Annotated in this window: 40 protein-coding genes and 1 tRNA gene (1 of these 41 cut by a window edge); 9 read left to right on the top strand and 32 right to left on the bottom strand. The window is 47.9% G+C overall.

Annotated elements, in window-relative coordinates; genetic code table 11:
- Positions 1-588: 588 nt before the first annotated feature.
- On the bottom strand, positions 589-2,166 hold the full coding sequence (locus tag ACKTSF_RS04265; RefSeq protein WP_407886931.1) for a peptide chain release factor 3: 1,578 nt from the start codon (positions 2,164-2,166) through the stop codon (positions 589-591).
- A gap of 175 nt (positions 2,167-2,341) precedes the next feature.
- Here ACKTSF_RS04265 and ACKTSF_RS04260 point away from each other — a divergent pair, with 175 nt between their 5' ends.
- Complete coding sequence (locus ACKTSF_RS04260; RefSeq protein ID WP_407886929.1) at positions 2,342-2,896, top strand: apolipoprotein O family protein; 555 nt, start codon at positions 2,342-2,344, stop codon at positions 2,894-2,896.
- A gap of 111 nt (positions 2,897-3,007) precedes the next feature.
- Here ACKTSF_RS04260 and ACKTSF_RS04255 read toward each other — a convergent pair whose 3' ends face one another.
- The 5 genes from ACKTSF_RS04255 to ntdP form a co-directional block, all read right to left on the bottom strand.
- Positions 3,008-5,032 carry a CDP-glycerol glycerophosphotransferase family protein gene (locus tag ACKTSF_RS04255; protein ID WP_407886927.1) on the bottom strand — a complete coding sequence of 675 codons (2,025 nt, stop codon included), beginning with the start codon at positions 5,030-5,032 and terminating at the stop codon, positions 3,008-3,010.
- A gap of 14 nt (positions 5,033-5,046) precedes the next feature.
- Positions 5,047-5,931, bottom strand: a complete 885-nt coding sequence (locus ACKTSF_RS04250; protein ID WP_407886925.1) for a hypothetical protein — start codon at positions 5,929-5,931, stop codon at positions 5,047-5,049.
- 70 nt (positions 5,932-6,001) lie between these two features.
- Positions 6,002-6,421, bottom strand: coding sequence for a glycerol-3-phosphate cytidylyltransferase (tagD, locus tag ACKTSF_RS04245; RefSeq protein ID WP_125701408.1), 420 nt, complete (start codon positions 6,419-6,421; stop codon positions 6,002-6,004).
- A 223-nt stretch (positions 6,422-6,644) separates the two neighbouring features.
- The gene (locus ACKTSF_RS04240) at positions 6,645-7,757 is read right to left on the bottom strand and encodes an AI-2E family transporter (RefSeq protein WP_407886923.1); all 1,113 of its coding nucleotides are present in this window, start codon (positions 7,755-7,757) and stop codon (positions 6,645-6,647) included.
- A gap of 175 nt (positions 7,758-7,932) precedes the next feature.
- Positions 7,933-8,484, bottom strand: a complete 552-nt coding sequence (gene ntdP, locus ACKTSF_RS04235; protein WP_125701406.1) for a nucleoside tri-diphosphate phosphatase — start codon at positions 8,482-8,484, stop codon at positions 7,933-7,935.
- A gap of 168 nt (positions 8,485-8,652) precedes the next feature.
- Here ntdP and ACKTSF_RS04230 point away from each other — a divergent pair, with 168 nt between their 5' ends.
- Positions 8,653-8,898: a YdeI/OmpD-associated family protein gene (locus ACKTSF_RS04230; protein WP_407886920.1), complete on the top strand. Its 246-nt coding sequence runs from the start codon at positions 8,653-8,655 to the stop codon at positions 8,896-8,898.
- 198 nt (positions 8,899-9,096) lie between these two features.
- On the opposite strand, the gene ACKTSF_RS04225 is transcribed toward ACKTSF_RS04230, so the two are convergent.
- Both ACKTSF_RS04225 and recX read right to left on the bottom strand, forming a co-directional pair.
- Complete coding sequence (locus ACKTSF_RS04225; protein WP_407886918.1) at positions 9,097-10,275, bottom strand: serine hydrolase domain-containing protein; 1,179 nt, start codon at positions 10,273-10,275, stop codon at positions 9,097-9,099.
- A gap of 35 nt (positions 10,276-10,310) precedes the next feature.
- A complete protein-coding gene (recX, locus tag ACKTSF_RS04220) occupies positions 10,311-11,111 on the bottom strand; it encodes a recombination regulator RecX (protein WP_407886916.1) in 801 nt (266 codons plus the stop codon).
- Positions 11,112-11,307: 196 nt separating this feature from the next.
- Here recX and ACKTSF_RS04215 point away from each other — a divergent pair, with 196 nt between their 5' ends.
- Positions 11,308-11,760 (top strand): flavodoxin, encoded by a 453-nt coding sequence (locus tag ACKTSF_RS04215; RefSeq protein WP_407886914.1) that lies wholly within the window; start codon positions 11,308-11,310, stop codon positions 11,758-11,760.
- Positions 11,761-11,937: 177 nt separating this feature from the next.
- Here the strand turns inward: ACKTSF_RS04215 and ACKTSF_RS04210 are convergent, their stop codons facing one another.
- Genes ACKTSF_RS04210 through wecB form a run of 3 tightly spaced genes read right to left on the bottom strand, consistent with a single transcriptional unit; the run spans position 11,938 to position 14,851 of the window.
- The gene (locus ACKTSF_RS04210) at positions 11,938-12,849 is read right to left on the bottom strand and encodes a YihY/virulence factor BrkB family protein (protein ID WP_407886912.1); all 912 of its coding nucleotides are present in this window, start codon (positions 12,847-12,849) and stop codon (positions 11,938-11,940) included.
- Positions 12,850-12,873: 24 nt separating this feature from the next.
- Positions 12,874-13,725, bottom strand: coding sequence for a nuclease-related domain-containing protein (locus tag ACKTSF_RS04205; RefSeq protein WP_407886910.1), 852 nt, complete (start codon positions 13,723-13,725; stop codon positions 12,874-12,876).
- Positions 13,718-14,851: a non-hydrolyzing UDP-N-acetylglucosamine 2-epimerase gene (gene wecB / locus ACKTSF_RS04200; protein ID WP_407886908.1), complete on the bottom strand. Its 1,134-nt coding sequence runs from the start codon at positions 14,849-14,851 to the stop codon at positions 13,718-13,720. Before wecB ends, ACKTSF_RS04205 begins: the two co-directional genes overlap by 8 nt.
- Positions 14,852-15,401: 550 nt before the next feature.
- Here wecB and ACKTSF_RS04195 point away from each other — a divergent pair.
- A complete protein-coding gene (locus ACKTSF_RS04195; RefSeq protein ID WP_407886906.1) occupies positions 15,402-16,343 on the top strand; it encodes a glycosyltransferase family 2 protein in 942 nt (313 codons plus the stop codon).
- Between the two features lie 331 nt (positions 16,344-16,674).
- On the opposite strand, the gene ACKTSF_RS04190 is transcribed toward ACKTSF_RS04195, so the two are convergent.
- From ACKTSF_RS04190 to ACKTSF_RS04175, 4 genes are all read right to left on the bottom strand, one after another.
- Entirely contained in the window at positions 16,675-18,030 is a 1,356-nt protein-coding gene (locus tag ACKTSF_RS04190; protein ID WP_407886904.1) for a gluconate:H+ symporter, read from the bottom strand.
- A 160-nt stretch (positions 18,031-18,190) separates the two neighbouring features.
- On the bottom strand, positions 18,191-18,643 hold the full coding sequence (locus tag ACKTSF_RS04185) for a universal stress protein (RefSeq protein WP_407886902.1): 453 nt from the start codon (positions 18,641-18,643) through the stop codon (positions 18,191-18,193).
- Positions 18,644-18,734: 91 nt separating this feature from the next.
- Complete coding sequence (locus tag ACKTSF_RS04180; RefSeq protein WP_407886900.1) at positions 18,735-18,995, bottom strand: hypothetical protein; 261 nt, start codon at positions 18,993-18,995, stop codon at positions 18,735-18,737.
- A gap of 27 nt (positions 18,996-19,022) precedes the next feature.
- Entirely contained in the window at positions 19,023-19,247 is a 225-nt protein-coding gene (locus ACKTSF_RS04175; protein WP_407886898.1) for a hypothetical protein, read from the bottom strand.
- 310 nt (positions 19,248-19,557) lie between these two features.
- Here ACKTSF_RS04175 and ACKTSF_RS04170 point away from each other — a divergent pair, with 310 nt between their 5' ends.
- Positions 19,558-20,094 (top strand): hypothetical protein, encoded by a 537-nt coding sequence (locus ACKTSF_RS04170; RefSeq protein WP_407886897.1) that lies wholly within the window; start codon positions 19,558-19,560, stop codon positions 20,092-20,094.
- Between the two features lie 554 nt (positions 20,095-20,648).
- On the opposite strand, the gene ACKTSF_RS04165 is transcribed toward ACKTSF_RS04170, so the two are convergent.
- The 3 genes from ACKTSF_RS04165 to ACKTSF_RS04155 form a co-directional block, all read right to left on the bottom strand.
- Positions 20,649-20,721 (bottom strand) — tRNA-Arg (locus tag ACKTSF_RS04165).
- Positions 20,722-20,777: 56 nt separating this feature from the next.
- Entirely contained in the window at positions 20,778-22,124 is a 1,347-nt protein-coding gene (locus ACKTSF_RS04160; RefSeq protein WP_407886895.1) for a DEAD/DEAH box helicase, read from the bottom strand.
- A 15-nt stretch (positions 22,125-22,139) separates the two neighbouring features.
- Positions 22,140-23,141 carry a Gfo/Idh/MocA family protein gene (locus ACKTSF_RS04155; RefSeq protein WP_407886893.1) on the bottom strand — a complete coding sequence of 334 codons (1,002 nt, stop codon included), beginning with the start codon at positions 23,139-23,141 and terminating at the stop codon, positions 22,140-22,142.
- Positions 23,142-23,308: 167 nt separating this feature from the next.
- On the opposite strand from ACKTSF_RS04155, the gene ACKTSF_RS04150 reads away from it, so the two are divergent.
- Positions 23,309-23,686: a DUF4828 domain-containing protein gene (locus ACKTSF_RS04150; RefSeq protein ID WP_407886891.1), complete on the top strand. Its 378-nt coding sequence runs from the start codon at positions 23,309-23,311 to the stop codon at positions 23,684-23,686.
- Positions 23,687-23,947: 261 nt separating this feature from the next.
- Here ACKTSF_RS04150 and ACKTSF_RS04145 read toward each other — a convergent pair whose 3' ends face one another.
- Positions 23,948-24,709 (bottom strand): GH25 family lysozyme, encoded by a 762-nt coding sequence (locus tag ACKTSF_RS04145; RefSeq protein ID WP_407886889.1) that lies wholly within the window; start codon positions 24,707-24,709, stop codon positions 23,948-23,950.
- Between the two features lie 74 nt (positions 24,710-24,783).
- On the bottom strand, positions 24,784-25,692 hold the full coding sequence (locus ACKTSF_RS04140; protein ID WP_407886887.1) for a MurR/RpiR family transcriptional regulator: 909 nt from the start codon (positions 25,690-25,692) through the stop codon (positions 24,784-24,786).
- A 205-nt stretch (positions 25,693-25,897) separates the two neighbouring features.
- On the opposite strand from ACKTSF_RS04140, the gene gntK reads away from it, so the two are divergent.
- From gntK to ACKTSF_RS04125, 3 genes are all read left to right on the top strand, one after another.
- Positions 25,898-27,448 (top strand): gluconokinase, encoded by a 1,551-nt coding sequence (gene gntK, locus ACKTSF_RS04135; protein WP_407886885.1) that lies wholly within the window; start codon positions 25,898-25,900, stop codon positions 27,446-27,448.
- Between the two features lie 166 nt (positions 27,449-27,614).
- Positions 27,615-28,973: a gluconate:H+ symporter gene (locus ACKTSF_RS04130; protein ID WP_407886883.1), complete on the top strand. Its 1,359-nt coding sequence runs from the start codon at positions 27,615-27,617 to the stop codon at positions 28,971-28,973.
- Positions 28,974-29,637: 664 nt separating this feature from the next.
- Positions 29,638-30,966 carry an APC family permease gene (locus ACKTSF_RS04125; protein ID WP_407886882.1) on the top strand — a complete coding sequence of 443 codons (1,329 nt, stop codon included), beginning with the start codon at positions 29,638-29,640 and terminating at the stop codon, positions 30,964-30,966.
- 457 nt (positions 30,967-31,423) lie between these two features.
- On the opposite strand, the gene fucP is transcribed toward ACKTSF_RS04125, so the two are convergent.
- The 12 genes from fucP to gatA form a co-directional block, all read right to left on the bottom strand.
- Positions 31,424-32,785, bottom strand: coding sequence for an L-fucose:H+ symporter permease (gene fucP / locus ACKTSF_RS04120; RefSeq protein WP_407886880.1), 1,362 nt, complete (start codon positions 32,783-32,785; stop codon positions 31,424-31,426).
- Positions 32,786-32,851: 66 nt separating this feature from the next.
- Entirely contained in the window at positions 32,852-33,247 is a 396-nt protein-coding gene (gene rbsD / locus ACKTSF_RS04115; protein WP_407886878.1) for a D-ribose pyranase, read from the bottom strand.
- 362 nt (positions 33,248-33,609) lie between these two features.
- The gene (locus ACKTSF_RS04110) at positions 33,610-35,142 is read right to left on the bottom strand and encodes a gamma-glutamylcysteine synthetase (RefSeq protein WP_407886876.1); all 1,533 of its coding nucleotides are present in this window, start codon (positions 35,140-35,142) and stop codon (positions 33,610-33,612) included.
- Between the two features lie 576 nt (positions 35,143-35,718).
- A complete protein-coding gene (locus ACKTSF_RS04105; protein WP_407886874.1) occupies positions 35,719-37,017 on the bottom strand; it encodes a pyrimidine-nucleoside phosphorylase in 1,299 nt (432 codons plus the stop codon).
- A 41-nt stretch (positions 37,018-37,058) separates the two neighbouring features.
- On the bottom strand, positions 37,059-38,015 hold the full coding sequence (gene deoR, locus ACKTSF_RS04100; RefSeq protein ID WP_407886872.1) for a DNA-binding transcriptional repressor DeoR: 957 nt from the start codon (positions 38,013-38,015) through the stop codon (positions 37,059-37,061).
- 94 nt (positions 38,016-38,109) lie between these two features.
- Positions 38,110-38,817, bottom strand: a complete 708-nt coding sequence (gene deoD / locus ACKTSF_RS04095; RefSeq protein WP_407886870.1) for a purine-nucleoside phosphorylase — start codon at positions 38,815-38,817, stop codon at positions 38,110-38,112.
- A gap of 23 nt (positions 38,818-38,840) precedes the next feature.
- Positions 38,841-40,028, bottom strand: coding sequence for a phosphopentomutase (locus tag ACKTSF_RS04090; protein WP_407886868.1), 1,188 nt, complete (start codon positions 40,026-40,028; stop codon positions 38,841-38,843).
- Positions 40,029-40,057: 29 nt separating this feature from the next.
- Positions 40,058-40,747, bottom strand: a complete 690-nt coding sequence (gene deoC / locus ACKTSF_RS04085) for a deoxyribose-phosphate aldolase (protein ID WP_407886866.1) — start codon at positions 40,745-40,747, stop codon at positions 40,058-40,060.
- Between the two features lie 356 nt (positions 40,748-41,103).
- Entirely contained in the window at positions 41,104-42,471 is a 1,368-nt protein-coding gene (gene rlmD, locus ACKTSF_RS04080; RefSeq protein ID WP_407886864.1) for a 23S rRNA (uracil(1939)-C(5))-methyltransferase RlmD, read from the bottom strand.
- Positions 42,472-42,534: 63 nt separating this feature from the next.
- Entirely contained in the window at positions 42,535-43,548 is a 1,014-nt protein-coding gene (locus ACKTSF_RS04075; protein WP_407886863.1) for a diacylglycerol kinase, read from the bottom strand.
- Between the two features lie 17 nt (positions 43,549-43,565).
- Positions 43,566-44,987: an Asp-tRNA(Asn)/Glu-tRNA(Gln) amidotransferase subunit GatB gene (gatB, locus tag ACKTSF_RS04070; protein ID WP_407886862.1), complete on the bottom strand. Its 1,422-nt coding sequence runs from the start codon at positions 44,985-44,987 to the stop codon at positions 43,566-43,568.
- A protein-coding gene (gene gatA / locus ACKTSF_RS04065) for an Asp-tRNA(Asn)/Glu-tRNA(Gln) amidotransferase subunit GatA (protein ID WP_407886861.1) crosses the window boundary here: on the bottom strand, positions 44,987-45,043 show its 3' end. Its footprint extends 1,413 nt past the window's final position; 57 of the gene's 1,470 nt are visible here — the last part of the coding sequence; its start codon lies beyond the right edge, outside the window; the stop codon is at positions 44,987-44,989. The genes gatB and gatA overlap by 1 nt, the downstream gene beginning before the upstream one ends.

Here is a 45,043-nt window from a genome sequence, read left to right as displayed (position 1 = left end):
TACAACGGCCAAAATTTTGAGCGAACGCATCGAGGTTTCAAGCAAATTCAAGATACGTTAGAATCCATGTATTAGAAGCTAGCTAATGGGAGAGGACTTCCATTTACACAAAAAATTTGACACTCCCCTCTCCAAGTTTTTTAAACTACCCAATTGAAGGCGCTTTTATTAGTTTATATGAGCGACAATACAATCCCCTGTAAATTTAGTAACAGCTAGCTTAAAGTTTCGTGTGATAATCGACCATTTTCTCATCGGATTAACTGACCCCAGACTGATGACATGCTTATCGCAGGCCCATAATGGTTGTCCCTCACCCCAATTTAACACCGCTAGTAAGTCCGCCGTATTATCCGCAGTTGTTTTCGCAAAAGTTTTGCCTGTAGCTGGGAAAGAGCCGCCTTAAATAATACAGACAGCTATCGCTCACATCGTCACCCTTCTTCCGCACGACTCTCTCCATGACCAACTTGAGTATTGTTCAGCGATCTACATCGCTTATTAACTTGAATATAAAAAAAGCTCTCACCGAATGAGAACTTCCTTTTGCTTCTACAGAAATCACATGTGATACTGATCTCTCGATTATTATAGTTTTGACGTCAATTCAACATCAGGATACTTGTCCTTGAACCAGCGTTCTGCAAAATGATTCTCAAACAGAAACAGCGGATCACCGTGACTGTCCTTGACCAACAGATTCCGGGATGATGACATTCGTTCATCAAGTTGATCGGGATCAATCCACCGGGCAGTCTTCTTACCCATTGGTTCCATGATAACTTCCGAATTGTATTCGTTTTGCATCCGGAACTGGAAGACTTCAAACTGCAGTTGCCCCACGGCACCCAGAATGTAATCACCAGTCGAGTAAGATGTGTAAAGTTGCACGGCCCCCTCTTGTACCAGTTGATTGATTCCCTTGTGGAAGGACTTCTGCTTCATGACGTTTTTGGCAGCGACTCGGACGAAAAGTTCTGGCGTAAACTGTGGTAACTTCTCAAACTTTACGGCCTGCTTTCCGGTATAAATGGTATCCCCAATCTGGAAATTCCCAGTATCATAAAGTCCAATAATATCCCCGGCCACAGCCTTTTCGACGTTCTCCCGCGTATCGGCCATGAACTCCGTCACATTAGACAGTCGCAGCTTCTTGCCCGTTCGTTCCTGTGTGACGTCCATACCACGGTCGAACTCACCGGAGCAGACCCGCACAAAAGCGATCCGGTCCCGGTGCTTCGGGTTCATGTTGGCCTGAATCTTGAAGACAAACCCCGAAAATTCAGGATCGGTCGGCTTGATGTCGTTATCCTCTTGGGTATGGTGCGTGGCAGGTTCTGGAGCGTATTCCAGATACGTTTCCAGGAATGTTTTGACCCCAAAGTTGGCCAAAGCTGAGCCGAAGAAGACTGGGGTCTGATCCCCACTAGCAATCTTCGCCTGATCAAATTGATTGCCAGCCTCGCCGATCAGCGTCATGTTGTCACGAGCATCCTGGTACCAGCCGTCTTCTTCCAAGTCATTGTGTTCTGTCAATTCACCATCGTCGTCCAATGGCAGATAAGGTTGACTCGCATCCTTTGGCCGGAACAACTCGACCCGTTGGTGATAACGATCGTACAGCCCCTTCAATTCCTTACCCATCCCAATTGGCCAGTTCATAGGATACCCTTCGATCCCCAGCACGTCTTCCAATTCAGCGATCAGGTCCATCGGATCCCGACCGTCTCGGTCAAGTTTGTTCATAAAAGTAAAGATCGGGATGCCCCGCATCTTACAGATTTGGAACAGTTTCTTGGTCTGAGGTTCAATCCCCTTGGCAGAGTCGATCACCATGACCGCGGAGTCGACAGCCATCAGCGTTCGGTAAGTATCTTCAGAGAAGTCCTCATGCCCTGGGGTATCCAGAATGTTGATCCGCTTACCCTGATAGTCGAACTGCATCACGGAACTTGTTACGGAAATTCCCCGCTTTTGTTCAATTTCCATCCAGTCAGACTTGGCAAAGTTCCCACTCTTCTTAGCCTTGACCGTTCCGGCTTCACGCACAACGCCCCCGAACAGCAAGAGTTGTTCGGTAATCGTCGTCTTCCCGGCATCAGGGTGAGAGATGATGGCAAACGTTCGGCGCTTGTCCACCGCAGATGCTAATTTAATTTCACTCATATTGTTTAGTCCTCACAAAATTTCTTATTTTAAATAGTCGTTATTTTTTGATTACACAGCTCTTGATTTTAACACATTTAGCGTTACAATTCACGGTCCAGGCCCATTTTGCCCCGCACCCCCGTTATTTCGTGGTATCATAAAAGAATGAACGCATCGAGAAACGGGTGAAAATATGTCGGCGAGTACCGAAGCCATCATCATCGAAATAGTTTTTAGCCTGGGGGCCTTGATTGCGGTAGGCGGGCTACTTGGGCTATTCATTGCCAGACACCGTCGGCGCGGACTGCGACCGGCCATGACCGTTATTTTTAGCGGTGCCGGCCTGGTCATCATCGCTTTACTGCTCAACGTCTTGCTATTCAAGACTTATGATCACGTCCGGGTTAAAAAGGACCAGTATTACGAGATCGTCAGTCTGACGGCCAACATGAATACCTCACTGGCCAGCAGCCACGCTGCAAATCAGCCAGTCACGCCCCGTGACAAGAAGGCCAGCAAGAACGTAACCTATCTCGTCAAGCACACCGGTCAGGGGACAACTTCCTTGCGGCTAGCCAAGAGTGCCCAGGCCCAACTGACCACGCAGAAGCGGCCGGATCTGACTCTTGTCAAACGCAATTACCGTTTGATCTTGGATCACTACTTTCAAGGGACGGTGCAGCCAAGCCACACAGCTACCCAGCTAAGCAACCACGCGTATCATCAGGCCACAAGATTTCACGAATAACCAATCTGCATCCGTCGTTACGGCATCCAATCCTATTTTGACAGAAAAGCGAAGCCCGACTGGCTTCGCTTTTCTTATCTGCAAATTTAAGGTCAAATGACGGCGACGACGTTACCCGTTCTTTTCGATCTGTTGAACCACGTAGTTAACGATCTTCAGAGAACTTAACCCATCGTCGATCGAACAGAAGCGTTGGTAGAAGTCCATAAACTTCTGATCATCGCTCATGTCCGGCGTCTTCAGCTTGTCACCGATCATCGTCAACAATTGCGACTCGTTGTGGGCAATCTCACCCGGCAGATCCTTCTCGTAATCGAGATAGAACCCTCGCAATTCATCCTTGTACATGTGATAATCGTACGGGTAGAACAGGATTGGTCGTTTCAGGTAAGCGAAGTCAAAGAAGACGGATGAGTAGTCGGTAATCAGCATGTCACTGATCAGGTACAGGTCAGAAATGTTCGGATGATTGGAGAAGTCAAAGACCACCCCTTCATAGCCACTGATATCCAACGCATTACTGATCAAGTAGTGCATCCGCAGAACCAACACGGCATCCGTGCCATACTGATCGCGAAATTCATCGAGGGAGAATGGTAGCTCGAAGGTGTACTTCCCCTTCTCAGCAAATTGATTGTCCCGATAGGTTGGCGCATAGAGCACAACCTTCTTATCCAACGGAATGCCCAACTCCTGCTTCAACGCGGTCACATCTTCGCGGGTACTGTTGATGAGTTCGTCGTTACGCGGATAGCCCACCTTTAAGATTTGATTGTTAAATCCAAAGGCCGACCGGAAAATTCGTGTGGAGTAGTCGTTAGGTGAAACCAATGCATCCCAGCGATTGGCTTCACGAACGAAGTTGGCGTGATACTTGGTCGTCGTGGTCCCGGGCATCGATACATTTTCAATATCCAAGCCCAGTTTCTTCAGCGGCGTTCCGTGCCACGTTTGGATATAGGTCACATAATTGGGCTTCTTAATCCAAGATGGAAAGCGCGCGTTACTGATCCAGAAACTGGATTTTTCCAGTGTCCGCACCCACTTGGAAGTCCGCCGAATAATAAATGGAATCCCATTTTCTTTGCAGAGCTTCTTTTGTGACCGGTCAATCGACCAGATAAAGGTAAAACCAGGATAGAGTTGTTTGAATAACTGGTAAATAGCGTAAGGTGAATCACTGACCTGTCGTCCACCAAAACTTTCAAAAATTAACGTGGGTTGATCGTAAGGCCGGTGCCCTCGCTTGAACAGTCGTCGCATGTAGAACAGGTTGGCCTTATCCATTAACATCGAGAGGAGCTTCGTTGCGCCGCCCACCTTGCCTGGCACATTCGCCAGACGTTGTGGAATGGATGGTGCGGCCGTTTCCTGAACCCGAATACCATTATCAAAACGCTTGTCAATGATTACCAAGCGGTGGCCTGGTGTCACGGCTTGCGTCACTTGACCAGCCAACGACTTGGCTAAGACCACACGTTGCTCCAAGTCTTGGCCATCGATTGTTGAGCGAATGAAGAGCTGCTGGGTACTGTCCGCCGCGAGATCGGATAACGGAATGAGCCCCGTGAATAGCCCATGTAAGGTCATCTGGGTAATTGGCCATTCTGCCGAGCTGTCCGCCTGAACGTTCTTCAAGACCAGTCGCTGATTGGTGATTGCGTGGTTGTTGATTCGACTAGGTCCGATCACTTGGAGTTGGTCATCTTGCAGGTTGATTGCGTTAATGGTGAACTCATCTTCCGCTTGTTCCGTATGCATATTAAACAAGGCCATCCCGTTAGCATCGCTATTCAGTTGGTAGTAGCTGGTCAGCGTCAACTGATGACGATCACTCAAGTATTCACTCTCGACCTGAATCAGCCCGCGTGTATTCTGTTGTTGTAAGTTTAAATAGAGTTCCCAGCTAAACTCACTCTGACCCTCTGCTGGAAATTGGAGATCATTCGCATTGAGCCGCAGCCGAACGACCTGTGCACTCAGTACCTTGCTGACGGGAATCGTGATGGACGCCTTGGTTTGTTTTTCCAAGAACGTTACCGCAAGATCGTCGAACGGTTCCGGCACATCGATCAGTTCGAGCTCGAGTTCCTGTAAATTCTTTTTATGATGTAATCCTGATAAAATCGCACGCACGATGGAAAAACTCCTTAGTAGTTAAAAATCAGTTGGTTCGGCATTTGTGGTGAGAAGTGTGCGTTGACCGCTAAATCAACGTACAACCGGGTATCATCCGTCAACAATCGACTGAGAACCGCCTGATAGAAGGCAAAAACGTCATTGAAACGACGATAGTTCGAGTAAGCCAAGACACCATAGTAAGCCTCCGTAGCCGTCACAATCTGCGTCTGGTCAACCGTATTGGCTTCCACGCGTTCCCGTTGCCGCTTCGACAGCGCCTCCGAGGTGGCTACTTGCTTAGCTCCCTCGAATTCGGTAGCTAGCATAGCCGAGGTCGCACTTAAATTATAAATGTGTTCGATTGGTCGCTCATGTCTTACGAAGCGTAAGACGGCTTCTCCGCGCCGATTAAGCAGATAGCTAGTCTGGGCAACTTCATTTTGAATTTTTTCAATTCCGACGACCTGACCGTCTAATCCGTACGTATCGACTTGGACCAATTGATCCGCTTGATACTGGCGCAGAACCATTGGTGTCTCATCATCGATCTGCCGCAACTCAGCCACCATGTGGCCTTCACTCAGGTACCGCTTGACCTGCTCCTGATTATCAGCAAACAATCGTTGCTCATAGTTGTCGAGCCCCATCACATGGCGTTCTTCAGTAGTCAAGGCCAGCCCTGGCTCATCCGCAAACATTTCAGCCAAGGTAATCAGCCGGATTTTTTTAACTTGACTGTTCTTTCTAGCCAGCTGATTTAAATATTGTCGCACTGTCCAGACTGATTCAAAATCGACCATCGCCACTAAGACACTGACCTGCGTCCCATTCTTCAAAGCCTTTAACAATTGCGTGGAGAAATTCGGTTTGTGAATCCCATTGAGGGATGTCAATAAAAATATCATCTGCTGCATTCGTTTGCCTCCGTCTACGCGTTCCTAAGAAAAAATCCCTAGTCTGCGACTAAGGATTTCACTGCCAACACTACTTTTCGTCTTCCGTCCAAGTTTTTTCATCGGAAAGACCTAAATCGTGCTTGATTTTAGTCGTGGAGATGCCTTCCGTCCGTGGTAAGTAGATGACTTCACAGTAATCCTTCAAGAAGTCAAACTTACCCTTCCAGTCATCACCCATAACAAAAACGTCAATGTTATTTTCCTGGACGTCGCGAATCTTTTGGTCCCAAGTAGTTTCTGGAATCACGTGGTCAACGTACTTGATTGCTTCCAAGATGTATTTCCGGTCTTCGTAAGAGGTATAAGCCCGCTTACCCTTCTCCGCATTAAATTCATCGGAAGATACGCAAACCGTTAAATCGTCACCTAAGGCTGCGGCCCGTTTCAATAAGCGAATGTGACCCTTATGGATCAGGTCAAACGTTCCGTAAGTAATTACTTTTTTCATGTAGAATCTCCTACTTTATCTGGTTAATTTCCCGGTTATTTTACCCGGGGTCTATTTTTCAAAAAATCCAATAACAATCTAAATAGTAGCATATTCAGCGGTCACGTCAACTTCAAACCACAAACGTTAGTCATTTCTTGATAATTTCTACCCAACTTAGGCGAATTTACGAAAATTCCAACACAGGTAGTCGTCAGGTGACACCATCTTGCCGAATGACGTCCTACAGTGACTTCTTCTCCGCATGTTCCAGTTGCCAAATGGTATAAAGGTACTGCACTACCGTCTTGACTACGGCGTACAGCGGAATCGCCAGAATCATCCCCAACAGCCCGGCAATGTTCCCAGCCGCCAGTAAGAGGATAATGATGGTTAACGGGTGAATCTGCAAACTCTTCCCAATAATGTTGGGGTAAACTAGGTTCCCATCGATCTGTTGGACCACCACGACCACGATAATCACGTAAATGATCAGGCTGGTACTCGTTGCAAATGCCACAATGAGTGCTGGGAGAATCCCAATATAGGGTCCCACGTAAGGAATCAGGTTGCAGATCCCGGCAAAGAATCCTAACAACAGCGCATATTTTTCACCCACAAAGAAGTAACCGATCGCCGTAAAGCTCCCCACGAAGAGGCACTCGACGATCTGACCACCCACGTAGCGGGCAATCGTATTGTTCATGCGTCCCAATAACTCAGCCGTCTGCTCCCCATGCTTAGCGGGTAACCATTTTCGAATAGCCGGCATGAACTTGTCGCCATCCTTCAACATATAGAATAGCATCACGGGCACTGTGACCGCCGTCACTGTAACGGTTGTGACCGTACCAATAATACTACCGATGCCACTGGTCAGGCCGCTCATGAAGCTCTGCGCGTATTTGGACAATGCACTCTGCATCTGCGTTAAGTATTTGGAAAAATCAATCTCTTTCAGTAATGGATGATTGATCAGCTTATTGAGTACAGCCTCACTAGACTTCGCAAAGTCTGGAATATTGCCAACTAGTGTCGTGACCTGCGTGACCAAGCGGGGAATCACCCACATCGCCCCGGCCACGATAACCAGGACCAGGAGTAAGAAGACCAATGAAACGGCACCCGTTCGGTTGATGTGAAATTTCTTCCAGCGCACCTTCTCCAGAAGCTTGACCACCGGATTCAGCAGATAGAAGAGGATTCCAGAGATCAGTAGTGGCGCAAATATTGTGGAGAGAAAGATGCCAATTGGGGAGAATAAGAAGCTGATCTGTGTACAAACCCAGATCAACGCAGCGACAATCAACAGTTCCACGGACCAAAACATCAGTCGTGAATTGGCGACCCACTTCATGGGCAATACCCCTCTCGTTCGTAGTTTATTTTTAAATCGTATTTCAAGACACAACAAGTCCTAATGGCCTTTAACGGTGTCTAGCAACAACGATGCTTTTTTGAAAAAAGGAGCCAGCCACGAATGACTTGCTCCTGGTGATACGGAAGACAACTCTTACAGGTCTACGCCGCAATTAATTTGAGCGTCGTAACAGTTCCTGATACCGTTGATACCAAAGATCGACATAGGCTTTAGAAAAGGGGCCCTTGTGATGATTAATCCAATCGACGAGGGTCAAGACGTTTGCCTTCAAAATCTGATCGGTTTCCTCGCCATACTGCCACCGTTGACTGAAATCTTGATATTCATCAACGTCGAGTAAGCGTTTCTCACCGTCCGGAAAGACCTTTACGTCGAGATCATAATCAATATATTTGAGCGCTTCTTTATCCAAAACATACGGGGAAGCCAGATTACAGTAATACGACACCCCGTTATCCCGAATCATCGCAACAATATTGAACCAGTAATGCTTGTGGAAATAAACGATAGCGGGTTCTCTTGTCACCCACCGCCGCCCATCGTCTTCAGTGACCAACGTGTGATCATTAACGCCGATGAGGGCATTCTCGCTTGTTTTGAGTACCATCGTGTCGCGCCAAGTTCGATGCAAACTTCCGTCGTGCTTGTAGCTTTTGATCGTAATGAAGTCGCCTTCCTTAGGTCCTCTAGCTTCGCGCGTCATGTATTAACCCTACTTTCTAAGTAACGGGTAACTATAAAAATTCAATCAATATTATACCAGATTCGGCCGTATTATTGAATAGGCACTGCCACATTCCTGAACAAAATCCTTGGGTGACCCGTAAATTTAAGATAAACTGAAAGAATCAACACGTGAGGTGAATACTTAATGACACAAGCACCACTAAGTACCTTTGAACCCATGATTCCCCAAGTCGCCGATCTTTTGGCTGATGATCCGCAGCTCACCGCCTTCTTTGCTAACCTAACCGTTGGCTATCAACGCGAATGGGCCCGCTACATCTTCGGTGTCAAGGCCGATGACACGAAGGCCCGTCACATTGCCGACATGCGGCAGATTCTGGCGGCCGGATACAAGTCTAAGCGCGCTTATGGCAGTCGTCCCAATGCTTAGCCGGTTGGATGATTGACTGATCGATTAGCTTCCAATTTGAAGCTTTCTCTCAGCAATCGTGCACACCGGGCCAACCAAAAAACAGACACGATAGCTGCGGGCACCATTCTAATTGGTATCTGCGGTGCTCTCGTGTCTGCTTTTTTATTTTACCTGGATATGACCGACAATCACTTCTACATTGACTCACAAGTCATGTTACTTCCCAAGTTCACCGGCCTGCAACAGGTTCCAAATCTGAATCGCCGGCGTCTGCGAGAGTTGGTTGGCCCGGTAATAGTTACTCAAAAGCACGACGCCATCCGTCCCATCCTTACTCAGCAGAGATGTCGCTTCGTATCCATATGCCAAGCCATGGGTCCGAACGTAGCCTGGATAGACATACATCCCACCACCATACATTGAGGTCGTCCCCGGCGTCAGCAAGACGCTGACGTCATTTTCTGGATAGAGCTTGCCTTGTAACATGTTCCGTTGGGCCGTGTAGAGATCACGCGCAGACATGTAGACCTGCCCCGTCCCGAACTGATAGAACATCGAAGCCTTGGATTCCCCAAACTGAGAATTGTAGTTAGCCGTCACATCCGCATTATTGGCATTCTGGTACCCCTGTGCGTACGTGGCCTGGTCCGCCATGTTGAAGACAAATCCAGTGTGCTTCAGGTGCCAAGCATCGGTAATGTTCTGGGTGAAGTAGCGGCGGTAGCTCTCACCACTCGTCTTCTGAACAATCCCGGATAGCAACATGAAGTTAACTGGTGAGTAATCCCACTTACCGATCTGAGCTGGGCGACTCACCACATTGCTTAAAATAAAGCGAATCATTCCTTTTTCCGAGTGGAGCTTGTCCGGAAATGCGGACAGCGTCAACCCACTCTTCATGTCCAACATATCCCGCAGCGTGATCTCATCGGACCCGGCAATCGTTGGGTAGTATTTCGACAAGGGATCGGTGAGTGATAGCTTACCCTCACTGGCGAGTTTCATGATCAGTCCCGCCGTAAACGACTTTTGCACGGATGCCAACTGGTATACGCTGTGGGCGCCGTTCTTCTTGTGATCCGCTGCATCTGCGTATCCCCAGCCTTTTTGGTAGATCACTCGCTTATTATGAACGACCAGCGCCGTCCCCACAAACCGATTGGCTCGGAGAACTGCATCAATCTCCCGCGTGGCTGCCGTTGGCCTTGCCATAGCTACGGCCTTCTTCACAACCGTTTTTTCCTTCTTAGGCTTCACTTGTCGGACGATTGAACTACTGCTTGTCTTTGTTTCCGCCTGTGTCTTGGCCTGATTGTTAAACCACCAAGCCAGCCCCCCGCTGAGGCCCAATACCGTAGCAAATGCCAGCATCGTTCCCATAACTTTAGAATTCATGGTAACTCCCCCTTACCCTTTAATTCCGAATGGGCTTATTCAGCCGATTCCCCTAAATCAGCCAGCCATTGACTAATGTCATCCAGCTTAAATCCTTTGCGGTACAACATTTGTTTTGTTTTATACTGCCGTTCCGAGGGACTAAGTGCCCGGTACCGCCGTAAGAATTTTTCACCCTGCTTAGCAAGTAGTGCCTGTTGCTCATCCACATCCGGCGTCAAGTCCACGGCATCGAGCATCGCCTTGATCTCATCACCACCGAACCCCCGTGTCATCAGCCCCTGGCGCATCTTCTGCTCCTGATTACGCGATGAATTGTGCTGATAGCGCTTCGCCAACTTCTCCGCCACGGCCGTCCCCACGGCCAATTGCTCCTCTGGCGTATAAAGGGTCAGTGCATCGTCAATCACCTTTTCGCCAACGCCCTTCTGCCGTAAATGTTGGCGGATCACACGCGGTCCCTTGTCTCCCATGTGCATCACTGTGCGCACGTAACTTGCGGCGTAGTGTGCATCATCCACTAGCGTAAACTCACGTAGCTTCTTGAGTGTCTGTTCAATGGTCTCCTCGGGAATCTCCAATGTCACTAACTTGTCAGCAACTTCTCTCTCGGTTCGTAATTGATGGGATAAATAATCCAGTGCACGATTGTACGCCTTCGCCACATCATCGGCAGCGGTCAGCTGTTCCTCCAATTCCTTGTCGATCTCCATGCCCTTATACAGACGAAAGTCGACCAACACACTCTCACTCACGGGGAACGCGTAGTGCCCGTCAACGTAAATGTTAAACCGACCACTCCGTTTCTGTGCTTCAATCATAGTAATTTCGGCCATTCAGGTCACATCCTTTTCTCGTCTTCTGTCATCATTTTACCAGTTCTCTCACCGAGGTGACGACCCCAATAGCGGTTTAGTTAGTCAATCATATTTTCAGCGTCACTATCATCCCCACACGTCACCATCGCTAGTCACTATCACGATTGCCTGCTATAATTAACGGCAATCAGTATGACTAAAGGAGTGAACGCTTTTGCTAAAAGCACACGTGGTCTTCGCCACAATCACCGGCAATAACGAAGACGTTGCCGACATTATTACCGAAAGATTAGAAGACCTGGGTTGCCAGGTCACTGAAACTGAGATTTCTCAGACCGATGCCGCGGAATTCAATCAAGCCGACATCTGTGTGGTCTGCGCCTACACTTACGATGAGGGCTCTTTGCCAGATGAAGGGCTCGACTTCTATGAAGACTTACAGACGCTAGACCTCCATGGCAAGACCTTCGGCGTAGCTGGTTCCGGTGACACCTTCTACGGCGACTACTACAACACAACCGTTGATCACTTTGAGGCCGTCTTCACCAAGACCGGTGCATCTCAGGGGGCGCCTAGTGTCAAAATTAACTTGGAACCAGATCAGACGGCTATTGCGCAACTTGATGACTTTACCACACAACTGGTCGTCAACACGCAACAGGCCTAAGTTGCATCACTATCGCCCCACGTTGTTCGGTGACATCGCTGCAATGCAACTGTGTCTAAAAGCTACGACTCATCAAACTTTTCGAAGTTGATGAATCGTAGCTTTTTGTGCGTCTTATCTCACATAACAACTGCTTTTATACCGCTGCCCGTCTAATCGCTTAGACAGGCAATGCTTTCAATGACTCTTGTTATTGCGCTTCAACCGATCTCTCAAAATATAGGTAAAGACTGCCTGCTCTTCGATGGTCCCTTCAACTAAGTCTTGTATGGCAGCATTGAGCACCGCACCAAACATTAAAATTAGGGCCGTGAAATCCAGCCAAAACATCAAAACAATAAATGTCCCAATCGTTTTATAACTATCAATATTGTGAACAAAGAATTTCAAATACCAACTAAATGCCTGTGAGAGCAATAACCAGCCCAGGGTCGCCGTTAATGCGCCTGGCCAAATATAGCGTAATTTTAATTTCACACTAGGAACGAAGTAAAACAGAATCATCAGAATAAAGAATGTCATCACAAACGTTACCGGCCACTTCGCTGCATTAACGTACGCTAAAATCTGCGTCGGTATGTGCAAAAGTGGTGTGAGCCGTTCCAAGACGATCTGTCCCACACTAAAGAACAGCATCATTAAGAACAAAAAAGCAATTAAGGCCACCATCCAAAAGAATGCCACCACCCGATTAACAATGGCATTCTGCTTCCGCACGACACCATACGCCCCATTGACCGTTCGCTGAAATGCGGCAACAGCTCGGGATGAAGACCAGATGGCGACAATTACCCCAATAGACAATACGCTACCACTTCGATTGCTTAAAAACGAATGGATAATCGGTGCCAGTAAGTCGTACACGTTCTCCGGAATAAACGGCTCGATGCTGTTCATCACGGTACTCGTCTCAATATGAAAAAAGGGCAATAAACTTGCTAGAACCAATAATGCTGGAAACAATGACAAAAGGGTATAGTACGCTAATACCGCCGCCGAGTCAGACACGTTCGCCATTTGATAGTGCTTACCGATGGTTTGGATGATCCGGTTGATTCCCGCTAAATGCGGGCGCCATTTCTGCCACACGAGCCATGGCCCCTTTCACTAGATTTAGAACGACCCGTAATCCTCGGCAAACTTCAAGGTACCAATCATTTTCTCCAAGGTCTTACGACTGAACCGCACCCGTTTTGCCTGACGAAAAGCTTCGATAAAGGTTGCCAAATCGTCATAGTTGGCCACCGCCGTACAATTGTACGCGTCATGGGCATTCAGTTTTGTTTTATTCCCAACCACTAACGAGTTACTGTGATTGTAACGGTCGTAGTAATTATAGTAAACCAATGGCTTCACAAAGTCGATGATTCGGTCGTTCTTATTTTCCAACTGACGGTGCATCGTAATTTCACTATTGATGTAACGCACCAGCAGCTTAGAAGACAGTTCTGCCTGGGTGGCCGGATTACTGATCCCGGTGTGAAGTGTGATGGACCGCTGCCCACGACCTTCTTGCTCCAGGCTCATCGTATACCCCTGAGTCAAAGATTCATTTTCATCCGACAGATTCGGTAGGAAAAAACGGTCTAAATGGCTCGCCAAGGCTTTTGGCACTTCCTTCTCCCGACCACTCAAATTCACGCCAGAGAAGTCATCCAGACTGGATGAAAAGATTTCTTCAGAGAGATCATGAAAGATCATCCCGCGCCAGTACTTGCTTTCCACGTTGATGACCCCAAAAGAAGTCACTAACAGATTGTCAATTTGCATCACCCGCCAAGAATCTCCCTCGTTCATTTCCTGGGTCACGGGATTCTTAACCTTGTTTGCAAAGTGTACGTTACGCAGAATCTTATAGTCAAAATGTTCATTATGTCTAGCAGCACTCTGATGAATCTCCCGCATAATTTCATACAACTGTTCAGTCGTCTTTATTTCGGCTCGATCATAGGCCGTCTCACCCATTAGCATTTCCTCCATTAAATTTTTCTTGAATCGCTGTCAGAATGTACTCTGACGCGTGACCATCCCCATAGGGGTTCTCGGCCTGCGCCATCTTATCGTAGGCAGCTTGATCGCTTAATAAACTTTCCATTGCCGCCGTCACACGTTTCGGATCAGTACCCACCAACTTCAGTGTCCCGTTGGTGACGCCCTCAGGCCGTTCCGTAGTATCTCGCAAGACGAGCACCGGTTTATTCAACGATGGCGCTTCTTCTTGAACCCCACCGGAATCAGTCATGATGAAGTAACTTTTAGCCGACAGATTGTGGAAATCAACCACATCCAGTGGATCGATCAGATGAATCCGATCCATACCACCTAATTCTTCATGAGCGACCGTTTGAACGGCTGGGCTCAAATGAACCGGATAGATCACTTCCACATCGGGATGGGCCTCAACTTCTGCCCGGACGGCCTTAAAAACGGCGTGCATGGGGGCACCCTGATTCTCACGACGGTGCATCGTCATCAGGATTAACCGGTGTCCGGCCTGAATTTGGTCTAAAACGGCGTGATGATAGTTTGCATCTACCGTCTGTTTCAGGGCATCAATCGCCGTATTCCCGGTCACGTAAATATGATCTGCCGGATGGGCTTGCTTCAACAGATTTTCCTTAGACAATTCTGTCGGCGCAAAATATAGGTCACTCAAGATATCGGTCAACTGCCGGTTCATTTCCTCTGGATATGGTGAATACTTGTTCCAGGTCCGCAGGCCGGCCTCCACATGGCCCAACATGGTCTGATGGTAAAAGGCACTAATGCTGGCCGCAAATGTCGTGGTCGTGTCCCCGTGGACCAATACGATATCGGGTGCTGCTTCCGTGATGATATCATCTAGCTTAGTCAATACCCGCGTGGTGATGTCACTGAGCGTCTGCTTAGCCTTCATGATGTTCAAGTCATAGTCCGGCTTAATCTTAAAGATGTCGAGGACTTGATCGAGCATTTCACGGTGTTGTGCCGTGACCACCGTAATCGGTGTAAATTCAGTTGGCCGTTGCTGCATGGCTAAAATAATTGGTGCCATCTTAATGGCTTCTGGACGGGTCCCGAACACCGTCATTACTTTAATTGGTTTCGTCACTATGTTCCCTCCAAATTAACGTTGCTTGATTAGGGTCAATTATAGCAGAACGGCGCTCACCATGTTACGGATTACCCGCTTTTCACCACGAATTATCAGAAATAAGCTGGAAAGGTGACTCATGCACCTGTAACCGGGGCCACACCGCGTCCTGTGCATCGTTCATCAATCGATACCAATCGTTGCACTAACAATCTCAGTCCTATAACTAGCTTCCCAGCGACTACTCAGCTAAACTAATGAACGACAGCCGACCATGACAATTAATTGAGGGGTTACAGAAGACTTTACCCGAAGACGACATCAATCACAATCCTTTTCGTATCTAGTGAAACAATAGTCGTGACAGCCGATTAATTCAACTCGTATAGGTTCAAAATGAATCCTAAAAATGTCATGCGGCCCTCACATCATGCCATTTGACCATCCAAGTCATTCGACCCACGTTATCCAGTCTGATGAAGTTGACTTCTGCCTGTAAAAAAAATTTAATGGTAAGCCCCCAATATTTGAGGTAAGATGGTATCGTTGTGTGAAAGGAATGTCTGTGATGAAAAAACTTAGTCTGGTCGTTCCTTGCTATAACGAGGAGGAGTCTATTCCATTATTTTACCGAACCGTTAGCAAGGTGATCGATTCCATGAATACCCCTACGCCGACTGTCATGCCGGAATATATTTTTGTGGATGATGGTTCCAACGACCACACCTTAGAAGAAATGAAGCAATTACACCAAGATCATCCGGAGACCGTCCACTTTCGGTCGTTCTCTCGGAATTTTGGGAAGGAATCGGCACTCGCCGCGGGATTACAAGCTACTACCGGGGATATGGTAGCCGTGATGGACGTCGATCTTCAAGATCCACCAGAGCTCTTGCCAGAAATGGTCGATCTGATTGAAAATAGAGACTACGACTGTGTTGGAACCATTCAACAGGAACGTCGCGGTCAGAGTCGACTTCGGGCATTTCTCTCCCGAAGTTTCTATAGTGTTATCAATTGGCTCTCAGATGTCCGGATTGAACCGAACGCCCGTGATTACCGGTTAATGACCCGGCAGTTTGTGGACACCGTTCTCTCTCTACCTGAATTCAACCGTTTCTCAAAGGGAATCTTCAGTTGGGTCGGCTTCAAGACGACCTACCTGACATATGAAAGTCAACCCCGCGCGGCTGGCACGACGCATTGGAGTCTGCGGCAACTATTTGCTTATTCCATTGAGGGAATCATTGATTTCTCCAATGCGCCGTTACGGCTAGCTACTTGGGTCGGCAGTTTGTCATTTATCGCCTCGATTGTTGCCCTGATCTTCGTGATCATCCGGGCCTTGACCGTTGGCGGTTCAGTTGCTGGCTGGCCTTCTCTGGTCGTGATCTTCTTGGCAATCGGTGGGATTCAGCTGTTCTGTCTCGGTATCTTAGGGCAGTACATCAGTAAGATCTACCTGGAAACCAAACATCGACCAATGTACATTATCCGTGAGGAAAAATAAACGACGTGTAAAAACGTGCGCTATAAGATAGTTAGCTAGTTGGTTTTGTGGCACACCGTTACCGCTATATGAACTCGGATATCACCAAGAACCTGGGGCCTTCCCCAGGTTCTTTTTCTTTTACCCGCATCCCCCTTAAAAGGCAGGATTCGCGATTATTTCACAATTTCCTCTTACCTTTCGATAATTAGACACTTATACCTTTCAATCTACATACTGTCTCGTTACAGCTTACTGTTCTAAATGATTAATCGAAAAAGATGATCACAAAATTTTGCTAAATCAAAAGCCACATCACCAGTATTCTTCGGTGATGTGGCTTATTTAACATCTAGTTAATAATCGCGTTCATCAGCATAACCATGCCTAAACCAACGACAGAAATAACCGTTTCCAACGTGGTCCACACCTGGAACGTCTGCTTAACACTTAAATCAAAGTATTCTGAGAACATCCAGAATCCAGCATCGTTCACGTGTGACGCGGCCAATGAACCAGCCCCAATGGCCAGAGCAACCATTACGGGATCGGCACTCAAGGTGGTCATCAAAGGCAAGACCAGTCCGGCGGCAGTCATCCCGGCAACCGTTGCGGAACCCAAAGAGATTCGCAAGATAACCGTAATCAACCAAGCCAGCAAGATTGGAGAAAGGCTGGAGTGCATCATTAATTGTTGCACAGCCTTCCCGACCCCACCATCGATCAGGACTTCTTTAAAGGCAGAACCCCCTGCGATAACCATCAGTAACATGGCGATCGACTTAATGGCATCTTCCAAAGTCGCACTGATTTCTTTCATCGTTCGTTGACGATGGAAACCCATGGACCAAATGGCAAACAGTAAGGCCAGTACCATGGCAATAACCGGATTCCCCAGCATCGCAACAATGGCATCAAGCCCGTGTGGATTCTTCGGTGCAGCCCCACCATCGACGGATAGTTGGTAAATCGTTGCCGCAGCCATGAAGACCACTGGGAACAACGACGTCAAGACGGACAGCCCAAATCCAGGCGTCTCCTTCAAGTCAAATTCCTTTACTTCCCCGAAGGCCGGTAAAGAACGCTTGATCACGAATAGGTCTGGATTGAACCGCCGAATCACACGCGTCCAGATAGGACCGGCAACGATCACACAAGGAATCGCCACGATAATCCCAATCAGCAGCATTTCCCCAATGTTGGCACCCAAGACCGTTGCAACGGCCGTAGGTGACGGTTGTGGTGGCAAGAATCCCTGCGTGGCAGACAGCGCCGCGGCCATAGAAATCCCCAGATAGAGGAATGGCACTTCGGCTTCCAGCGCAACTGCGAAGACGATTGGTGTAACCAAGACTAACCCAACTTCGAAGAGTAAGGAAATCCCAATCAGGAAGGAAGCGACCACGATGGCAACTTGCAAGCGTTTCTTCCCAAACATGTTAATCAAGGTCCGGGCGATACGGTAAGATCCCCCGGCATCGGCAACCAACCGGCCAATCATGGCCCCGAATCCAAACACGATAATCAGTTCGCCCATGGAGCTACCGATCCCGTCCTTGATGGAGGTTGCAATGTCAGCTGGGTTCATGCCCAACCCTAATGCCACCAAAATTGAAGTGACAATCAGTGAAACAAAGGTATTCAATTTTACTTTAATAATTAAAAATAGTAACAGTAAAATACCCAAGAATAAAACGACGAACTGCATGCTTTTCTCTCTTTTCCTATGCTCGATTCAGATTCTCCCACCCTGCCGGAGTTGGGCGAATCATTTTGCATAAGATACATTGTATGAAAAAAAGTTTCCCAATGCAAGGGCTTACTTGTATATTATTTTCACATGCAGTTGATAAAAGCCCCATTTGGCGCTATCGAACAATCATCACAGAGACTGGAGAATATTTTGCCATGTAGGCCGCCTGGCTCCCGAAATACTTCCGCACGCCAGTTTGAGACAGCGAACCGACAACCAGCAAATCTGGTTGCACCTCAGGAATAATGTTCTTCACAATGGTCTCACCGGGATCTCCTTCCCCAATGATGATACTAACTTTGTTAATGCCGAAACGTTCGGCTAATTTTTGATATTGTTGTAAATGTTTCTGTAAGTCTGCGCGTTGCCCGTGCACGTAATTCTTGCTTAGAGCCTGGTAAATATTCATGTTGTCTGATTCCAACACAGAACAAATCACCAACTCGCAGTCGTCAAACTTGGCCCGGTTCATAGCGTAGCGAAAGGCCAGCTGTGCATCAGGTGAATCGTCTACCCCAACTAAAATTCGACTAAATTTCTTAGGATTCATTGATTCTGAATTTTCCATCGAAAATCCTCCTCTTGTTTGAATACCTTTATTATAAAGGAAAACGGTATCAAACGCGAAATTTCCGAGAAAATTTCCGTTCAATACCGCTTTATTTTTTAGTTACCGGTGGATCGTTACGGCCCATCACTTCTTTGAGCACCCGCAATCCCCAGAAAATCAGGATCCAAATGACCCAATACGCAATCAGAACCCCGACAAATAGGGCCCAGACACGCCAGTCGTGATACCGCCATAACCAGACGACCAGCAAATCACGGTGCCAAAATAGGCCAATTAGGTCCCTAAACACCATGAAGATCAGTGAAAGGCTCAGCCAATAATTGGCATCACCCATTGCTTTACGAAACATACGCTTCCTCCCCAGGAATCATCATGTTTAATCTTTCTTATTACCCTTCCCCTGAAACATGCCCCAGCTCTTCATCCAACCAATCAGGAACATGACAATGTAGAATGCTGCAGCCACCGTAGAGAATACAGCAAAGACTTTCTGAATGATCCCGACACCACCAGATGCTTGGGCACCGCTGAAGAACCAGAAGTACCAAGACAGAGCTGACCAAAAGACAGCCCGTAATAGTAACTTAAAACCAACACCCATGTTAAATGACCCGCTCTCTTAATAATTTTTCTTCTATATGTATAGGAACGACCTAATTCATAAGATTTCATATTGCGTTATCGTTAGTGACAACAAAACTTATCTTATATTCTGGCACGAATAATTTTAAATGTAAAGCGCTTTTATTATTAGACACCATGGCTTCTCTAGGCCCTCCGCACCGTTACGTTATTAGCGTTCTGGTCAGTGATTCAACCGTAGTATGGTGTTGCTAAAGGAATTAATTATAAAATAATAATGATATACGGTAAGAAGTTTGATATGATTAACTTAAAAGGAGGTCATTATTTTGTCCTTAAAGAAGCTATTACTCATCACGCTCTCCTCATTGGCCTTACTCCTGTTAATTCCTACTAATGCGGACGCGAAAACCTGGCGTTATTCGGTGACGCCATCCAATTCATTTTCCCATAAAACCTATGCACGTGCGTATATGTACGGCAACTATGAGTACATGGAACTCTACAAGACGCAGAAACACGCCCAGAATCAGGACACCGATACCGGCCGCATCATCGCTAGCAGTAAGAAATTCTATGCTCGCAAGACTTCTAGCAAACAAGTCTACGCAGTTATTTACCAGAATAAATATTATTACATGAATACCAACGACACGCGCCTCTATCGCTACAACACGTGGCGCAGTGGCCATAGGTTGATCTCGACGGTCAAGCCTAATCAGCCTAGCAAGGTCATGTTGAAGGCCAAGACCCACGTCTACCGTAGTCAATATTGGCTGTACGACTACAGCGGTCAGGATATGCCACTTTATACCTGGTACCGCCTGGCGAATACCGGTAAATGGGTGGTTGATTACTCGAAATAGTGCGGCTACATAACTTAAACTGAAATAGTGGCGGTCAAAAAGAGCTGGCGCAACGTTAAATAACGTTGTTCCGGCTCTTTTTGGTGATTGCTATTGGTTTCTCTGATTCTACTTTGCCGAAACCGTGCGCCAGAGAGCTGTCAGTTCCGCTTAACCCCGCTAAGTCAAAAATCCAAAACCGGAATTTTCATCTTAGCGACGCGCCCCAAGTCTCTGTTGCCGAAACGTGCAATTTCAGGCAGTTGCCTCCGCCTAACCCCAATAAGCCAAGAATCCAGGACCGGGATTCCCGTCTTATTGACGTGCTACGAGTCTCTGTTGCCGAAACATGCATCTCCAGGCAGCTGGTTCCGCTTAACCCCGCTAAGTAAATAATCCAGGCCCGGGATTTTTCACTTAGCGACACGCCCCCAATCCTCTGTTGCCGAAACGTGCGCCAGAGGGCAGTCAGCTCCGCTTAACCCCGCTAAGTCAAAAATCCAAAACCGGGATTTTCATCTTAGCGACGTTAATGCTCACTGACTAACCGCCCTCTGGCGCACTCTTTTCCACTATGTCCCCACCCGGACTCGAACCGGGATCATTCGCTTAGGAGGCGAGTGCCCTATCCTGTTGTGCTATAGGGACAATATCAATAATCCGCTTTTAAGTTTACCACGGATTATTTGATTTCAAAAGGTTAATTACTGCTGGGCATCGCGGTCACGCCACTTTTTACGCATACCCTTGTTCTTAGTGTGGCGATTCTTGTGCTTCTTTTTCTTCGAAGGATTGGGTTCCTGCTTAACATGCGGAGCGTTGGCCTTGCCCGCTGGTTTTTCACCTGCAGCAACGACCTTACCCGCAGTCTTCACGACCTTTTCCGTGGTAGCTGTAGAACGCGTCGATCCTGTTGCCGTTGCTGTTGCCTGTGGTGTCACAGCTACCGGTCTCTCAGTCGTCAATGTTCGACCACTAAAGTACAACGGTACCAAGTCATAGTCGGTATCCTTCAAGAGCTTCTTGAGATCCCGCAAGTCATGGTCATCTCCGAGACTAATCACCTGTCCTGGTTCACCCATTCGTCCCGTTCGTCCAACCCGGTGAACGTATTCGTTCACGGAAGTTGGGAGGTCATAGTTGATGACGGCCGGTAGCTTAGGAATATCTAACCCCCGGGCTGCCACATCCGTCGTCAGTAACAATCGTGTTCGACCCAAACGGAAGTCCTGTAAAGCCTTTTCCCGTTGAACCTGGCGGAGATCACTGGTCAGACTCGCCGATGACATATGCTCGTGATAGAACCGCGTTGCTGTCTGCCGTAAGGTGTTGGCCTGCTTGAAAAAAACCAACGCTCGGAAATTTGGCATTGCCAGCATCCGCTTTAGCATTTGATCACGCTTACCCATACCAACCTGTAAGAGCCCGTGCCGCACTGTTCCTTGCGTATTATCCTCTTGACGCACATCAATTCGGGTCACAGATTGGCCAAACCACTGGTCGAGTTCGTGAAGAATTGGTGTGTCGGTTGCGGAGAAGAAGCCCAACTGAACATCAGCTGGCATATCCTGTGCGATCGAACGCACCGTATCCAGAGTGTCCCCCGTCAACAGGTCATCGGCCTCATCGACGATCAGCAAAGAAACCAAGTGTAATTTTAATTTTCGGTCGCTGACTAGGTTCAATACCCGCCCTGGTGTTCCGACGATGACTTCTGGTCGCTTTTTCAAGCGTTCTGTTTGGCGCTTCACGTTGGCCCCCCCAGTCAGGGCAACCACCTTCAAATCTAACAATTTTGCCCAGTCACGCATGACCCGGCTAGTCTGAATCGCCAGTTCTTGGGAAGGTTCCAGCACGATCAGTTGAGTGCCATCCCCAGGCAGCAAGTTGGCCAAGGCTGGCAACGTAAATGCCACCGTCTTTCCCGAACCAGTTGGCGCGAGGCCCAAGACGTTCTGGTCTCCCGCTAACGGTTCGTAAACTGCCGTTTGAATTGCGGTCGGTTCAGTGTAACCCAAGTCTTTAAAATGAGCCTCGAATTGTTTTAACATGTATTTTCCTCTTTCTTAGTGTTGATCGGCTGGGAACTTCAAGTTAGCAGAGACCCGCAGATCGAATAAGACTTGATTGACTGTCAAGCTCCACTGTAACCAGCGTTGGTAGTCAGCGACATTTTGCTTGTCATCTGGCGATTCTAGAACCCGAGCAAAATCTTCGGCTTCTGGCAACATCGGATTAGCTAATTCCGCAGCGCTCAGGTCAGTGGCCTTGCCACTGGCATCACGCTCTTCGACATGAGTCAGTTCCCCAGCACTATCAATCGTGATAGTTTCTTTCAAGCCATAGATTTCGGATAAGGCGTAGGAGTTACTGGTCTTCCCAAAGTTCACGGTCACATCGAAGTCACCGTAACGTAACATTGCTAAGCCCTTGCCATCGGCGCCGGTTGCAATGAGCGTTGGGAAGAAGGCCACGTGTTCAGGTTGACCAAACAAGGCAATGGCCAAGTAGATGGGGTAGACCCCTAAGTCTTGGAGCGCGCCACCTGAAAATTCCTTGGTGAAAACGTTTGGCTGCTCGCCATCCAAAACATTATCGTAACGGGAGGAGTACTTCATGTAGGTCAATGCTGCTCCCTGAACGGCTGGCAAGGCAATGAGTGCCTTACTGATAGCCTTAAAGTTTGGCGTGTGCACGTGCCGTGCCGCTTCAAAATATTTCACGGCTGGATGTTGTTTGAGTTCCGCCATGATTGCGGCCATCTCCCGCCGATTACTGAAGGCCGGCTTTTCAACGATGATGGAAATATCCCGATCAATCGCAGCCATCGCCTGCTTAAAGTGCAAACTGTTTGGTGAGGCAATGTAGACCACTTCCAAATTGGCCTGATCTAACATCTTTTCATAATCGGTATAGCTCTTCTCGGCTTGGTTCTTCTGAGCAAAGGCGTCCGCCGTTTCTTGGTGCCGGGAATAGACCCCAGCCAGCGTGTAGCGCTTCGACAAAGCTGCTGCCTCGACCAATTGTTGTGTAATCCAGTTCGTCCCTACAGTTCCAATGCGAATCATTGCAATCCCTCCATCAATTTTCTATCGTTAACTTTATTTTAACAGTCGCATCGCATTAGGCATAGCAATAGAATTAATTTTCTTTCAAATCCGGAAGAAAAAGCACGTGTTTTCTGTCCAGAAATGTTATATTGGGAGTAACTAATAATTCAAGGGAGGGATTACCGGTGAAAGGTCGAGAGCTCGCATTATTTGGCGTTTCACTCGTGGCTGGTTTAACAGGTGGATTCTCATTACGTAGAAAGAAGAAGCCCCAGCCCAGTGAGTCGCCGTTGTTTTATGTTGGAACGTGGCAATTCGTTGATCCCCATAATCAGCGGCGTCACCGGTTAGAAATTAGTCCTAATCTTGACGTGCAGATTGATAACCATCAGCTACAGGTGTCTGTAAAGGACCTCAACGACCAACAGCTTACCTTTCAGGATAAGTTTGGCTATCACCTAACGATTCACGCCAACGAACGTCAACCAATTTCTTTTTTCGATGAAGCCGATGATTGTACTTACGCGATGAAACCATTGTCATCGACGGATCAGTCTTCGTAGACTTACGCACACACTGTGTCTTTTGAATACTTAGGCCAACGAAGCCGCAGCCCCAAATTTTGGGACTGCGGTTTTTGTCTCGTCTACCCACGCACGCCACAGGGTAAGCAAAAACAGCAGCCGAATTGACTGCTGTTTCAACATCATTTTATTTTTAAAAACCAAGTCAGCTATCATTTGAGTTGAGCATTGGTCTTGGCGTCCCCCCACCCACAGCAGCCCGACATTAGGGTAAACTCGACAGTAAAATTCAGAGTAACGTCACTTGGTAAAGGTATGCCAATCGCGGCGAGTGCCGTTGAACACTGATTTTGCCACCGGTAGATCCTGCCCATTTTGGGTGACCGTCCCATTGGCATCATACTCGATCAACCTGACCTGTTGTGAATGTCCTGACAGCTTACCGCCGGCAGTCCAATAGTCCTGATCGGGCAACACGGGCTTTACAAATTGCGTTAGCACAGACTTGCTAGCAAAAACGACCACGCCCTGGTGGTAATAACTGCTGAGCAGCTCTACTAGTGTTTTGAGTTTCTGTCCTTGCGTCGCCATCTCCGTGTTACTACTATTATATTTACCATAATAACTAACCGCTACCATAATAGGTAAGGTTCCTGAATTTCTTTTAACTGTACTTTTAAAGTGTGTGAATTGACGTTGTGCCGATGTCGTGAAACTGAAGGTGTGAGCCACCCCCACCTGAATATCCGCCCCTTGAGAACGCGAATAGTTATCGCTAAAGTCGTCATCGGTATATGTGGCTCCCGATGTGGCTTGAAGGTAGACAAACGTTTCACTTTTCGCCAACTGCTGAAAGTCTAAGTAGCCACTGTCCTGATTGACCGTGACCCCGCGAACGGGATAACTGGCTACCTGAGCACGCTGATGAGCATCCCACCGGAACCAACCCCAGCCACCCCCAATGGTGATCAGCAGTATCGCCAGTACAATGAACCAACGGCGATACCGGTGGCGACGCCGAAACGTGTTGTCATATATGGGTTGATAGTCACGTCGTTTCACCGTCGATCACCATTCTCCTTCGTCAGGTATTCTACCCCCATGCTGGAGGTATGCCGTCCATTATACCATGACTGCTAGGAATCGTAACGGGTCTGTTCAATAACATCTCTGACCCGGGTCAAAACGGGTTTAGTACGTGAAGAACTGCGCAAGACGGTCATCATAAAAAGACTGTCGAGGATCGTCATCTGCGAAATCAACGAATACATCCCCTCAGAACGGTATTTGACCTCATCCGTCAGCGATAAGAAAGTGACAGCCGCCGCTTGAGCCAACTCAGAACCGCTGTAACTGGTAATGACAATGATTGCCACGCCATTACGCTTGAGTTCCCTTACGATTTCCAAGGTCTCGTGATTCCGGCCTGAGTGAGAAATCACAATCGCACAGTCCTGAGCTGTCATCCGGGCCGCCTGCATCAGTTGAATATCATAATCAGGATGGTAGGTCACGTTCAGCGGTGTTCGCAAGAATTTATGATAGCCATCGAGGGCTGCCACTGCTGACCCTCCCAAACCAAAGAAGGCCACCGTCTTGGCATTAATGATTTTGATGACGGCGCGGGCCAAGTCATCCTCGTTCAGTGCTTCATTTGTCGCCCGTAAAGAATTTATGGAAAAACGAAAGGTCTTATTCGCAATCGTTGCAAGAGAATCGCCCTCCGCTAATTCTGGAAAACTATTCTGTTGCGGCGTCATTTCGGCTGCAGTGTGGGCTAGCGCCATCGTAAATTCCCGATAGTTCGTGTAGTCCATGCGCTTGACAAAACGGGAAATGGTCGCGGTTGAAACCCCCGTGGCACTTGCCAATTCTTTAATCGTCATTTCGCTGACTACGGCTGGGTTGTCCAACGCCAACTGGGCCACCTTCTTTTCCGTCCGAGACAACTGATCATACGTCCCCCGAATCTTTCCAATGGTTGAGCGTGCGATAGTCGCCGCCCCCTTCCAATAATTTTTAAAAAGATTACCTTTTGTAAACATTTTACAACATTTCACTTGAAATGTGAAACTTCTTTTCATATAATAGTCGAAGCGGAAATTTTACATCTGTGTACTAAACGCTACTGTTTGACAGGTGTCTTGACGTTATACAGGCATTGTCATTGCGTTCTAACGCGCGATGCGGTATCGTTCAAAGCAGGATGTTTTTTTCATTTAATAATCGCACCACGAAAGGAAGAGCACTATGGACTACATGATTGGGGTCGATATTGGCACGACCAGCGTTAAAACGGTTCTGTACGATACGACAGGTAAGATGCAAGGCTACTCCAATAACCTTTACCCCCTCTACCAGGACGTACCGGACATGGCCGAAGAAGATCCAGAAGAAATCTTCTCCGCCATCATTGACGGCTTGACGACCGTCTTACGGAAGGCAGACTTGAAGAACGGTGACCTACACGGTGTTTCCTTCTCCGCAGCCATGCACAGCCTGATTCTGTTGGATGAAAATCACAAGCCACTAACTCGAGCCATTACCTGGGCAGATAACCGAGCTGTAAAGTACGCTGATGAACTCCGCGAAAACGGTGTTGGTAAGCAACTTTACGAGAAGACTGGGACGCCAATTCACCCAATGACCCCACTGAGCAAGCTGATCTGGTTACGCCATGAGCAGCCAGACCTCTTCAAGCAAGCCCGCTGGTTCGTGGGTATCAAGGAATACGTCATCTACAAGTTATTTGGCGTGTTGCAAGAAGACTATTCCATTGCCAACGCTACGGGGATCTTCAACATTTTCAACATGGATTGGGACGACCAAGCCTTGGAAGTTGCCGGGATTACCCGCGACCAATTGCCTAAGTTGGTTGATACCACTGACCAGATTACAGGCATGAAGACCGACTACGCTGGTGTTATTGGCATCGACGCAAACACGCCATTTGTCATGGGCGCTTCAGATGGCCCCCTGGCTAACTTAGGCGTTAACGCCATCGATCCTGGTGTCGTGGCTGTCACCATTGGGACTTCCGGTGCCGTCCGGGTCGTCACTGACAAACCAAAGATTGATCCTAAGGGCCGGGTCTTCTGTTACTACCTTTCCAAAGATCACTGGGTTGTTGGTGGGCCGGTCAACAACGGTGGGATTGTCTTCCGTTGGGTTCGAGATCAACTCTTTGCGCCAGAAAAGCTAACCGCAGAACAGATGCACGTGGATTCCTATGATCTTTTAACGGAAATTGCCGAAAAGATTCCCGCCGGTTCTGACGGCCTGATCTTCCATCCCTTCTTGGGTGGCGAACGGGCCCCAATCTGGGATGCAAATGCACGTGGTTCCTTCTTCGGCCTGACACGGACCCACTCCCGGGCCCACATGGTTCGAGCTGCCTTGGAAGGTATCGTCTACAACCTCTACACGGTCATGTTGGCTCTGGAAGAAGTTGTCGGCAAGCCTTCTAGCATTCAAGCAACTGGTGGTTTCGCCCGTTCAGCTCTCTGGCGCCAAATGCTGGCGGATATCTTTGAACAAGATGTCACAATTCCAGAGAGTCCTGAAGGGACAGCTCTGGGTGCCGCAACCTTGGGGATGTACGCCTTAGGCATGATCGACGACCTCTCCGTTGTGAAAAATTTCATCGGCGTGGCCAACGTTCACCATCCCAACCCAGACACCTACAGTGCTTACCGGGCCTTGGTTCCAATCTACATTCGCCTGAGTCGACAACTGCAGTCTGAATATAAGAACATCGCGGAATATCAACGAACCCATGTTAATATTTCCAAAGAGAAATAAATTGTCCCCTAAAGTTTTCAGAAAGTAAGCTAACTTACAAACAAATTTATGAAACGTTATCGTGGCGATTTCAAGAGGAATCGGTTACAATGATGTTTGCTTACAGTGAAGAGCCGGTGCTGATGCATCGGCTTTTCAAAATTCTAAAAATGAAAGGGCTTACCTTATGGAACTCATAGCTTTAGTCATCGGGGTCATTTTTTTATTGGTTTTAATCATCAAGTTTAAAATCAATACTTTCGTCTCCCTGATTTTAACCTCCGTCCTCACAGCGATTTTGCTCGGGATGGACTTAACCAAAATTGCCACGACCGTGGAGACTGGGATCGGGAGCCAACTGGGCGAACTTTCCCTAGTCTTCGGATTTGGTGCCATGCTGGGTCGGTTAGTTGCCGACGCCGGTGGGGCCTACGTTATTGCGACCACGTTGATCGACAAATTCGGGAAGAAACGCCTGCAAATGGCCATCATGCTCGCTTCATTTATTCTGGGTATCGCGCTCTTCTTCGAAGTTGGGATGGTTCTTTTGATTCCAATCGTCTTTGCCATCGCGATCGAAGCCGATGTGCCAATCCTTTATTTAGGGATTTCCATGGCGGCTGCACTGTCCGTAACTCACGGATTCTTGCCCCCTCACCCGGCACCTGTGGCCATCGCGGCGATCTTGAATGCCAACGATGGTAAGGTCCTGTTGTTCGGGTTAGTTGTCGCTATTCCATGTGCTATCGTTGCCGGGCCAATGTTTACCAAACTGGCTCAGCGTTATGCTCCCGCCGCCTTCGAGCGCAAAGGAAATCTGTCGTCGCTGGGCGAAATCAAGACGTTTAAGCCATCCGAATCGCCTAGCTTTGGTCTCTCCGTCCTGACATCCCTATTCCCCGTCATCCTGATGGCCATCACGACCATCTACAAGATGACCGTTGACGGTGGTGCAACGCCAACCAAGAATGCCTCCCTGCTTGACCAAATCGTTGCACTAATTGGGGATCCTGCGATTGCCATGCTGATTTCACTGATGGTGGCGATGTTTACCATGGGCTGGGGCCGGAAACGCAAGACCTCGGAAATCATGGAATCTATCGAAAACGCCGTGAAATCAATCGCCATGCTACTCCTGGTTATCGGGGGTGGTGGTGCCTTCAAACAAGTCCTGATCGACGGTGGTGTCGGTAAGGAAGTTGCCAAGATCTTCATTGACTCTAATATGTCACCACTGATTCTGGGCTGGCTGGTCGCCGTCGTTCTCCGGATAGCCTTGGGTTCCGCAACCGTGGCCGCATTGACCGCCGCGGGGATTGTTGCGCCACTGATGGCACAAGCTGGTGTCGACCCGGCTTTAATGGTTCTGGCCATTGGTGCCGGATCACTGGCTGCCTCTCACGTGAACGATGCTGGGTTCTGGATGTTCAGAGAATACTTCGATTTGACGGTGAAGCAGACGCTGAGTATTTGGACCGTATTGGAAACTGTCATTTCCGTTGTGGGTATTCTGATAGTCCTGTTGCTAAACATGGCTTTTCATTGATCCCCAGTATGCCGGAAAATTAGCATCATTTCGTAACGTCTATTTCTGCAAATGGTTGGCAATCCAAACTATCGGATTGCCAACCATTTGTATTTATTCAACACGTCGCTAAGTACTCGTCTTAAAATAATTATATACATATTGACGAGCGCTATCCTTTCGATAATTGAGCAAAACCCGCTTATAATAAGATTTATGCCCCGTCCTATATTGCTTATGAATTGACGATGTGGCATACTGGCTAGAAACCTAGCAATTAGCAATTGGGAGTTCGCCATCACATGCAAAACTTAATGATAAGTATGTTCCTACTGATCATATTGGCTTTCTCTTATCAGGATCAAATTACCCGCTTCTGTCAAAAGTATCCACACATCTTTAACAAGGCCTGGCTAAACTTCAGTGTGATAACTGTCGGCTCACTGATTCTTTTTTTACGCTATTCAGAATCACGCCAATAACGATTAGCCCGCTGATAATCGGCAATGGACTTGGTGATTATTGGCTTCTGCATAAACGGACAAAGTGCTAGATCCCTAGCTCAAACCACGCTCTAATAATCACCCGATTTCTCCTAAAAATCTCTCGCAATCCCATACGCATCCTAGGGTTCCGTGCTATAATGGTTAAATCTAAGCATTTGAGAGGAAAAGGAGTCTTTACTTTGGCAAAGGAGTTACGCCGCGAAATCGGCACGTTTACCGCCCTCGCTACCGTTATGGGAACCGTCATCGGTGGCGGGGTCTTCTTCAAGACTGCTAGCGTAGTGGCCGCCAACCACTCCGCTAACATGACCCTGGTTGCCTGGATTTTAGGGGGCCTGCTGACCATCTGTGCCGGTTTGACGAGTGCGGAGCTGGCAGCCGCCATTCCCCGGACTGGGGGTGCCATGCGCTATCTGGAGTACACCTACGGCAAGCCCGTAGGATTCTTGATGGGCTGGGCCCAAATGTTGGTCTACTATCCCGCAAATATTGCCGCACTATCCATTATCTTCGGTGTTCAGTTCGTGAATCTCTTTCACCTGGATACTGCCTGGAAGCTCCCCATTGCTATTATCTGTGGCCTAAGCATCACTGGACTGAACTTTCTAGGGGCCAAGGTCGGTGGTCGCGTCCAATCGATTGCCTTAATCTTTAAACTAATTCCCATCGTTGTGATTGTGCTCTTCGGTCTCTTTGCCCCAGCACATACCACTATCCAATTCTGGCCGATTACGACTGGCGACCACATTGGCTTCGGTGGGGCTTTCGCTTCCAGCCTACTCGCCACAATGTTTGCCTATGATGGGTGGATCAACATCGGAAATATCGCTGGTGAAATGAAACACCCTGAACGCGACTTGCCCAGAGCAATCGTCTTAGGACTGACCTTGATTACTGTGGTCTATACGCTGATTAACCTCGTCTTTCTGCGTACGCTCCCAATCGACATGATTGCTGGCAACCAGAATGCCGCGGCCGATGCGGCTATGCGGCTCTTCGGCCAATTTGGCGGTAAGCTCGTGACTATCGGTATCCTGATTTCCGTCTATGGCGCCATCAACGGTTATACGATGACCGGGATGCGGGTCCCTTACGCACTTGCAACAGAGGACAGTCTGCCGTTATCAAAATATTTCGGTCGATTATCTCGTCGGACTTACGTTCCTTACTTTGCCGGCATCGTCCAGTTTGGGATTGCCCTCCTGATGATGCTGATGGGTAGCTTCGATATTCTGACCGACATGTTAGTCTTCGTCATGTGGCTATTCAACTGTCTCATCTTCGTCGCGATCTTTATCCTGCGTAAACGGGAGCCGGAACTTACTCGACCGTATAAGGTTCCCGGATTCCCCATTGTCCCGTTAATTGCGTTAGTTGGTGGTATCTTCATTGTTGCGACCACCCTAATTACGGAAATCGGCTTAGCCGTCACAGGACTAGCCCTAACGCTGATAGGTTTACCGATTTACTTTATCCATCAACGTCGTCGCCAGAACCACGCCGAATAACGCTTAAAACAACTAAACCGCGAGCCATTCTCCAGGTGGAGGATGACTCGCGGTTTTTGGATACCCTTAATCCTTGGTTTAATGCCGTAGAAGCAATTACGAGGATGACTAAATAAGGCGCTTCCTCCATAACATCAGAGCCGCAATTCTGACACACGCGTTGTCTTCTCTCTAGTGAACGCCGCACGTGTTGACTAGATAATGACAGTATTATCTTCAACTCGATGAACCCCACTCTAGCCAGAAAAGAGCAGTGTTGGTGGGAGTTGTGGCGGTGCTGCTAACCACGATGTCCGAGTCTTTCTCCCCACGATACAGAGCGAGTTGTAATCCCCCCCTTTTGCCTGCAGACATTCTCCAATCTCTGACAACCAATGATGAACGGCCCGACTCATTGAACCAAAAAAGCCAGTCGGTAGAGAGGCCGACTGGCTAACGTTAACTGATAAATTTTAAATTAATGTTCTTGCATTTCTTCTGGGTGCTTCTTATCAAAGCGGTTTTCCAAGAAGAAGTAGAGCGTGATCAATGCGTAGCAAATCGTTGGCACAACGAATGAGAATTGCATTGAACCGGAGAAGTCTGAGACCAAACCTTGGACGGCTGGAATAATGGCCCCACCGATCAAAGCCATAACGATGATGGCCCCACCAGTTTCTGTGTAACGCTTTTCATCGATAGCATCCAACGTGTGGGTGTAAATCGTTGGCCATTCTGGACCAAAGAAGAAACTGGTCAAGATAGCCGTGTAAACGGCAACCATGCTAGGAATCGTAAAGGTTACGACCAATGACAACGTCCCTAACAGAGAGAACCAGGTTAAGACACCCGTAATGGAGAACTTACTCATGAAGACGTTAGCGACCAGCTTACCCACGAACCATGCAATGTAGCTGTAGATCATGAAGGTTGAAGCGGCACTATCTGTAATGTGGTGATCCATGTTCAAAGCCAACCGAATGGTGAAGGACCAAACCGTTGTCTGTAAACCAGCGTAGAAGAATTGCGTTAAAACACCCTTCATGTAACGCTTGTTGTGAGACAGGTACTTGATTGTTTCACCCAAGCTAGGACGATCTTCAACGGCTTCATCGGAACCCTCAACCGTCTTAGTAGCCTTAGCGCGAGGCATTGGTGATAAAGCAAAGATGATAAACATCACAACCAGCACAATCAAGATGTACTTGTAAGGACGTAACGTCAATTGCAACATTTTTTCACCGTAAGCTAACCGTGCGGCACCGTGCATCGTGCTCATCTTATTAGCCAAGTTATCAACGGAACCGAAGATCAGGTACTTCCCTAAAACAATCCCCATAATGTCACCCAGTGGCACTAAGGTTTGTGAGAAGTTCAACCGCATCGTGGCGTTGGCTTTCGGTCCAAGCATTGAGCTATAAGTATCACAGGAAGTTTCCAAGAAACTCAACCCGATAGCAATCGCGAAGATAGCGACTAAGAACATACTGTAAGTTGCGAGGTGAGAAGCTGGGAAGAATAACCCACAACCCACAATGTAGAAGATCAGCCCGGTCATAATAGCAAATTTATAACTGTTCTTTTTAATAATTAATGAGGCTGGAATGGCAATCAAGAAGTAACCACCATAGAAGGCACTTTGAACGAAGGCAGTAGCGGCATCGTTCAACATGAAAACCGTCTTGAACTGGGTAATTAAGATATCGTTCAAACTAGCGGCAGTCCCCCACAATGGGAAGATTAGGGACACTAGGATAAATTGGAAAATTGGGGTTTTGCTCAGATAGCCATCAGCTAACTGGGTCCAACCGTGCTTTGATTCAACTGCTTTTGCTTGCATGGTAAAGACTCCTTTGTCATGAATTTGAGATTAGGTAAAACGTTTTATTATGTTTAAAATATAAGCCTAGAAGGTTACGCCAGATTCAAGAATAATGTTAGAGAATGGCGTCATTTCTCCGGTCCGGACAAAGGCGTGCGTTTGTGCTAAGTCCTTCTTCAACTGACTGTGAGGCATGTATGCGATCTCAACGTTAGGCAACAATTCCTTAATGGCAGCCAATTGTTCTGGGTTCTCCGTTTTGATTTCATCGGCTAAGTAAATCTTTTGCACTTCAAGTTCGGCCAAGATGTTCTTCAAAACATCTTGAAAACTTGGAAGTTGCTTGGTTAAAGCCAAATCAATTTTCTTAGTTCCCATAGGAACAGGCATCCCTGCATCACCGATACTTAACCAATCCATGTGGCCCATGCCGGCAATTACCGTAGATAATTCGGAATTAATAACGGTCGTCTTTTTCATCAGATATTTCTCCTTTTTAACTAAATTGATCACTGGTACACGTGCAACCCTTTTCCAACTAATTTCAACTCGACCGGTTTCCCCGCGAAGCTTAACAAATTAGTTGACTAAAAATCGTATGTAAACCGTTTTACGTTTTGCGACATCGTTTACATTATCATAAAATTAAAAGGCTTTCAAGGCCCATTACGCGATTTGTGAAGCAATTCATTTTCAGAAAGCGATCAAAAAAAGCCAACCCGGTCGCCCGTGGTTGACTCATTTAGGTGCAATTAACACCGTAATAACTGGCATCTCAAAATGAAAATGTTTTTCATAAAAATATAAATATCTGCTATTTTATTTCCAGATTTTTTTATTATTTATTTTGATTGCCCATAATTTAATGGTGCAGGACGATCCGGCAAATCTGGGAATAGTCGCCGCAGCAACTCCTCCGGTTCCTTTCCCACGGTATCCCGCTCTTGCAGGACTTGGGTGATCCCGTCAAAAGTAAACATGAACATATCCTCGCCGTCTTCGTCACGAACCTGATAGAACTTCACACCTAATTGAAGGGCGACCATAATCAGACGCTGGGTATCTTCACCCAACCGTGGCATCTGCGGCAACAGTTTATCCGCGGCAATCCGGTTGTGATACCACTCCCGGGAAACGCGTTGCCCATACTTCATCAGGCTCCCCTGCGCCACGTGTGTCAATAGCTTGGCCGCTGGCGTCAGTTCAGGATGCATCAGCACCTCTTCCAGATCATCGATGGCCCCCCACTGCTCATTGTGGGCTTGCAGTTGATCAGCCATTGCTCGCATTTCGTGAAAAATCCGTTGGCCGCTAGCCTGGAACTGCGTGGTTTCAAGTGGATGTTCCAACGCCACAGCTTGGTTACGCTGCCGCCCCGTTGCCAATAATTCCAATACATTGGCCGCTGGTAACGGCTGAGTCATGAGATAGATCATAAACATCTTCAGGAAATACAAGGCATGCCGACTAACTCCGTTGGGCGTGAATGGCGTATTGTCAAAGTCTCGGAGCTCTAAATATTGGATGCCCCCGGTCAGAAAGTCTTGCGCATTGGCCTGCCCCTTCAAACGAACCGGGCCATAAAACTCATGGGCCGAGAAATACGTTCCAGCATCGATCATTCGCTGAAGCTGTACCAAATGGTCCGGCAGTGAGGCATAGGTCACCTGCTCCTCAGGCCGATTAACAAAGCCAAAGCGACTGTTGCGAATGCTTCGAACGGGGTCGACTAGCTCCGGTGGCGTCGTTTTAAAGAACCCCTGTTCAGCGATTGGGCTGGCCCCAAAGAGGTAGGTCAACAGCCACTGATAACGAACAAAGTTCTGGGCCATACGAAAGTATAGTGCATTCTTGAAGGCTACCAGCGAGTCGAACTCATCGGTGTAGTGGCTAAAGAGCCGATGAATTACGGGATCTGGAATACTGTAATTTACATGAACGCCAGTCACACAACCGTGCTGTAGGCCGTACTTTTTAACCAAATACTCTCGATAAGGTTTCACTGCTGGTCGATCAAAATGATCCGCAATGAAATGCAAATCGGTATCGTCCATGACCGGCGGCATACTCAACGGCCAGATGCGGTCATCCCCCTCGAGCGTTCGGTAGGCCACCGTTTGTAGGGTATCTAGCTGATCCAAGGTCCCCCCAATATTCGGATTGGGGTCCGTGATGACCTCTAACTGGCTTTCGGTAAAATCCGTTTGGAAGTACGGGTGAAAAGTCCGCGAGCCAAATTTGCTGGGATGCGGGCGACGACTCAACCGGCCATGCTGGTCAATTCGTTGTTCTTCAACTTCTAATCCCACAAGACTGTGATAAAGCTGTTCTGATAAGTGTTCTTCATGAATAACCGCTAATAAATTGTCCAGCATGGCGGTAACATCCCCTGACGTTCAAATGGTTTTACTGATACCTAAAGTTTACCCAAAAAAAGTAGCACTGTCACTGATATTGTCCGTTTTCGGCAAATTAAAATTTGTTGGTTTTGTTGACTATACACTTTTCCAAGTTTTCGTTAAATTATACCGGAAGATTCGGCCAAAACTTTGCCGAATCTTAAGATCATGCGATTATCGCGCCCTTTTTTGCGGGATCATTACTCACTCATCTTACTAACAAAGTATTCGCTACATTAGCTTTTCTTCCTATTAATTACTCGTATATTAAAACGATTTTTAAACTTATGCTAGCAATTCATGAGACCAATTCTCGGAAAAATACATTAGTACTAAGTAAGGGGCAAAAAAAGAAGCCAGCTCATAGGCGTTGGCTTCTCAATAATGTGTGTGGCTGTTAAGTTATGCATGACTGGAAAATCTGGAATTTAAAGATTATGAGGCCTGAGACGTCGCGTAAAACTAATCGCGTTGAACTGAGAAAGGTGCTCAGCCCTTGGTGTTGATTCCCAAATTCAAGTGAGTTCGCCTTCGAAACGTGCTCCGGCTCGCTTACCTTACTGTCTCATGAATCAACGTCAATGGTTCAGCCGAATCGCTGATCTCAATGTTGGTGTATAACAGATCCTTGATGTCGTCGACGTTTTCGCGATCGCTGTAAATGGTCAACAGTGAATCGCCAGCGGCTACCTTGTCACCGACCTTCTTACTCATCATGATCCCAACAGCGTAGTCTAACTTGTCATCGGCCTTTTGCCGGCCACCGCCAAGTAACATGCTGGCAACACCCATTTCGTCAGCTTCGACACGGCTAACCACGCCAGCCGTCTTGGCTGGCAACGGAATCTTGTAGGTCGCTTGTGGCATGATTTCAGGATGGTCAACAACACTTCGGTCCCCGCCTTGTGCGGCAACCATATCGCCGAATTTCTTCAGGGCAGAACCATCCGTGATCGTGCCCTCACACATCTTACGAGCTTCCGCCATACTGTCCGTCTTGCCAGACATTACGACCATGTAAGAACCAAGTGTTAGAACCAAATCGGTAATGTCAGCGGGTGCTTCGCCCTTCAGAAGGTCGATAGATTCCTTGATTTCCAAGGCGTTCCCAATGGCATTTCCCAGTGGTTGGTTCATATCGGAAATAATGGCCATGCAGTTCATGCCGACCCCTTTCCCGATACCAACCAAGGCCTTGGCGAGTTCCCGTGAATCATCTAACGTCTTCATGAAGGCCCCGGAACCGGTCTTCACATCGATGACCAATGCATCCGTCCCAGAAGCAATCTTCTTACTCATGATGGAACTGGCGATCAGCGGAATGGAATCAACCGTGTCGGTCACGTCTCGTAAAGCATAAATCTTCTTATCAGCAGGCGCAATGTTCCCGGTTGCTCCAACAATGGCTAAGCCTTCATTTTGAACTTGCTTGATAAAGTCCGCTTCACTGATTTCCACTTGATAGCCTGGAATCGCTTCCAATTTATCCAACGTACCACCCGTATGTCCGAGACCCCGACCAGAGATCATGGGTACGGGAATACCTAAAGCAGCAACGATTGGTGCCAATGGAATACTGGTCTTATCGCCGACCCCACCGGTTGAATGCTTGTCGACCTTGATGCCGTCAATGCGCGATAAGTCCAAGTGATCCCCGGACTTCATCATCGCCATCGTCAGCTCAGAACGTTCTGCGTCGGTCATATCCTTGAAGTAAGTCGCCATCAAAAAGGCACTGGTTTGGTAATCAGGAATTTCACCGGAAACGACGCCATCCACGAAAGTTTGAATCTCTTCCTTGGTTAATTCGCCACCGTTACGTTTCTTATCAATAATGTCAACCATTCTCATGTTTCAGCCACTCCATTTCTAATTGGATGCGGTCACCGCGGCTAGGTCGTCGGGGTAACCTTAAGTAGTTGTGCTGCTGCGTGTTGATCAATAATCAAGCAATTCGGGTAACCACCCATGAGGGCCGCCTTAACCGCTGGTACCTTAGCATCACCAGCCGCCACCAGAATCGAATGTTCCTTCTGCCGGAGATTGTCGAGGTCGATACCAATTGTGCGCTGATTCAGCTGCGGATCGACGACTTCACCATTTTCGTCGATGTAGCGGGAAAAAATATCCCCCACTGCGTGAGCCTGCAGAAAACTCTTTTCACGTTCCTGTAAATACTCCAGCTGAAAGACCAGTGCCGAGTTACGGACGGTGCCCACGGAATAAATCGCAATATTGGCCTTTCTTCCCAACTCGAGCAGGTACTGAATATGTCGCTCAGCTTCCACCAATTCTTTAGTTTGTTGGTGATCAAAGATGACCGGCAGTGGTAAGTATTGGGGCACGGCGTGGAAGGCATTGGCAAAGGCGTCAATGCTTTCGTACGCGTAAGTGTGCTCCGTTGCATAACTCACGCTTCCCTTGAGTTGAATGACCTCGACACCAGTTAAGGTATCGGGTTGTAGATTCGAACCAATTGCGTAGATGGTCTTCCCCCACCCAATCCCGATAATATCATGTTCCGTCACGATTTCTTCGAGATAGTGCGCCGCATACTGACCGACCGTGTTGAGTAGCTCACTGGCTACCGTTAACTGGGTTGGCACCACGTGAACCTCCACGTGGTAGGCCTGGGTCAGCGCCTGCTCCAGCGTTTGAACGTCTTGGACCGGATCCACAATCTGAATCCGGACGAGCCCCTGCTCTCTGGCAAACTGTAGCAAGCGTGACACCGTTGGGCGAGAAATACCAAGCTGGTGGGCAATCTGACTTTGACTCTGGTCCGATTGATAATACATCTTAGCCACAGCTAAGCTTTGTGCTAGTCGTTGCTCCGTCGTCTCCGCCATGCGTTTGCCCTCCTTGTGATTTTTTAAATGTTACCAGACTTAAAACTGGTGACCACCGGCTGCTCTTACAGCGCTATGGCCACCAATTTCAGGGTTACTCTGCAATGGCAGCTTCCAAAGCAACCTTGATCATGTCGCTGAAGGACGTTTCACGTTCTTCAGGACTCGTGGATTCACCGGTGACCAAGTGATTACTAATGGTCAGGACGGATAAGGCCTTAACGTGGTACTTTGCTGCGATCAGGAACAATGCTGCTGATTCCATTTCGGTTGCAATCACGCCGTAGTCGACTAACTTTTGCCGGTCCATTTCATCGTTATAGAAACGATCTTCAGCCAGAATGTTCCCAACCTTAACCGGAATCTGCATGTCTTTAGCTGCATGATATGCCGCGTCCAGCAACCCAAAGTCACTCAACGTTGCATAGTAGATGCCGCCACCAAAGACGTTATGAATAATCGCTGAATCCGTCGTTGACCCCTGTGCCAGAACCACGTCGCGAACGTGAACGTCCGGACTCATTCCGCCGGCTGTACCGACCCGGAATAATTTTTTGGCACCGTAGTCATTGATTAATTCGTGAGCGTAAATGGAAATGGACGGAATCCCCATCCCAGTTCCCTGTACGGAAATCCGGTGGCCCTTGTAAGTTCCGGTATAGCCAAAGGCATTTCGGACCTTGTTGTAGCACACTGGGTTTTCTAAGAACGTTTCGGCAATGTACTTCGCCCGTAATGGATCACCGGGCATTAAGACAGTATCGGCGATATCGCCCATTTTTGCTTCCAAATGGTTACTCATGATGGTTTTCCTCCTCGGTTGCGCTATTTCAAGTCAGCTAAGAAACTGTGGCCTTCATTGTTACCAGCCACACCAAAATTATCCAACACCGTGGCACCAAAATCTGAGAATGGTGACCGAACACCCAAGCTACCACCCTGCTTAAAGCCTGGGGAGTAAGCCAGAATTGGGACAAATTCACGGGTGTGATCCGTCCCAGTGTAAGTTGGATCGTTCCCATGATCTGCGGTGATCATTAACAGATCATCGTCATGCATGTTGGCCATAACCGTGCCCAGGCGTTCATCAAAGTCCATCAACGCTTGGCCAAAGCCCTTGGGATTCCGGCGGTGACCATACATCGCATCGAAGTCCACCAGGTTCGTGAAGCAAAATCCGGTAAAGTCTTCTTGCATGACGTGGTCCACGTGATCCATTCCGTCCATGTTGCTTTCGTTATGGTAGCCTTCGTCAATCCCGTGACCAGAGAAGATATCGTTAATCTTCCCCACACCAACCACGTGAACACCAGCGGCTTGCAGGCGATCCATGTCGGTTTTACCGGTTGGTTCCAGCGTGAAGTCACGCCGGTTAGCCGTCCGTGTAAAGTGATCGGCATCTGGTCCAACGTAAGGCCGTGCAATGATCCGGCCAATCAGGTATTCTGGGCCATTGACCAAAGAACGTGCGTATTCACAGATTTTATAGAGTTCGTCTAATGGAATAACTTCTTCATGCGCTGCAATCTGCAAGACGGAATCACCAGACGTATAGACGATCAGGTCGCCCTTAGCCATCTGTTGTTCCCCTAATTCAGCAATGATTTTGGTACCAGATTCGGGACGGTTACCGATAACTTTACGACCAGAAAACGTTTCCAATTTCTTGATGATGTCAGCTGGAAAGCCGTTAGGGAACGTATCGAGTGCCTTACGAACGGGCAACCCCATCATTTCCCAGTGGCCATCCATGGAATCCTTGCCGGCAGAGATTTCTTGCATTTTACCGTAATAAGCGTGTGGCGCATCGACTACGGGAACACCTTCAATTGGCGTATCCCGGAGATTGGATATCCCCAATTTAGCCAGGTTCGGTAAGGCTAACTTGCCCGCGTAGTAGTGGCCCACGTGGCCAAGCGTATCGGCCCCCTCGTCACCGTATTTCGCAGAGTCCGGTGCGGCCCCCGTTCCAACAGAATCCATAACTAAACCGAAAATGCGTTTAAACTTCATATCCGTATCCCCACTTTCACAAACTTATTTTAGTAACCTGACTTAGTCCCAGTGGCTTCGCCGGTCAAAATAGCAACCGTTGCACTGACACCTAAACGACTAGCACCAGCATCGATCATAGCTAAGGCTTCGTCCTTGCTGTGAATCCCACCGGAAGCCTTAACACCTAACCGGTCGCCAACAGTTTCACGCATTAATTTAACATCTTCGAGCTTAGCACCCGCGGTTGAGAACCCAGTAGAAGTCTTCACGAAGTCAGCGCCAGCTTGTTCACTCAACTTGCATGCGCGGATAATTTCTTCGTTGTTCAACAGGCACGTTTCCAGGATAACTTTAAGCAGTTTTCCCTTGGCATGAACGGCTTCCGCTAAGGCGAGAATATCCTTGCCAACCTTATCATTGTTACCAGACTTCAATTCACCAACATTGATAACCATGTCGATTTCTTCGGCACCGTCTTCGATAGCCTGGTTCGCTTCGAAGACTTCACTAGCGGTTGCCATGGCACCTAGTGGGAAGCCAACAACGGCGATGGGATTAACGTCGCTATCCTTCAATTGCTCAGCAACAAACGGAATCCAGTAGGAGTTAACACAGACGGAAGCCGTATCAAATTGCTTAGCTTCGTCACAGGTTTGCTTGATGCTAGCCTCGGTGGCATCGGCCTTTAAGTTAGTGTGATCCATGTATTTTGCTAATTGTGCAGTCGTTAATGTCATAATATGAAACCCCTTTCATTTATCACAATTAGCATAACGGATTCCTGCACGTTTGTAAAGCAAAATCTTGAAATTCTGTTCAACAACCCCGTTAATTGTGTCAAGACGCACATATTGAAAATGCTTTCTAGTAAATCGCTTTACGTGTTGGAAGCAAGCTTTCATTATGGTGTCACGTGTGCAAAAAAAATCATCAAATTAGTATTGAGCATGCACATTTAGTAAGCTGGCGTGTATTCAAAAAAGTCTATTTTTTGATGACCTCACTTAGGAATCGTCAGAAGCTGGTGCCTAATTTTCGTCAAAAAAAGGACCTCAACAATTGCGCGTTGAGATCCTCATTCATTCATGTAAGATTACTTCTTCACTAAAACTGTGACGCTTTCCACGTGTGGTGTCTGTGGAAATTGGTCGACCGGTTGGATTGGCCCGTCAATTTCATAACCAAGTTCTTGGAACCGGGTCACATCACGAACCAACGTTGCTGGGTTACAGCTGACGTAAACAACCTTCTTGGGTCCCATCTTAGCGGTGGAATCAATCAAGCTTTCGGCAAGACCCTTGCGTGGTGGATCGACCACGACAACATCGGGCTTAACACCGTCTTCTTGCCACTTAGCCATTTGGTATTCGGCCTTGTTGATTTCAAAAGTCACATTGCTCAAATGGTTCTTCTGGGCATTGACCTTGGCATCTTCAATTGCTTCGGAAACGACATCGACTCCGTAAACTTGCTTGGCATGTTTAGCCAGGGCCAATGAAATCGTCCCAATACCACAGTAGGCATCGATGACGGTTTCTTCACCGGTCAAGCCGGCCTTATCGATGGCCATTTGATACAGCTTTTCAGTCTGTTGTGGGTTCACTTGATAGAATGACCGGGCCGAAATAGCGAAGGTCAATCCTAACAGGCTATCCTCAATAGTAGGTTTGCCGTACAGTGTTCGCGTGACGTTACCCATGATGACATTCGTCTTCTTGGCATTAACGTTCAGAACGATGCTGGTGACCTCTGGTAAGGCCTGGTGAATTTGATCGACCAGTTGTGCCTGACTTGGCAGCTTTTGCGTCCGACTAATCAGGACGATCATCATTTCATGACTGTAGTAACCCCGTCGAACCATAATATTCCGGATAACACCCTTGTCACTGATTTCATTGTAGGCCGGAATCTCAAATTGACGAAGAATATCCCGAACCTTAATAATGGCAGCGTCAATGGCCGGATCTTGAATGTAAAAGTCCGTCAAGGGGATCAAGTCATGACTGTGTTGCCGGTAAAACCCGGTTTCCAGTTGACCTTTGATCATCCGAACAGGAACTTGCGCCTTGTTCCGGTATTGGGTTGGGTTGTCCATTCCTAACGTTGGGGCAACGTCAACGTCTTGGTGGTCCTTACTGAAGAGTTCAGCAATCTGGTGTTGCTTGAACTTCAATTGGGCTGGGTAGGCCAGATGTTGTAGGGGCGCAATCCCAGTTTGACGGTATGTCTTATCAACATCCTTAACCCGGTCCGGTGATTCGGACTTCCAAGCAACTGCCCGGGCAAACCCGTAATGGCTCTGGACTTTAGTGACCTGAATTGTCAATTCTTCGCCAGGTAAGGCATTTTCGATGAACAATGGGAAATCGTCCACCTTAGCCACACCCATCCCCTGATAAGTCAGGTCAGCGATTGTGACGTCGAGGCGTTCATTCTTTGCTACTGGTGCTTTAGTTTTCATGTGTACTCCTTAATGAGAAAGGGACTTTGCCACTAAACGTTCGTGCAAAATCCCTTCAGTATCTTAATCTTCCGTTTGACGTTCGCCTTCAGGTAGGCTTTCAACCTGCTTGACAAAGCGCTGTTCTGCTTCCAGAACTTCTGGTGATTCACTAGTAACCGCCGAATCTGGAATAGCATCTAAGTTGGCGTACATCTCAATGTGTTGTCCAAGATTCCGGAACTTCATTGGTGCATCGCCACCGTATTCGCCATCCAAGTTGATCATCATTCGATCCTCGACCGGCTTAGCGATCACCTTGCTGGTCTTCTTGTAAATGATATGAGAATCATTAATGTGTTTACCCCCGTTCAAGACTAAGCCCATCAACCGGAGAATTTCCGGCATGCTGGCGGTCTTGACGATGATCATGGTAAACTTCCCATCATCCAATGCGGCGTCGGGCACAATCTGCTCGAACCCCCCAATGGAATTGGTCAGTGCCAAGAGAAACATGGACGCCTTGCCGCGAAAATGACCACCGTCATAGGTCAAGTCCATATCAATGGGCTTGATCCGTGGCAAGAGCTCGGCCCCCTTCAGGAGGTATGCCAGATAGCCAAAAATGGACTTCAAGTTGGATGGGACGTCATAGGTCAACTCCGTCAGTAGTCCCCCACCGGCAATGTTGATAAAGTATGTCTCACCCGCCTGGCCGATATCCATCTTGATGGTCTGATCCTTCAGGACAACTTTCGCTGCCGCCAAAGGATCTTCGCGCGGGATGTGAAGCGCCCGAGCATAATCATTCGTGGTACCGGCAGGAATAATGGCCATTTTAGGACGATGTGGCAATCCAGCAATCCCGTTGACAACTTGATTGATCGTCCCATCGCCCCCGGCAGCCACGATCAACTCAAAGCCAGCTTTCGCCACTCTGGTCGCTTCGTTTTGTGCCGAGTTAGGATCGGCTGTGGTGGCAAAAGCACTCGTCTCGTACCCCGCCTGTTCAAACACCGCTAGAATATCAATCAGGTCTTTTTTCAAAGCTTCACGCCCTGAAGTTGGATTATAAATGACCCGTGCCCGTTTACGCATGATGTGCCTCCATTGCTCTATTGCTGTAATGCTGCCATTAACAACTTGTTAACGACTTGCGGGTTAGCTTGCCCGTGCGTTTGCTTCATGATTTGACCGACTAAGAATCCAACGGCCCGTTTCTTACCATTGTTGAAATCTTCGATGGATTGTGGATTGGACTGTAAAACATCGTCGATGATCGGCTGTAATTTAGCAGGATCTGACAATTGTACCAAACCGTTTTTCTCAACAAAAGCCTTAGGTTCCTCGCCATTGGTGATGGCCTTGAAGACCTTCTTAGCCATCTTGCTAGAAATCGTGCCATCGGAAATTAAGTTGATCATCCCGGCTAAGTTAGCCGGTGTCAGCTTCGTGGCTTGTAAATCAACGTGATTATCATTCAGATAGGCGTTAACGTCCTCTTGCAGGTAGTTAGCAGCCATCTTAGGATCTGCTTTCAAGTCAACAGCAGCATCGAAGAAGTCAGACATTTCCTTGGTCTGGGTGATAACCATGGCATCATAATCCGTCAAACCAAGCTCGTTAACGTAACGTTCGCGACGCTTAGTTGGCATTTCTGGCATAGCATCGCCGAGTTCCTTGACCCAGTCGTCACTGATTTCCAGTGCTGGCAGGTCAGGTTCTGGGAAGTACCGATAATCATCGGCACCGGCCTTGACCCGCATCAGAATAGTCTCACCAGTCTTTTCGTCAAACCGCCGCGTTTCTTGTTGCACCGCGCCGCCAGACATCAAGACTTGTTGCTGCCGTTTCTCTTCGTACGCCAACCCACGTTGGACGTAGTTGAAGGAGTTCAAGTTTTTCAGTTCCGTCTTAGTCCCAAATTTTTCTTGACCAACAGGCCGCACGGAAATGTTAACATCGACCCGCATGGAGCCTTCTTCCATCTTCACGTCGGAGATCCCGGTAAACTGAATCCGCTGACGAAGAGCTTCCAAGTAGGCATAGGCTTCAGCAGGTGAAGCGATGTCTGGCTTGGACACAATTTCAATCAACGGCGTTCCTTGCCGGTTCAAATCAACATAAGAATAGTCGCGCTCATGGGTGTTCTTTCCGGCATCTTCTTCAATATGCATTTCAGAAATACCGATTTTCTTCTTCACACCATCAACATCAACTTCAACCCAACCATCATGACCGATAGGCTTGTCGGATTGTGTGATCTGGTAAGCCTTAGGGTTATCAGGATAGAAGTAGTTCTTACGGTCAAAGTGTGTGTGTTGTTCAACCGTCGCGTGCAAGGCCAAAGCCGCAATGATGCCATCGGCGACGACACCCTTGTTGGTTGTTGGCAAAACCCCGGGATACCCAAAGTCAATGACGTTGGTGTTGGCGTTAGGATCAGCTCCGTAAGCAACGGGGGATGGGCTAAAGATCTTTGAATTTGTCTTTAACTCAATGTGGACTTCCAGTCCAATCGTAGTTTCAAAATTCATTAGTTTTGGCCTCCTAACGTTGGTACTTGTAAATGAAAGTCCGTGTTTTGTTCGAA

The organism is Levilactobacillus muriae, assembly GCF_045862015.1.
GTDB classification, from domain to species: domain Bacteria; phylum Bacillota; class Bacilli; order Lactobacillales; family Lactobacillaceae; genus Levilactobacillus; species Levilactobacillus muriae.
This window is presented reverse-complemented; position numbering and strand designations above follow the sequence as displayed.

Bases quoted from the DNA above. Each gene is read 5' to 3' on its own strand.
- ACKTSF_RS04130 (WP_407886883.1), top strand. From the start codon at position 27,615: ATGGAACTCATAGCTTTAGTCATCGGGGTCATTTTTTTATTGGTTTTA.
- ACKTSF_RS04195 (WP_407886906.1), top strand. From the start codon at position 15,402: ATGAAAAAACTTAGTCTGGTCGTTCCTTGCTATAACGAGGAGGAGTCT.
- ACKTSF_RS04240 (WP_407886923.1), bottom strand. From the start codon at position 7,757: ATGAAGTGGGTCGCCAATTCACGACTGATGTTTTGGTCCGTGGAACTG.
- ACKTSF_RS04265 (WP_407886931.1), bottom strand. From the start codon at position 2,166: ATGAGTGAAATTAAATTAGCATCTGCGGTGGACAAGCGCCGAACGTTT.
- deoC (WP_407886866.1), bottom strand. From the start codon at position 40,747: ATGACATTAACGACTGCACAATTAGCAAAATACATGGATCACACTAAC.
- rbsD (WP_407886878.1), bottom strand. From the start codon at position 33,247: ATGAAAAAGACGACCGTTATTAATTCCGAATTATCTACGGTAATTGCC.
- rlmD (WP_407886864.1), bottom strand. From the start codon at position 42,471: ATGAAAACTAAAGCACCAGTAGCAAAGAATGAACGCCTCGACGTCACA.
- fucP (WP_407886880.1), bottom strand. From the start codon at position 32,785: ATGCAAGCAAAAGCAGTTGAATCAAAGCACGGTTGGACCCAGTTAGCT.
- ACKTSF_RS04250 (WP_407886925.1), bottom strand. From the start codon at position 5,931: ATGCAGCAGATGATATTTTTATTGACATCCCTCAATGGGATTCACAAA.
- ACKTSF_RS04190 (WP_407886904.1), bottom strand. From the start codon at position 18,030: ATGCAGTTCGTCGTTTTATTCTTGGGTATTTTACTGTTACTATTTTTA.
- deoD (WP_407886870.1), bottom strand. From the start codon at position 38,817: ATGAGTAACCATTTGGAAGCAAAAATGGGCGATATCGCCGATACTGTC.
- deoR (WP_407886872.1), bottom strand. From the start codon at position 38,015: ATGGCGGAGACGACGGAGCAACGACTAGCACAAAGCTTAGCTGTGGCT.
- ACKTSF_RS04180 (WP_407886900.1), bottom strand. From the start codon at position 18,995: ATGTTTCGTAAAGCAATGGGTGATGCCAATTATTGGCTGAGCCTTTCA.
- ntdP (WP_125701406.1), bottom strand. From the start codon at position 8,484: ATGACGCGCGAAGCTAGAGGACCTAAGGAAGGCGACTTCATTACGATC.
- ACKTSF_RS04205 (WP_407886910.1), bottom strand. From the start codon at position 13,725: ATGGGTGAGACGGCCTATGATCGAGCCGAAATAAAGACGACTGAACAG.
- gatB (WP_407886862.1), bottom strand. From the start codon at position 44,987: ATGAATTTTGAAACTACGATTGGACTGGAAGTCCACATTGAGTTAAAG.
- ACKTSF_RS04090 (WP_407886868.1), bottom strand. From the start codon at position 40,028: ATGAAGTTTAAACGCATTTTCGGTTTAGTTATGGATTCTGTTGGAACG.
- ACKTSF_RS04225 (WP_407886918.1), bottom strand. From the start codon at position 10,275: ATGAATTCTAAAGTTATGGGAACGATGCTGGCATTTGCTACGGTATTG.
- ACKTSF_RS04230 (WP_407886920.1), top strand. From the start codon at position 8,653: ATGACACAAGCACCACTAAGTACCTTTGAACCCATGATTCCCCAAGTC.
- gntK (WP_407886885.1), top strand. From the start codon at position 25,898: ATGGACTACATGATTGGGGTCGATATTGGCACGACCAGCGTTAAAACG.
- ACKTSF_RS04175 (WP_407886898.1), bottom strand. From the start codon at position 19,247: ATGGGTGTTGGTTTTAAGTTACTATTACGGGCTGTCTTTTGGTCAGCT.
- ACKTSF_RS04105 (WP_407886874.1), bottom strand. From the start codon at position 37,017: ATGAGAATGGTTGACATTATTGATAAGAAACGTAACGGTGGCGAATTA.
- ACKTSF_RS04155 (WP_407886893.1), bottom strand. From the start codon at position 23,141: ATGATTCGCATTGGAACTGTAGGGACGAACTGGATTACACAACAATTG.
- ACKTSF_RS04185 (WP_407886902.1), bottom strand. From the start codon at position 18,643: ATGGAAAATTCAGAATCAATGAATCCTAAGAAATTTAGTCGAATTTTA.
- ACKTSF_RS04110 (WP_407886876.1), bottom strand. From the start codon at position 35,142: ATGCTGGACAATTTATTAGCGGTTATTCATGAAGAACACTTATCAGAA.
- ACKTSF_RS04160 (WP_407886895.1), bottom strand. From the start codon at position 22,124: ATGTTAAAACAATTCGAGGCTCATTTTAAAGACTTGGGTTACACTGAA.
- ACKTSF_RS04140 (WP_407886887.1), bottom strand. From the start codon at position 25,692: ATGTTTACAAAAGGTAATCTTTTTAAAAATTATTGGAAGGGGGCGGCG.
- ACKTSF_RS04260 (WP_407886929.1), top strand. From the start codon at position 2,342: ATGTCGGCGAGTACCGAAGCCATCATCATCGAAATAGTTTTTAGCCTG.
- ACKTSF_RS04075 (WP_407886863.1), bottom strand. From the start codon at position 43,548: ATGCGTAAACGGGCACGGGTCATTTATAATCCAACTTCAGGGCGTGAA.
- recX (WP_407886916.1), bottom strand. From the start codon at position 11,111: ATGGCCGAAATTACTATGATTGAAGCACAGAAACGGAGTGGTCGGTTT.
- tagD (WP_125701408.1), bottom strand. From the start codon at position 6,421: ATGAAAAAAGTAATTACTTACGGAACGTTTGACCTGATCCATAAGGGT.